General features: G+C 70.0%; 51 protein-coding genes and 1 riboswitch (1 of these 52 cut by a window edge). Of the genes, 33 read left to right on the top strand and 18 right to left on the bottom strand.

The features are described 5' to 3' along the window. Window positions 1–478: the 5' end (the start) of an NAD(P)H-quinone dehydrogenase gene (locus tag JNB61_RS18630; RefSeq protein ID WP_220290889.1), read on the bottom strand. The gene continues 980 nt to the left of window position 1, outside the view; 478 of the gene's 1,458 nt are visible here — the first part of the coding sequence; the start codon lies at window positions 476–478; its stop codon lies beyond the left edge, outside the window. A gap of 102 nt (window positions 479–580) precedes the next feature. Here JNB61_RS18630 and JNB61_RS18625 point away from each other — a divergent pair, with 102 nt between their 5' ends. The 4 genes from JNB61_RS18625 to JNB61_RS18610 all read left to right on the top strand — a co-directional run bounded on the left by JNB61_RS18625 (window position 581) and on the right by JNB61_RS18610 (window position 5,554). Then, on the top strand, window positions 581–1,414 hold the full coding sequence (locus JNB61_RS18625) for a purine-nucleoside phosphorylase (protein WP_159845782.1): 834 nt from the start codon (window positions 581–583) through the stop codon (window positions 1,412–1,414). Then, window positions 1,411–3,552, top strand: coding sequence for a phospho-sugar mutase (locus tag JNB61_RS18620; RefSeq protein WP_220340613.1), 2,142 nt, complete (start codon window positions 1,411–1,413; stop codon window positions 3,550–3,552). Before JNB61_RS18625 ends, JNB61_RS18620 begins: the two co-directional genes overlap by 4 nt. 237 nt (window positions 3,553–3,789) lie before the next feature. Then, on the top strand, window positions 3,790–4,374 hold the full coding sequence (locus JNB61_RS18615; protein WP_220340612.1) for a GNAT family N-acetyltransferase: 585 nt from the start codon (window positions 3,790–3,792) through the stop codon (window positions 4,372–4,374). Window positions 4,375–4,603: 229 nt separating this feature from the next. Further along, window positions 4,604–5,554, top strand: coding sequence for a hypothetical protein (locus tag JNB61_RS18610; protein ID WP_220340611.1), 951 nt, complete (start codon window positions 4,604–4,606; stop codon window positions 5,552–5,554). Between the two features lie 284 nt (window positions 5,555–5,838). Here JNB61_RS18610 and JNB61_RS18605 read toward each other — a convergent pair whose 3' ends face one another. Beyond that, the gene (locus tag JNB61_RS18605; RefSeq protein WP_220290896.1) at window positions 5,839–7,773 is read right to left on the bottom strand and encodes a BglG family transcription antiterminator; all 1,935 of its coding nucleotides are present in this window, start codon (window positions 7,771–7,773) and stop codon (window positions 5,839–5,841) included. Between the two features lie 131 nt (window positions 7,774–7,904). On the opposite strand from JNB61_RS18605, the gene JNB61_RS18600 reads away from it, so the two are divergent. The 11 genes from JNB61_RS18600 (at window position 7,905) to JNB61_RS18550 (ending at window position 18,701) form a co-directional block, all read left to right on the top strand. Then, window positions 7,905–8,258 carry a PTS sugar transporter subunit IIB gene (locus JNB61_RS18600; RefSeq protein WP_220290897.1) on the top strand — a complete coding sequence of 118 codons (354 nt, stop codon included), beginning with the start codon at window positions 7,905–7,907 and terminating at the stop codon, window positions 8,256–8,258. Window positions 8,259–8,300: 42 nt separating this feature from the next. Further along, complete coding sequence (locus tag JNB61_RS18595) at window positions 8,301–8,579, top strand: HPr family phosphocarrier protein (RefSeq protein ID WP_045300983.1); 279 nt, start codon at window positions 8,301–8,303, stop codon at window positions 8,577–8,579. 3 nt (window positions 8,580–8,582) lie between these two features. After that, window positions 8,583–10,256, top strand: a complete 1,674-nt coding sequence (gene ptsP, locus JNB61_RS18590; protein WP_220340610.1) for a phosphoenolpyruvate--protein phosphotransferase — start codon at window positions 8,583–8,585, stop codon at window positions 10,254–10,256. 45 nt (window positions 10,257–10,301) lie between these two features. Beyond that, window positions 10,302–11,861 (top strand): PTS mannitol transporter subunit IICB, encoded by a 1,560-nt coding sequence (locus JNB61_RS18585; RefSeq protein WP_220340609.1) that lies wholly within the window; start codon window positions 10,302–10,304, stop codon window positions 11,859–11,861. 164 nt (window positions 11,862–12,025) lie between these two features. Then, the gene (locus JNB61_RS18580) at window positions 12,026–12,463 is read left to right on the top strand and encodes a PTS sugar transporter subunit IIA (RefSeq protein WP_220290903.1); all 438 of its coding nucleotides are present in this window, start codon (window positions 12,026–12,028) and stop codon (window positions 12,461–12,463) included. After that, window positions 12,463–13,617 (top strand): mannitol-1-phosphate 5-dehydrogenase, encoded by a 1,155-nt coding sequence (locus tag JNB61_RS18575; RefSeq protein ID WP_220340608.1) that lies wholly within the window; start codon window positions 12,463–12,465, stop codon window positions 13,615–13,617. The genes JNB61_RS18580 and JNB61_RS18575 overlap by 1 nt, the downstream gene beginning before the upstream one ends. A 123-nt stretch (window positions 13,618–13,740) precedes the next feature. Further along, a complete protein-coding gene (locus JNB61_RS18570) occupies window positions 13,741–14,544 on the top strand; it encodes an alpha/beta hydrolase (RefSeq protein ID WP_220340607.1) in 804 nt (267 codons plus the stop codon). 3 nt (window positions 14,545–14,547) lie between these two features. Continuing rightward, the gene (locus JNB61_RS18565) at window positions 14,548–15,276 is read left to right on the top strand and encodes a TSUP family transporter (RefSeq protein ID WP_220340606.1); all 729 of its coding nucleotides are present in this window, start codon (window positions 14,548–14,550) and stop codon (window positions 15,274–15,276) included. 103 nt (window positions 15,277–15,379) lie between these two features. Beyond that, window positions 15,380–16,744, top strand: coding sequence for a flavin-containing monooxygenase (locus JNB61_RS18560; RefSeq protein ID WP_220340605.1), 1,365 nt, complete (start codon window positions 15,380–15,382; stop codon window positions 16,742–16,744). Beyond that, a complete protein-coding gene (locus tag JNB61_RS18555; protein WP_220340604.1) occupies window positions 16,741–17,748 on the top strand; it encodes a bile acid:sodium symporter family protein in 1,008 nt (335 codons plus the stop codon). The genes JNB61_RS18560 and JNB61_RS18555 overlap by 4 nt, the downstream gene beginning before the upstream one ends. Beyond that, window positions 17,745–18,701 carry an SDR family oxidoreductase gene (locus tag JNB61_RS18550; RefSeq protein ID WP_220340603.1) on the top strand — a complete coding sequence of 319 codons (957 nt, stop codon included), beginning with the start codon at window positions 17,745–17,747 and terminating at the stop codon, window positions 18,699–18,701. Before JNB61_RS18555 ends, JNB61_RS18550 begins: the two co-directional genes overlap by 4 nt. Before the next feature lie 189 nt (window positions 18,702–18,890). On the opposite strand, the gene JNB61_RS18545 is transcribed toward JNB61_RS18550, so the two are convergent. The 10 genes from JNB61_RS18545 to JNB61_RS18500 form a co-directional block, all read right to left on the bottom strand. Continuing rightward, window positions 18,891–19,598, bottom strand: coding sequence for a DUF559 domain-containing protein (locus tag JNB61_RS18545; RefSeq protein ID WP_220290916.1), 708 nt, complete (start codon window positions 19,596–19,598; stop codon window positions 18,891–18,893). A 594-nt stretch (window positions 19,599–20,192) separates the two neighbouring features. Next, on the bottom strand, window positions 20,193–21,308 hold the full coding sequence (locus JNB61_RS18540) for an adenosine deaminase (RefSeq protein ID WP_220340602.1): 1,116 nt from the start codon (window positions 21,306–21,308) through the stop codon (window positions 20,193–20,195). A gap of 92 nt (window positions 21,309–21,400) precedes the next feature. Then, entirely contained in the window at window positions 21,401–22,693 is a 1,293-nt protein-coding gene (locus JNB61_RS18535; protein ID WP_220340601.1) for a thymidine phosphorylase, read from the bottom strand. Then, window positions 22,690–23,091: a cytidine deaminase gene (locus tag JNB61_RS18530; RefSeq protein WP_220290921.1), complete on the bottom strand. Its 402-nt coding sequence runs from the start codon at window positions 23,089–23,091 to the stop codon at window positions 22,690–22,692. The genes JNB61_RS18535 and JNB61_RS18530 overlap by 4 nt, the downstream gene beginning before the upstream one ends. Before the next feature lie 96 nt (window positions 23,092–23,187). After that, complete coding sequence (locus JNB61_RS18525) at window positions 23,188–24,468, bottom strand: ABC transporter permease (protein ID WP_220290923.1); 1,281 nt, start codon at window positions 24,466–24,468, stop codon at window positions 23,188–23,190. Further along, the gene (locus JNB61_RS18520; protein ID WP_220340600.1) at window positions 24,465–25,832 is read right to left on the bottom strand and encodes an ABC transporter permease; all 1,368 of its coding nucleotides are present in this window, start codon (window positions 25,830–25,832) and stop codon (window positions 24,465–24,467) included. Before JNB61_RS18520 ends, JNB61_RS18525 begins: the two co-directional genes overlap by 4 nt. Then, entirely contained in the window at window positions 25,829–27,343 is a 1,515-nt protein-coding gene (locus JNB61_RS18515; RefSeq protein ID WP_220340599.1) for an ABC transporter ATP-binding protein, read from the bottom strand. The genes JNB61_RS18520 and JNB61_RS18515 overlap by 4 nt, the downstream gene beginning before the upstream one ends. 113 nt (window positions 27,344–27,456) lie before the next feature. Beyond that, window positions 27,457–28,602, bottom strand: a complete 1,146-nt coding sequence (locus tag JNB61_RS18510) for a BMP family lipoprotein (RefSeq protein ID WP_220290929.1) — start codon at window positions 28,600–28,602, stop codon at window positions 27,457–27,459. Between the two features lie 179 nt (window positions 28,603–28,781). Beyond that, window positions 28,782–29,897: a mannose-1-phosphate guanylyltransferase gene (locus JNB61_RS18505; protein ID WP_159845852.1), complete on the bottom strand. Its 1,116-nt coding sequence runs from the start codon at window positions 29,895–29,897 to the stop codon at window positions 28,782–28,784. A 101-nt stretch (window positions 29,898–29,998) separates the two neighbouring features. Next, window positions 29,999–31,162: an endo-1,4-beta-xylanase gene (locus JNB61_RS18500; RefSeq protein WP_220290931.1), complete on the bottom strand. Its 1,164-nt coding sequence runs from the start codon at window positions 31,160–31,162 to the stop codon at window positions 29,999–30,001. A 404-nt stretch (window positions 31,163–31,566) separates the two neighbouring features. On the opposite strand from JNB61_RS18500, the gene sdhC reads away from it, so the two are divergent. The 9 genes from sdhC (at window position 31,567) to JNB61_RS18455 (ending at window position 39,952) form a co-directional block, all read left to right on the top strand. Continuing rightward, complete coding sequence (gene sdhC, locus JNB61_RS18495; protein WP_082497100.1) at window positions 31,567–31,998, top strand: succinate dehydrogenase, cytochrome b556 subunit; 432 nt, start codon at window positions 31,567–31,569, stop codon at window positions 31,996–31,998. After that, the gene (locus JNB61_RS18490) at window positions 31,998–32,447 is read left to right on the top strand and encodes a succinate dehydrogenase hydrophobic membrane anchor subunit (protein WP_159845861.1); all 450 of its coding nucleotides are present in this window, start codon (window positions 31,998–32,000) and stop codon (window positions 32,445–32,447) included. The genes sdhC and JNB61_RS18490 overlap by 1 nt, the downstream gene beginning before the upstream one ends. A gap of 44 nt (window positions 32,448–32,491) precedes the next feature. Then, window positions 32,492–34,315, top strand: coding sequence for a succinate dehydrogenase flavoprotein subunit (gene sdhA / locus JNB61_RS18485; protein ID WP_159845864.1), 1,824 nt, complete (start codon window positions 32,492–32,494; stop codon window positions 34,313–34,315). Further along, complete coding sequence (locus JNB61_RS18480) at window positions 34,315–35,115, top strand: succinate dehydrogenase iron-sulfur subunit (RefSeq protein ID WP_220290932.1); 801 nt, start codon at window positions 34,315–34,317, stop codon at window positions 35,113–35,115. The genes sdhA and JNB61_RS18480 overlap by 1 nt, the downstream gene beginning before the upstream one ends. A gap of 75 nt (window positions 35,116–35,190) precedes the next feature. Next, on the top strand, window positions 35,191–36,501 hold the full coding sequence (locus tag JNB61_RS18475) for a YhjD/YihY/BrkB family envelope integrity protein (RefSeq protein ID WP_308291301.1): 1,311 nt from the start codon (window positions 35,191–35,193) through the stop codon (window positions 36,499–36,501). Between the two features lie 39 nt (window positions 36,502–36,540). Next, window positions 36,541–37,407: an exodeoxyribonuclease III gene (locus JNB61_RS18470; protein ID WP_220340598.1), complete on the top strand. Its 867-nt coding sequence runs from the start codon at window positions 36,541–36,543 to the stop codon at window positions 37,405–37,407. Between the two features lie 30 nt (window positions 37,408–37,437). Next, complete coding sequence (gene trpS, locus JNB61_RS18465) at window positions 37,438–38,445, top strand: tryptophan--tRNA ligase (protein WP_220340597.1); 1,008 nt, start codon at window positions 37,438–37,440, stop codon at window positions 38,443–38,445. Between the two features lie 115 nt (window positions 38,446–38,560). Beyond that, window positions 38,561–39,004 carry a GNAT family N-acetyltransferase gene (locus JNB61_RS18460; RefSeq protein WP_374226649.1) on the top strand — a complete coding sequence of 148 codons (444 nt, stop codon included), beginning with the start codon at window positions 38,561–38,563 and terminating at the stop codon, window positions 39,002–39,004. Between the two features lie 87 nt (window positions 39,005–39,091). Then, window positions 39,092–39,952: an Fpg/Nei family DNA glycosylase gene (locus JNB61_RS18455; RefSeq protein ID WP_220340595.1), complete on the top strand. Its 861-nt coding sequence runs from the start codon at window positions 39,092–39,094 to the stop codon at window positions 39,950–39,952. Between the two features lie 30 nt (window positions 39,953–39,982). Here the strand turns inward: JNB61_RS18455 and glpK are convergent, their stop codons facing one another. Continuing rightward, entirely contained in the window at window positions 39,983–41,521 is a 1,539-nt protein-coding gene (gene glpK / locus JNB61_RS18450) for a glycerol kinase GlpK (protein WP_220340594.1), read from the bottom strand. Between the two features lie 70 nt (window positions 41,522–41,591). Continuing rightward, window positions 41,592–43,331 carry a glycerol-3-phosphate dehydrogenase/oxidase gene (locus JNB61_RS18445; RefSeq protein WP_220340593.1) on the bottom strand — a complete coding sequence of 580 codons (1,740 nt, stop codon included), beginning with the start codon at window positions 43,329–43,331 and terminating at the stop codon, window positions 41,592–41,594. A gap of 79 nt (window positions 43,332–43,410) precedes the next feature. Between JNB61_RS18445 and JNB61_RS18440 the strand changes: the two genes are divergently transcribed. The 7 genes from JNB61_RS18440 (at window position 43,411) to JNB61_RS18410 (ending at window position 50,251) form a co-directional block, all read left to right on the top strand. Next, window positions 43,411–44,370 (top strand): sugar-binding transcriptional regulator, encoded by a 960-nt coding sequence (locus JNB61_RS18440; RefSeq protein ID WP_220340592.1) that lies wholly within the window; start codon window positions 43,411–43,413, stop codon window positions 44,368–44,370. A gap of 91 nt (window positions 44,371–44,461) precedes the next feature. Next, window positions 44,462–44,627: riboswitch (FMN riboswitch) on the top strand. Window positions 44,628–44,695: 68 nt separating this feature from the next. Beyond that, the gene (ribD, locus tag JNB61_RS18435) at window positions 44,696–45,733 is read left to right on the top strand and encodes a bifunctional diaminohydroxyphosphoribosylaminopyrimidine deaminase/5-amino-6-(5-phosphoribosylamino)uracil reductase RibD (RefSeq protein ID WP_220340591.1); all 1,038 of its coding nucleotides are present in this window, start codon (window positions 44,696–44,698) and stop codon (window positions 45,731–45,733) included. Next, the gene (locus JNB61_RS18430) at window positions 45,733–46,401 is read left to right on the top strand and encodes a riboflavin synthase (protein WP_220340590.1); all 669 of its coding nucleotides are present in this window, start codon (window positions 45,733–45,735) and stop codon (window positions 46,399–46,401) included. The genes ribD and JNB61_RS18430 overlap by 1 nt, the downstream gene beginning before the upstream one ends. Further along, on the top strand, window positions 46,398–47,672 hold the full coding sequence (gene ribA / locus JNB61_RS18425) for a GTP cyclohydrolase II (protein WP_220340589.1): 1,275 nt from the start codon (window positions 46,398–46,400) through the stop codon (window positions 47,670–47,672). The genes JNB61_RS18430 and ribA overlap by 4 nt, the downstream gene beginning before the upstream one ends. After that, window positions 47,669–48,145, top strand: a complete 477-nt coding sequence (gene ribH / locus JNB61_RS18420; RefSeq protein WP_159845900.1) for a 6,7-dimethyl-8-ribityllumazine synthase — start codon at window positions 47,669–47,671, stop codon at window positions 48,143–48,145. The genes ribA and ribH overlap by 4 nt, the downstream gene beginning before the upstream one ends. Before the next feature lie 50 nt (window positions 48,146–48,195). Continuing rightward, a complete protein-coding gene (locus JNB61_RS18415) occupies window positions 48,196–48,549 on the top strand; it encodes a hypothetical protein (RefSeq protein ID WP_045300921.1) in 354 nt (117 codons plus the stop codon). A gap of 226 nt (window positions 48,550–48,775) precedes the next feature. Beyond that, entirely contained in the window at window positions 48,776–50,251 is a 1,476-nt protein-coding gene (locus JNB61_RS18410) for an MFS transporter (RefSeq protein WP_159848902.1), read from the top strand. A 68-nt stretch (window positions 50,252–50,319) separates the two neighbouring features. On the opposite strand, the gene JNB61_RS18405 is transcribed toward JNB61_RS18410, so the two are convergent. Genes JNB61_RS18405 through JNB61_RS18395 form a run of 3 tightly spaced genes read right to left on the bottom strand, consistent with a single transcriptional unit; the run spans window position 50,320 to window position 52,954 of the window. After that, on the bottom strand, window positions 50,320–51,147 hold the full coding sequence (locus tag JNB61_RS18405) for an ABC transporter permease (protein WP_220290951.1): 828 nt from the start codon (window positions 51,145–51,147) through the stop codon (window positions 50,320–50,322). Beyond that, window positions 51,144–52,016 carry an ABC transporter permease gene (locus JNB61_RS18400; RefSeq protein ID WP_159845909.1) on the bottom strand — a complete coding sequence of 291 codons (873 nt, stop codon included), beginning with the start codon at window positions 52,014–52,016 and terminating at the stop codon, window positions 51,144–51,146. Before JNB61_RS18400 ends, JNB61_RS18405 begins: the two co-directional genes overlap by 4 nt. Continuing rightward, window positions 52,013–52,954, bottom strand: coding sequence for an ABC transporter ATP-binding protein (locus tag JNB61_RS18395; protein ID WP_220290955.1), 942 nt, complete (start codon window positions 52,952–52,954; stop codon window positions 52,013–52,015). The genes JNB61_RS18400 and JNB61_RS18395 overlap by 4 nt, the downstream gene beginning before the upstream one ends. Before the next feature lie 150 nt (window positions 52,955–53,104). On the opposite strand from JNB61_RS18395, the gene JNB61_RS18390 reads away from it, so the two are divergent. Then, window positions 53,105–53,320 (top strand): AsnC family protein, encoded by a 216-nt coding sequence (locus tag JNB61_RS18390; RefSeq protein WP_220290958.1) that lies wholly within the window; start codon window positions 53,105–53,107, stop codon window positions 53,318–53,320. A gap of 26 nt (window positions 53,321–53,346) precedes the next feature. Continuing rightward, a complete protein-coding gene (locus JNB61_RS18385) occupies window positions 53,347–55,404 on the top strand; it encodes an ABC transporter ATP-binding protein (RefSeq protein WP_220340588.1) in 2,058 nt (685 codons plus the stop codon). 230 nt (window positions 55,405–55,634) lie between these two features. Here the strand turns inward: JNB61_RS18385 and JNB61_RS18380 are convergent, their stop codons facing one another. Next, on the bottom strand, window positions 55,635–57,413 hold the full coding sequence (locus JNB61_RS18380) for a phosphoenolpyruvate carboxykinase (GTP) (RefSeq protein ID WP_220340618.1): 1,779 nt from the start codon (window positions 57,411–57,413) through the stop codon (window positions 55,635–55,637). Window positions 57,414–57,466 lie beyond the last annotated feature (53 nt).

Genomic DNA, 57,466 nt, shown 5'->3' with positions numbered 1-57,466 from the left:
CGAGGGTGTCGGCCTCGATGCGGTCGAAGTCGGTGCCGCCCGGGCCGGTCGAGACGACGACGGCGTTGCCGCCCTCGAGGCGCCCGTGGCCCGAGATGATGCGGACGCCCGCCTCGGCCAGCGACGCGCGCATGTCGTCGGACTGCTGCCGGGCGAGGGTGAGCAGGCGCTTGTTGACCGCGGTGAGGTTGATGGCGATCTCGGGCTTGAGGGGCTTGCCCTCCTTGCCCTTGGCGAAGAGCTGGACGCCCAGATCCCCGGCGCCGGCGATGGCGACGGCCGCGTCGGCGGTCGCGATGAGCGACTTCGACGGGACCACGTCGGTGATCACGGCCGAGCCGCCGATGCCGGCGCGCTCGACCACTGTCACCTCCGCTCCGAGCTGGGCGGCGGCCAGCGCCGCTTCGTAGCCTCCGGGTCCGCCGCCGAGGATGGCGACGCTCTGGGTGGTCTCGAAGCTGATCGACATGAATTCCATTCTCCCCTGCCGACAGGCCTGGCAACGACACGGCGACACTCCCGGGCGCGTGCGAAGGCGGCTTCGCTGGCTCTCGTCGCCGTCCGTTCCTAAAGTGGTCCCATGTCAGACACCACCGGCAATCCTCTCGACGACCCCACGGCAGACCCCTTCGCGGTCGCCGCCGCCGCCGCGGAGGACATCGCCCGCATCACCGGCGTCGAGCGTCACGACATCGCGCTCACGCTCGGCAGCGGCTGGGGCAGGGCGGCGGAACTCCTGGGCGAGACCACCTCGACGTTCCCCGCCACGCAGGTGACCGGCTTCAGCGCACCGGCCCTCACCGGCCACGTCGGAACCCTTCGCAGCATCGTCACGCCGAAGGGCCGCCGCGTGCTGGTGATCGGCGCCCGCACCCACTACTACGAGGGGTACGGCGTGCGCCGCGTCGTGCACAGCGTGCGCACGGCAGCCGCCGCGGGCGCGCGCACGATGGTGCTCACGAACGGGGCCGGCGGCATCAAGCACACCTGGACGCCCGGGCGTCCGGTGCTGATCAGCGACCACATCAACATGACCGGTGACACGCCACTCGAGGGCGCGACCTTCATCGACCTCACCGACCTGTACTCGCTGCGGCTGCGTGACCTCGCCCGCTCGATCGACCCGAGCCTCGACGAGGGCGTGTACACGCAGTTCCGCGGACCTCAGTACGAGACCCCCGCCGAGGTCCAGATGGTCAAGTCGTTCGGGGGTCACATCGTCGGCATGTCGACCGCGCTCGAGGCGATCGCCGCGCGGCAGGCGGGCATGGAGATCCTCGGCTTCTCCCTCATCACGAACATGGCGGCGGGCATCCAGAAGACCCCGCTCAGCCACCAGGAGGTGCTCGACGCCGGCCGCGAGGCCGAGCCGGTCATCTCGTCGCTGCTGGCGCGCGTGATCGGGGCGCTGTGAACGGCGGGGACCCGAACGGCGGGACGGATGCTGCCGCCGACGTCCTCGCGAAAGCCCACGCGTGGCTCGCACAGGACCCCGACGGCGAGACCCGCGCCGAGCTTCGTGCGCTGATCGAGGCCGCGGAATCGGGGAACCCCGCGGCGGTCGAAGACCTCCAGGACCGCTTCTCGACACGCCTCGCCTTCGGTACTGCGGGACTTCGCGGCGCCCTGGGCGCCGGCAGCAACCGCATGAACCGCGTACTCGTCGCGCAGGCCGCCGCGGGGCTCGCGGCGTATGTGCGCGAGCAGGCCGGGCTCCCACCGGTCGGCGTCGAGGCCGCCTCGGGCGCGCGGGAGGGCGACACGGATGCTGCGGCCGCCGCCCATGACAGCGCGACGAACGACGACGTCGTGGTCGCATCCGCGGGGTCCGCCGGCGAGGCGTCGAGCGATGACACGCCGGTGGAGCCGGGCGACGAGCCCGCGAACCGGGACGCCGAGACACCGGCTCACGGCGATGCCGGCGCCGCTCACGAAGAGGCCGGAGATCGCTCGGGCGACGCGGAGGCAGGGAAGCGCGGCAACGGCGCGGACGCCGGCGAGACGGCGGATGCCGCGCCGGACGATGACGGCGCAGCATCCGTTTCCGAGGCACTCGCGGAGCCGTCGGCGCCCGAGCTGACCGAGACCCCGTCGCCGGACGCGCTCGAGGCCGAAGGGCCCGAGGTGCCCGGAATCCTGGACGATGCGCCGATCGTCGTGATCGGGTACGACGGGCGCCGCAACTCGGACGTGTTCGCGCGTGACTCCGCCGAGATCTTCGCGGGCGCGGGACTGCGCGCGATCCTGATGCCGCGGCTGCTGCCGACGCCCGTGCTCGCCTTCGCGGTGCGGCACTTCGGCGCCGCCGCCGGCGTCATGGTCACGGCGAGCCACAACCCGCCCGACGACAACGGCTACAAGGTGTACCTCGGCGGCGCCGACGACGGCTCGCAGATCGTTTCGCCCGCCGATGCCGAGATCGCCGCGCACATCGAGCGCGTGGCCGAGGCGGGCGATATCAGCACGGTCCCGCGCTCGCTCGGGTTCGAGCTCGCCACCGAGAACGTCGTCGACGCGTACATCGCCGCGACCGCCGCGGTCGCTCCCGCGCCCCCCGGGGCCGAGGGCCTCACGTGGGTGTACACCGCGATGCACGGGGTGGGCTGGGAGACGCTGTCGCGAATCCTCGAGACGGCGGGCTACCCCGCCCCGGTGCCCGTCGCGGCTCAGCTCGAGCCCGACGGAGCCTTCCCGACGGTGGCGTTCCCGAACCCGGAGGAGCCGGGCGCGATGGACCTCGCCTTCGAGGCCGCGCGCGAGGCCGGGGCGGAGCTCGTCATCGCGAACGACCCCGACGCCGACCGGCTCGCCGTCGCCGTTCCGGACGAGTCCGCCGAGGGCGGCTGGCGCCGCCTCACCGGCAACGAGATCGGCCTGCTGCTCGGCTGGCGCGCGGGGCGGCTCGCCACGGCCGACGGCCCCGCCGAGGGAGCCTCGCTCGCGTGCTCGCTGGTGTCGTCCCCCGGTCTCGAGGTCGTCGCCGAGCACTACGGGCTCGACTTCCATGCGACGCTCACGGGCTTCAAGTGGATCTCGAGGGCGCCGGGCATCGTGTTCGGCTTCGAGGAGGCGCTCGGCTACCTCGTCAACCCGGCCACCGTCCGTGACAAGGACGGCGTCTCGGCCGCGGTCGCGATGCTCGGCATGGTGGCGGAGGCCCGCGGCCGCGGCGCGACGCTGGCGGATCTGCTGACCGAGTTCGACGAGCAGTTCGGCGCGTTCGCGAGCGACCAGGTCTCGATCCGCGTCGACGACGTGTCGCAGATCGCCCGGATCATGGCGGCGCTGCGGGAGCGGCATCCGTCCGCCGTCGGCGAGGTCGCGGTCGATCGCATCGACGATCTGCTCGACGGCGTCGACGACCTGCCGCCCGGGGACGTGCTGCGCCTGTGGCTCGCGGACGGCTCGAGGGTCATCGTGCGCCCGAGCGGCACCGAGCCCAAGCTCAAGCTGTACCTCGACGTGCGAGGCGAGTCCCGCGACGACGCGGCCGCGCGCATCGCGGCCCTCGCCGACGGCGCTCGCGCGCTGCTCGCCGAGTACGGCGGCTGACGCTCAGTCCTGGTCCCGGTGTTCGGGGCGCGCCGCGTGCGTTCGGGGCGCGCAGCGTGCGTTCGGGGCGCGCCGCGTGCGCCCCGAGGGTGCGCCGTGCGCCCCGAACCCGGGGGCGCACGGGGGCACGGACCACGGGAGGACGACGGATGCCGCGGGCCGCAGCATCCGTCATCCTCCGAGACCCGCGCCAGGAACCCAGCGCGAGCGGCGTCGGCTCGGTTCTACGCTCGAAGCATGCTCCTCACCGCGCCGATCATCCTCGAGAACGCGTACGTCCGCCTCGAACCGCTCTCCCCCGACCACGAAGCCGACCTGGCCGCCGCGGCGGTGGGTCTGGAGCACACCTGGTACACGTCGGTGCCGCGCGCGGAGGGCATCGCGGCGGATGTCGCACAGCGCCTGGCCTGGCGGGACGAGGGTCACATGAACCCGTGGGCGGTGCGACGGCTCGACACGGGGAGGGTCGTCGGCGAGACCACGTTCTGCAACATCGACCAGGCGAACCGGCACGTCGAGATCGGGCACACGTGGATCGGGATCGAGGCGCAGCGCACCTTCGTGAACACGGCGTCGAAGCTGCTGCTGCTCACGCACGCGTTCGAGGAGTGCCACGCCATCGCGGTCGAGTTCCGCACGCATTGGCACAACCGCCAGTCCCGGGCGGCGATCGCCCGCCTCGGCGCCAAGCAGGACGGCGTCCTCCGCAACCACCGCCTCGGTCCCGGCGGCACCCTCCGCGACACCGTGGTCTTCTCGATTCTCCCGACCGAATGGCCCGCGGTGCGCCTCGACCTCACGGAGCGCCTCGCCCGCGGCTGACCTCCGGGCGCACGGCGTAGCCGGGGCGTCCTCCGGGTTGGGGCGCACCGCGTGCAGTCGGGGCGCGCGGCGCACGCCCCGAACGATCGCCGCGCGCCCCGAACGCAGGATGCAGGTACGGGAGAACGGATGCTGTGACCGCGGGCAGGCCTCCTCCACAGGGTGGTCTTGTCCACAGACTGGGGCTGAAGCGTCACGCGCACGGACGATTCGTCGGAGACTCGGGCATGTGACCTCCCTCACCCTGCTCAGCCGCGGCGAACTCCTCGACGCGATGACGCCTCGGCGTCTCACCGCGGCGATCGCAGCCGGCGAGCTCACGCGGCTGCGGATCGGGGTGTACGTGGATAAGGCGGCGTGGGACGCCGCGAAGCCGGAGGCCCGCGTCGTCGCACGCGCGCGCGCCCTTACGCTGAGCTCCCCCGCACCGCCCGTGGTCTCGCACGAAACGGCCGCGGCCGCACACGGGCTGGCGCTCTATCGCGCGGATCGACGCCGGGTGCACGTGATCGCGCCGGAGGCACGGCCGGGCCCTGCCGGTGGCGTGATCCGCCACCGTGGCGAGCTCCAGGACGCTGACGTGGTCGAAATCGACGGACTGCAGGCCACCTCGCTCACGCGCACTGTTTCTGATGTCGCCCGAACCGCCTCGTTCGAGCAGGCGGTCACTATCGCCGACGCCGCGCTGCGCCAGCAGTTCGTCACCGCTCCCGGTGAGTACGACGTCGACGGGGCGGCGGGGTTTCGACAGGAGGTGCTGATGATCGCGAGGCGATCCGCTCATGGCCTCACCCGGGCGCGTCGCGTCCTCGACTTCGCAGACGGACGCGCCCAACTGCCGGGCGAGAGCATCAGCCGGATTCGGCTGCGCGAGATCGGCTTCCGCAGCATCGAGCTTCAGGTTGCGGTGCCGGGGCGCGGCATCCATCCGTACTACGTCGACTTCGGCCTCGAAGATTCGAACGCCTTCGGCGAGTTCGACGGCGCGATCAAGTACGTCGACGGGAAGATGCTCGACGGCCGCACGTCATCGCAGGCCCTCGACGACGAGAAGCAGCGGGAGGACTGGATCCGCGGAACGACCCGGCGCCGCTACGCCCGGTGGGGGTGGCCGCATATCGCGACCGCCGCCGACCTGCGGACCCGGCTCGATGCCTTCAGCATCCGTCCGCCGCGCTGAGCCAGTCCGCGTCTGGGGCGCAGCGCGTGCGTTCGGGGCGCACGACGCGCGCCCCGAACGTCCCCCGCGCGCCCCAAACCCCCGCGCAAACCAACCGCAGCGACCCGCACTGCCCGCGGCGAGACAGCGGCGCGCAGCATCCGTCCACCGCGCCGTCCCGATTGGGGCGCACCGCGTGTGTTCGGGGCGCGCGACGCGCGCCCCGAACGTTCCCCGCGCGCCCCAAACCGGCGCGCAAACCCAACCGCGAAGCATCGCCGGGGATGGAGGACGGATGCTGCGGCTCAGCCGTCGATCACCGCGACGAGCTCGTCGAGGAAGGCGTTGAAGTCGGTGCCGCGGCGCACGATGCGCTGCACGCTGTCACGCTCGCTGAACACCTCGACGAACTGCTCGAACACGGTCTGGAACGCCTCACGGTCGGTCTCGGAGAACGCCACCAGCGCCACGACCTGCACGCGGCCGTCGCCCCACGGGATCGACGGGTCGGCGATGCCGATCGCGATGGCGGTGCGGGATGCCGTCATCTCGAGGGCGTGCGGCACAGCCAGCGCGTCGGTGAACGCGGTCGACGACAGGCGCTCGCGCTCGATGGTGCGCTCGATGTACTCGGCGTCGATGACGCCGCGCGCCTCCAGCAGCGCGCCGAGGCCGCGGATCACGCCCTCCTCGCCCTCGCCCTCGGCGAGGCCGCGCACGAATGCGGACGGCTCGAAGTAGCGCTCGAGCTCCGCGCGCAGCCGGGCGAGGCGGCGCGAGCGCCGGATGCGGCCGGCGGCGGACTGCACGCGCTCGACGTCGGCGTCGGTGAGGAAGGGCTGGATCCGCACGATCCGGTCGGTCGTCGTCGGCGGGTCGATCGTCGTCAGCACGAGGTCGGTGTCGATCGACGCCCAGTCGGGATCGACGCGCGTCTCGACGCCGACCACCTCGACCAGCTGCCCGAGAGAACGGTCGACGCTCGAGCGCAGCAGCTCGTGCAGGTCGTAGTAGCCCGGGCACACGATGGTCGCGGTGAGCAGCTGGTCGGCGCGGCGGCTGCGCTCGAGCCGACCCCCGACGTGCATGGCGATGTACGCGATCTCATCGTCGGGCAGCGGAATGCCGAGCCGCTGCTGCAGCCGGCTCGCGATGAACACCGCGACCTCGAAGATCATCGGGTACGTCGACTTCAGCGACCGCGTGAGGGGGTTGCGGGACCACGCCTGCTCGCGTGCGCGGTGCAGCAGGTTCTGGACGTGCAGCGCGAGCCTCGCGACGAAGTCGTCGTGCGCGATGTCGACGAGGAACTCGTCGGCCGCCGCCGTGACGACTTCGCGCACGACGGCCTCGACCTCGGGATCGAGGGACGACGGCGCAGTGGCGGATGCTGCGTCCTCGTGCCCGTCGGGTGCGACCACGCGCGTCAGCACCAGCGTCGCGAGGTGCTGCAGGTCCGCGCTGCCGAGGCTCACGCCGAGGTGGCGCTCGGAGAGCTCCGCGATGATCCCGGCGACCTGGTTCTGCGTCGGTCGCTCCCGCACGGCGCCGCCCACGGCGTCGAGCGGGCGGTCGCGCGAGGTGCGGTCGGCCGCGATCGCGATGTGCATCACGACATCCGCGATGCCGAACTCGTTGACGAACCACCCCAGGTCACCGAGGCGCGCCACGAGCTCGGTCTTGAACGGGCCGAACGCCTGCGCGCCGACCGACCCTTCGCCGAGCGTGCGGCGCAGCGCTGCAAGGTCGAACGACCCCGCGTCCATCTCGTCGTGCGCGAGCCTCGAGAGCAGGCGTCGCTGGGCGCCCTCGGTGCCGCGCAGCCGCGCGCGGGACGCGGAGCGTTCCAGGGTCAGCTCGGTGCCGCCGAGCAGCCCGCGGACGCGGGCGAGGTCGGCGTCGAGGGTCGCGGGCGACACGTGCAGGGCGTCGGCGGTCTCGAACACGTCGATGCCGTCGGGGGCGTCGAGGAGCGTCCGCACGAGGGTGTGCAGCCGGTCCCGCGGTGTGCCGGTGTCACCGCCCGCCCGCAGCGCCGCAGCGGCGTCGGATCCGGCACGGTAGCCCTGTGGTCCGGACTCGACCGCCACGCCCGGCGCCACGCGCGCGTTGGCGGCGGTGACGTACGACCGGATGCTGCGCGGAGTCACCCCCAGCGCGTCGGCGAGAGCGGATGCCGTGACCCAGTCGCCGTCGCGCAGGAGCAGTCCGAGCACACGATCTTGCCGGGCTCGGGTCACACGCCCAGTCAACCACGCGCGCCGGTGCCCGAGGCCGTCGGCCGCTCTCCGCGTTTCCGCCCCTGCGGAAGGAGGAGTGGTTGTCCCCTCCCAGCGTTCTCACAAGAATGGGCAGACGAGGAGGCGGGTCGATGAGGATCCTGGTGGTCTGCGGAGCGGGTGCCTCGAGCACCTTCGTCGCTCAGCGCGTGCGTCATGCGGCCCACGCCGAGGGACTCGACTATTCCGCCTTCGCGGGCACCGAGCAGTCGCTTCCGATCGATCTCGATGCCGCGGACGTCGTCCTCGTCGGTCCGCACCTGCTCCATGCGCTCGAGCGCATTGAGCGGGACGCCGCCGCGCGAGGCACGACGGTGGTGCTGCTGCCCCCCGACATCTTCGGAGACCGGGACGGCACGCGGACACTCGCCCTGGTCCGCGCCGCGATCGGGAGCCCCGGGGGGCCGCTCCCGGCCGCGGATGCGGCGCCGCCTCCCACCCCCTGAACTTCACCACGACGAATCACGACCAGACAGAGAGGTCACGACATGCCACCCATCTCCCGCACCGTCCGCATCGGATCGGCGCACGGTCTGCACGCGCGTCCCGCGAAGCTGTTCGCGCAGGCGGCCAAGGATGCCGGCATCCCGATCACCATCGCGAAGGATGCGGGGAGCCCCGTCAACGCGGCGAGCATCCTCGGCGTGATCGCGCTCGGCATCGAGCAGGGAGACTACGTGACCCTCACCGCCGACGGCGACGGCGCCGAGTCGACGCTGGACACGCTCGCGGAACTGCTCACCACCGACCACGACGCGGAGGCCTGAACCATGACCGAGCAGATCGTCTCGCGAGAGCTGAGGGGTGTGGGGATCGGACTGGGCGTCGCCCAGGGACCCGTCGCACGCATGGCAGAGCCCGCGCCGGCGCCGTCCGACGCACCGAGCACGCTGGGCGCCGACGAGGAGCAGGCGCGGGTGACGGATGCTGTCGCCGCGGTCGCGCGCGAACTCGAGGCCCGCGGGTTGCAGGCCGGCGGAGCGGCGCAGGAGGTGCTCGAGGCGCAGGCCATGATGGCCGAGGACCCGACGCTCGCCGACGAGATCGCCGCCCGGCTGGCGCAGGGCAAGACGGGCGAGTTCGCGGTGTTCGACGCGTTCGCATCGTTCCGCGATCAGCTCACCGCGATGGGAGGCTACCTCGGCGAGCGCGCGGCCGACCTCGACGACGTCGCGCAGCGGGTCATCGCGCGCCTCCGCGGCGTGCCGGCTCCCGGGGTGCCCGACCCTGGGCATCCCTTCGTGCTCGTCGCGAAGGATCTCGCCCCGGCCGACACGGCGCTGCTCGACCTCGACAAGGTTCTCGCGCTCGTCACGACCGAGGGCGGCCCCACCTCGCACACCGCGATCCTCGCGCGCGAGAAGTCGATCGTCGCGATCGTCGGCGCGACCTCGGCGACCGGCCTGCGCGAGGGCGAGATGGTGATCGTGGATGCCGCAGCCGGCGTCGTGACCACCGAGCCGACCGCCGCGGAGCTCGAGCGGGCGCAGAATCGCGCCGACGCGCGTGCGGCCGCAGCATCCGCTCCCCTCACCGATGGAGCCCTCGCGGACGGGACCAAGGTGCCGTTGCTGGCGAATCTCGGCAACCCGGAGGGCGCGACGGACGCGGTCGCGCTGGGCGCCGAGGGCGTGGGTCTGTTCCGCACCGAGTTCCTGTTCCTCAGCTCCAACCAGGCTCCCACCGTCGAGCAGCAGCGCGAGGCGTACACGAAGCTCCTCGCCGCGTTCCCGGGCAAGAAGGTCGTCGTTCGCGTGCTGGATGCCGGCGCCGACAAGCCGCTCGCGTTCCTGAACGACGCGCACGAGGAGAACCCCGCACTCGGGCTCCGCGGCATCCGTGCCCTCCGCGCCAGCGAGGACATCCTGCGCGAGCAGCTCACCGCTCTTGCCGAAGCGGATGCCGCCACCGAGGCCGATCTGTGGGTCATGGCGCCCATGATCGCCACCGTCGAGGAGACCCACTACTTCACGGGCCTCGCACGCGACTACGGCATCAAGACCGCCGGAGTCATGGTGGAGGTGCCGTCCTCGGCGCTGCTGGCCGACCGCATCCTGGTGGACGCGGACTTCGCGTCCATCGGCACCAACGACCTCACGCAGTACACGCTCGCCGCAGACCGCCTCCTCGGGTCGGTCGCGTCGTTCCAGGACCCGTGGCACCCTGCGGTGCTGCGCCTGATCCGCGAGGTCGGCGACGCCGGCGCCGCGAACGGCAAGCCGGTGGGCATCTGCGGAGAGGCGGCGGCAGATCCCCTGCTCGCCGTCGTGCTCGTCGGCCTGGGCGCCACGAGCCTGTCCATGGCACCCACGGCCCTCGCCGACGTGCGTGCCGCCCTTCTCCAACACACCATCGCCGAGGCGCGCGACATCGCCTCCGCAGCCCTCGCCGCGAACGACGCGGCATCCGCCCGGTCCGCAGCCCAGCAAGCGGCCACCCGCTAGGCCGCCGATGCGGCCCGGACACCCACACACAAGGGAGACAGCAAAATGACAACGGCGTCTGTGCCCGCATCGGGCACCAGCAGGGCGCGGGTCGGAGTCCAGCGCTTCGGCACGTTCCTGTCCGGCATGATCATGCCGAACATCCCCGCGCTGATCGCGTGGGGCATCTTCACCGCGTTCTTCATCGCGGTCGGCTGGACCCCGGTCCCGGCGCTCGCGACGCTGGTGGGGCCCTTCATCCACTACCTCCTGCCGATCCTGATCGCCTACACCGGCGGAAACATCATCTACGGCGTGCGCGGCGGTGTGGTGGCCTCGATCGGCACGTTCGGCGCGATCGCCGGGTCGGACTATCTGATCGCCCAGATCAACGCCGGCCTGCCGGCCGACAACCAGCTCGGCCAGGTGCACATGTTCATCGGCGCGATGATCATGGCGCCGATCTGCGCCTATTCGATGAGGTGGCTCGACAACCTCTGGGAGGGCAAGATCCGCGCCGGCTTCGAGATGCTCGTGAACATGTTCTCGGCCGGCATCTGGGGCTTCGTGCTGGCGATCATCGGCTTCTACCCCATCGCGTGGCTGGTCAACGGCATCATGCAGGCGCTGAGCACCGCGGTCGACTGGCTCGTCTCGATGAACCTGCTGCCGCTCACGAGCATCATCATCGAGCCGGCGAAGGTGTTCTTCCTGAACAACGCCATCAACCACGGCGTGCTGACTCCGCTCGGCATCCAGCAGTCCGCCGAGACCGGGTCGTCTATCCTGTTCCTGCTCGAGGCCAACCCCGGCCCCGGCGTGGGTCTGCTGCTGGCGTTCACGTTCTTCGGCATCGGCGCCGCGCGCGCCTCCGCCCCGGGCGCCGCGGTGATCCAGTTCTTCGGCGGCATCCACGAGGTGTACTTCCCGTACGCGCTGATGAAGCCCATGCTGATCCTCGCGCTGATCGCGGGCGGCATGACCGGCGTCACGACGAACATGCTCCTGGGCGGCGCTCTGCGAGCGCCGGCCGCACCGGGCAGCATCTTCGCGGTGATCGCGCAAGTCGCGAACAACTCCTATGTCGCGGTCCTGCTCTCGGTGGTGCTGGCCGCCACCGTGACGTTCGTGATCTCGTGGGTCATCCTCCGCGCCTCGCGCAAGCGCGACCTCGAGGCCATGGCGGCGACCGACGACGCCTTCGGCGCGGCGATCACGCAGACCGCGGCGGCCAAGGGCAAGTCGTCGGCGGCTCTGGACGGCCTGCGCAGCGGCGCCGCCACGAGCGCGGACGGCGGCATCGAGCCGGCCACGATGACCGAGCGCGAGATCAAGAACATCGTGTTCGCGTGCGACGCGGGCATGGGTTCGTCGGCGATGGGCGCGAGCGTGCTGCGCAACAAGATCAAGAAGGCGGGCATCGAGGACGTCACTGTCACCAACAAGGCGATCGCGGCCCTGGACGCCTCGGCCGACCTGGTGATCACGCAGAACCAGCTCACCGACCGCGCACGGCAGAAGACGCCGGGCTCGGTCCACGTGTCGGTCGACAACTTCATGAACTCTCCGCGCTACGACGAGGTCGTGGACCTCGTCCGCGCCCAGCACGAGGATGGAAGCGCGTAGCTGAGACCGCGGTGGGGCCGGGCGGGCGCGAGCCCTCGGTCCCACCGCTCTCGGCACGGCCGCGCCCTGCTGCCCGGAACGGGCGGCGGGTCGCGGCATCCGTATCTCCACCGACGACATCTTCAGACGAACGACTTCAGACGGACGACGAGAAAGGCGAGAACATGGCACGCGAGGTTCTGAGCATCGGCCAGGTGCGCATCCACTCCGGCGGCGCGACGCGCGACGAGGCGATGCGGGAGGCGGCGGACATCCTGCAGTCGGCGGGCGCCGTCACGGGTGCCTACTACGACGCGATGCTCCAGCGCGAGCAGACCGTGTCGACCTACATGGGCAACGAGCTCGCGATCCCTCACGGCACCAACGAGACCAAGGGAGAGATCCTCGACTCCGCGCTCTCGGTCGTGCGCTACGACGGCGGTGTGGATTGGGACGGCAACCCCGTGACGTTCGTGGTCGGCATCGCGGGCAAGGGCGACGAGCACCTCGAGATCCTGTCGCAGATCGCGATCCTGTTCTCGGACGAGGACGAGGTCGAACGTCTCAAGACCGCGCAGACGCCGGAGGAGCTGTTCGGCCTGGTGTCGGCGGCGGGCGTGTGATGAAGGCCGTCCACTTCGGGGCCGGCAACATCGGGCGAGGGTTCGTCGGGCTGCTCCTGCACGAGGGCGGGTACGAGCTCGTCTTCTCGGACGTCGCCGCACCGCTCGTCGACGCGATCAACCGCGTGTCCCGGTACACGGTGCACGAGGTGGGCGAGGGCGGTCGCGACACGGTGGTGACGGGCTTCAAGGCCATCAACAGCGCCGAGCACCCCGACAAGGTGATCGACGAGATCGCTGTGGCGAACGTCGTCACGACGGCAGTGGGGCCGACCATCCTGAAGTTCGTCGCACCGCACATCGTCGCAGGACTGGCGCTGCGCGACCCGTCGAGCCCGCCGCTTCAGATCATGGCGTGCGAGAACGCGATCAACGCCACCGACCTGCTCCGCGACGAGATCAGGGCGCTCGCGGGCGACGCGTGGGACGCGATCTCGTCGCGCGCGGTGTTCGCCAACACCGCCGTCGACCGCATCGTGCCGGCCCAGCCGGAGGGCGCGGGCGTCGACGTCACGGTCGAGCCCTTCTTCGAGTGGGCGATCGAGCGGCCGCCGTTCGGCGACGACCCACCGAGCATCCCGGGCGCGCACTTCGTCGACGACCTCGCGCCCTACATCGAGCGCAAGCTCTTCACGGTCAACACGGGGCACGCGGCGACGGCGTACTTCGGCGCTCAGGCCGGCGTCGAGGCGATCGCCGGAGCGCTCGCCGACCCGAGCATCGCGTCGCGGGTCGAGGCTGCCCTCGAAGAGACGTCGGCGCTGCTGGAGGCCAAGCACGGACTCGACGCCGCGTCGCTGGCGGACTACCGCGCGACGATCCTGGGTCGCTTCCGCAACAAGGCTCTGCCCGACACGGTGTGGCGCGTGGGCCGTCAGCCACTGCGCAAGCTCTCGCGGCACGAGCGGTTCGTGGGACCCGCGGCCGAGGCCGCCGAGCGGGGGCTCGAGGTCGACGCGCTGGTCGCCGCGATGGGTGCGGCGCTCGCCTTCGACGACACCGAGGATGCCCAGTCGGTGGACCTGCAGCGGATGCTCCGGGAACAGGATGCTGCGTCCTTCACCGCGTCGGTCACGGGCCTCGAGCCGCAGCATCCGCTCTTCCCGAAGGTGGAGGCCGTCGTCGCCGCCCGGCAGGCGGAGCTCGGGGTCTGAACGCCCCGGGCATGCCGCGCTCGGGGCGCACCGGGATCGTTCGGGGCGCACCTCGCGCGCCCCGAACGCACGTCGTGCGCCCCGAACCCGCGGTTCGCTGCGGCCACCGCGTACGCTGAGTCGGTGAACCAGCCCGGACCGGACTCCGCGACCTCGCCCGACACCACCTCCGACTCGGCGACCAAGCCGCGCCGGCGTGGGCTGCGCGTCCTGTGGTGGGTGCTCGGCTCGATCGGGGCGCTCATCGTGCTCGCGGTCGCCGGCATCCTGATCTGGAGCCAGGTCGGCGTGATGGGCGCCGAGGCCGAGCCGCTCGCGGAGGTGACGGCGAACCCGGCGATCGAGATCACCGACACGGACGCGGGCATCGTGCTCTCCCCCGCCGGGGAGTCCGCCGATGTGGGGCTGGTCTACATCCCTGGCGCCAAGGTCGACCCGTGGGCCTACGCGTACAAGGTGTCGGGTCTCGTCGAGGACGGGGTCACCGTCGTCATCACCAAGCCCTGGCTCAACCTCGCGTTCTTCGACGTCAGGCCGCTGTCGACGTTCACCGGCCTCGCACCCGACGTCGACAGGTGGCTGGTGGGCGGGCACTCGCTCGGCGGCGTGCGGGCATGCCAGCTCGCGACGGATGCCGACGGCCTGGCGCTGTTCGGCTCGTACTGCTCGACCGACCTGTCGCAGTCCGGCCTCCCGGTGATCAGCGTCTCGGGCAGCGAGGACGGGCTCTCGACACCGCAGAAGATCGCGGACGCGCGGCACCTCCTCCCCGCAGACGCCGAGATGCACGAGATCGCGGGCGCGAGCCACTCCTCGTTCGGCGACTACGGCCTGCAGGCCGGCGACAACACGCCGACGATCTCGGACGAGGACATGCGCGACCAGCTCACCGAGCTCGTCGGATCGTTCGCCCTCGCCCAGGGCTAGCACGTGGCTCTCACCCTGGTGCTCGCGGGGATCGCGACCTTCGTCGCGGCGGTGATCCAGCGCATCACCGGACTCGGGTTCGTGCTGGTGCTGGTGGGGCCGATCGTGCTGCTCTACGGCCCCGTCGAAGGCGTCACCATCGCCGTGCTGCTCGCGCTCGTAGCAGCGTGCACCGCAGTTCCGTTCGTGTGGAAGCACGTCGAATGGCGTCGCACCTGGTGGCTGATCTGGCCGGGCCTGGTGGCGTCGCCGTTCGGCGTGCTCCTCGTGCACCTGCTGCCCGAGTCCGCATTGCTGCTGCTGATCGCCGCCATGGCGTACTTCGCACTCGTCGCGAGCCGCATCCCCGCGCTCTCGGCATCGCTGTCGGGCCGCCCGGGCGCTATCGTCGCCGGCTCGGCGGCCGGATTCATGAACGCCGCGAGCGGCCTTTCCGGCCCGGCGCTGGCCTCGTACGCGGTGGGCGACAAGTGGCCGCAGCGGCGCTTCGCGGCCAGCGTGCAGGTGATCTTCCTCGCGTTCGGCATCGCATCGGTCGTGCTGCGCGGGCTGCCGGTCTCCCCCATCGAAGACGTGGGCACTCTCGTGGTCGCCACGATCGCCGGCATCGCGATCGGCACGATCCTGTCGCGCAATGTCTCGCCGCGGATCGCCCGGGCGGCGATGCTCGCCATCGCGTGGGCCGGTGCGACGGTGGTGCTCGTACGGGGCATCCTGGCAGTCTTCGTGTGAGGCGAGCGGGAAATTTCGGTTAATTCCGACTAACGCTTAGGGTTGCTCTCGAACCTGGGGTCGGCATCGTCGCGCCGACGACACGACGACGTGTGGAGACGGAATGAAGGACGCATCAGCGCACCGCTATGCCATCATCGGCGCTGGTCCGTCGGGCCTCGCCGCAGCGCGCGCACTCCAGAAGGCCGGCATCGCCTTCGACGGCTACGAGGCTTCGCGCGGCGTCGGCGGCCTCTGGGACATCGAGAACCCGCGCTCCACGATGTACGAGTCGGCGCACCTCATCTCGTCGCGCACCACGACGGAGTTCACCGAGTTCCCCATGCGCACGAAGGCCGATTATCCCGGCCACCGCGAGCTCATCACCTACTTCCGCGACTTCGCCGACCACTTCGGGCTGACCGAGCACTTCCGGTTCGACACGAAGGTCACCTCCCTCGAGCCCACGGACGACGGCGGGTGGATGCTGCGCGCCGACGCCTCCGACGACACCGTCGAGCGGCGCTACGCCGGGGTGATCCTCGCGAACGGCACCCTCGCCGAGCCGAACATCCCGGTCTTCCGGGGAACGTTCACCGGCGAACTCCTCCACACCGCCGTCTACAAGTCCGCGACGCAGCTCACCGGCAGGCGGGTGCTCATCATCGGAGCCGGCAACTCGGGCTGCGACATCGCGGTCGACGCCGTGCACCACGCGGCCTCCGTCGAGATGAGCGTGCGCCGCGGCTACTACTTCGTGCCGCGGTACCTGTTCGGAAAGCCGTCCGACACGCTCAACCAGGGCAGGCCGCTGCCGGCGCGCATCAAGCAGTTCGTCGACACGCGCGTGCTGCGGGCATTCACCGGCGACCCGGTGCGGTTCGGCTTCCCCAAGCCCGACTACAAGATCTACGAGTCGCACCCGATCGTCAACACGCTGATCCTGGGCCACCTCGGCCAAGGGGATCTGCGGATCGTCCCCGACGTCGATCGCTTCGACGGCCGCACGGTGCACTTTCGAGACGGATCGTCGGGCGAGTACGACACGGTCGTCCTCGCGACGGGCTACAAGCTCGACTACCCGTTCGTCGATCGGGCCGCACTGGAGTGGTCGGGAATGGCACCGCGCCTCTTCCTCAACACCTTCACCCCCACGTTCAACGGGCTCTACGTGATGGGCATGATCGAGGCATCCGGAATCGGCTGGCAGGGCCGCTACGAGCAGGCCGAGCTCATCGCCGCCTACCTCACGGCGCTCGAGCACCACCCCGAACGCGCCGCCGCCTTCCGCGCGCGGGTGACCGGTGAGCCCTGGCCCGACCTCACGGGCGGGTACAACTACCTCGGCCTCGAGCGCATGGCGTACTACGTCAACAAGGACGCGTACCGCGGCGCCGTTCGCACCGCCACGCGGGCATTGCTGACGGATGCTGCTCCCCGCCGTCCGCGACGCAGGCGCAGCGCCGCGCGGAAGAAGGCGACGGCATGAACCCCGACGACGTCCTGCTCAACTTCAACCCCGGCACGCTCGTGATCCTCAACGTCGTGCTCGGGCTGATCATGTTCGGCATCGCGCTCGACACGACCCTGGAGGACTTCAAGGTCGTCGCGCGCAAGCCGAAGCCGTTCGTCATCGCGATCCTCGCGCAGCTCATCGTGCTGCCCGCTGTGACGTTCGCGCTGACGCTCATCCTGCCGGTGACGCCGTCGATGGCGCTCGGCATGATCCTCGTCGCGTGCTGCCCACCCGGCAACATCTCGCAGGTGCTCACGCACCGCTCCGGGGGCAACGTGGCGCTCTCGGTCTCGATGACGGCAGTGTCGAACGTCATCTACATCTTCGTGCTGCCGCTGTCGGTCGCCTTCTGGGGGTCGCTGCACCCGACGGCGCGTGAGCTGCTGGTCACCGTCGAGCTCAACCCCTGGACGATGTTCGCCGACATCCTGCTCATCATCGGCGTGCCGTTCGCCCTGGGCCTGTTCATCCGCCACCGCTTCCCCGTTTTCGCCAAGCGCGTGCAGCCGTTCGTCAAGTGGTTCTCGCTGCTCGCGCTCGTCGGCTTCATCGTCGCCGCGCTCGCGGGCAACTGGGCGTACTTCGTCGCTTTCCTCGGCATCATCGTGCTGGTCGTGACGATCCACGACGCGGTCGCCCTGGCGATCGGCTACAGCACCGCCGTCGTCGGGGGCCTCGGAACCCGCGAGCGCAAGGCGATGACCTTCGAGGTCGGCATCCGCAACGCGGGCCTCGGCCTCGGTCTGGTCTTCGCGTTCTTCGGCGGCCTCGGCGGCATGGCGATCGTCGCCGGCTGGTGGGGCATCTGGGACATCATCGCGGGCCTCATCGTCGCCGCTCTCTGGGCGCGGCACACGAAGGGACGCACGGGCTCGGCCAAGGGAGATGCCTCGCGCCACGCCCTTCGCGCCGCCCCCGCCGAGGGCGCGGCAGGCCCGGCGACCGACCCGGCAGGTCCCGCGGAGCCGCCCGCATGAGCCGGCGCGTCCTGGTCACCGGCGGCTCCGGCTTCCTCGGATCCCACGTCGCCGCCGCGCTCGCGGGCCACCCCGATGTCGAGCTGGTCGTGGCCGGCGACGTGCGGCGGCCGCAGCATCCCATCGACGGAATCGTCTACGACGACTGCGACGTGACCCGCCCCGAGGGGCTCGTGCCGCTCCTGCGACGGCACGACATCGACGTGGTCGTCCACCTCGCCGCGATCGTCAACCCCGGCCGCGACCACGGCCTGGAGTACCGCGTCGACGTCGACGGCTCGCGCCATGTGCTCGAGGCGTGCGTCGAAGCCGGCGTGAGGCGGATCGTCGTGTCGTCGTCGGGCGCCGCCTATGGCTACCACCCCGACAACCCCGAGTGGCTGCGGGAGAGCGATCCGGTGCGCGGCAACGACGAGTTCCCGTACTCGAAGCACAAGCGCCTCGTCGAGCAGCTTCTCGCAAGCTACCGCACCGCGCACCCCGAGCTCGAGCAGGTGGTGTTCCGCATCGGGACCATCCTCGGGCCTACCGTGCAGAACCAGATCACGGCCCTGTGGAACGGTCCGGCGTTGCTGAAGGTCCGCGGCTCGGAGTCGCCGTTCGTCTTCGTGTGGGTCGACGACGTCGCCGCCGCGATGGCGCGCGCCGCGACCGACGGTCCGCCCGGGGTGTACAACGTCGCCGGCGACGGCCGAGTCACGATCCCCGAGATCGCCCGGCGCCTCGGCAAGCCGGTCGTGACCGTGCCAGCCGGCATGCTCGGCTTCGGACTGAAGATCGGACGGATGCTGCGCCTCACCGTCCACGGACCCGAACAGGTCGGCTTCCTCCGCTACCGCCCCGTGCTCGCGAACACGAAGCTGAAGGAGGAGTTCGGCTTCACCCCGTCGAAGACGTCGTCCGAGGCCTTGGACGCATACCTCGCGTCCCACCCCGGCGTCGCCCGCCGCTGACCTCTGCTTCGCCCAGCGCCCCCGCCCCCGCCCGCGCTGCGAAGTCCGGACTTCGCAGCGCGAAGGCATCGCCGACCTGCGAAGTCCGGACTTCGCAGAGCGTTCTGGGAGGCAACGGCAGCCCGCGGTCCAGGAAACTCGGGCGGACCAGCGTCCCAGACCTGCGAAGTCCGGACTTGAGGACCGTCGTCAGGGGCGCCAACCGGCTCGAAGGAGGGCGCGGCGCACGATGTCCAGCGCAACCGAAGGGTCGGGTTCGAGGTGGTGGTTCAAGATTCGGACGAGATGCCATCCCTCGTCACCTATCGCGCGCCATCGATCCGCGTCCCGTTGGAACTGCACCATGTCCTCGGCGTGCTGGCGGCCGTCGAACTCCACGGCGACCCGGTACCGCGGATAGGCCTGATCGAGCCGAGCAACGAAGGTCCCGGATGACGTGAAGAGCTCACGGGCGAGATCTGGTTCGGGGAGGCCGCCGTCGACCAGTCGGATCCGCAGTTCCGTCTCCTTGGCAGACTCCGCGCCATCGCGTACGCGGTCGATCAAGCCTTGAAGCCGGGGGCGGCGCATCCGAGCCGCCTCGATCCGAAGCTCCTCGATGGTGGCGATCCGTCGCCGCCGCGCGACCAGGAAGTCGGCCGCGACGATGAGGTCGAGGTCGGAGAGTTGAGCCGATGCCTGAACCCACGCGCGTACCGGATTCTCAACCCGTAGTCCGCCGCGTACCGTGAATGCCGCCTCCCGCGGCGCGAAGCGATGGGAAACCACCCCGCGCGTGCGGACGGGATTGCGCGGCCGAATTCCGGAGATGTGAATGGCCTGGTCCCAGTCACGCGGAGTCGGAGCCCCGCGCAGCACGAGTGCAGAGGTGTGGCTGAAGAAGTCGTCGGCTCCCATGCGCACGGCGAGCTGAGCGCATCGCTTCTTGAACGCGCGAAGCTCGACGACTTTGCGGGGTGGATTCGCGGAGTCCGACGGTACCTCCTTCTCCTTGAGCTGCCGGACACCGTGGAACGGTCGCTCGAAGAGCGGGCCGTCGAGGGTTCCACGGCCGATTCCGTCCTCGAGTCCCTCGGCAACCGTGAACGGCTGACTTCCGAATGAAGGGCGCTTCTTCGTCACCTGCCCATCTCACGTTGCCTGGGCTCCTCGACCTCGTCACGCGGGCAGCCTCGTGCACAACCCACGCGGTATGCCCGCTGTGGAGGAGGCTGTGGGGTCCGGACACCGCCGGGAACCCGGCATCCCGAACCGGCGAAGTTCGGACATCGCACACAGCCAGCTGCGCGCACTCAGGATCCGCGAGGTCCGGACAACGCAGCAATCCCGGGCCCGAAACCGGTGAAGTCCGGATTTCGCAGAACATCAGATCGGACGGTCGAGGCGCAGAGACCCCGGCACGGTCGCGGGCACAGGAGGGCGTGGTCGACGTACGAAGAGGAGAACGGATGCCGCGGGCCGCGGCATCCGTTCTCCTCAGTCCGAAACGACCTAGGCGTCGAAGCCGTCGGCGATGAGGTCGATGAGCTCCTCGCGCTCCTCGACCGGGAGGAAGGCGCCGGCGGCGGCGTTGAGCTGGAAGGCCTCCAGGTCGTCGAGGCCGTACTCGAAGGTCTCGGCGAGGAGAGCCAGCTCACGCGTGAGCGAGGTGCGGCTCATCGTGCGGTTGTCGACGTTCACCGTGACCGAGAAGCCGAGCTGGTACAGCAGGTCGAAGGGGTGGTCCTCGAGGGTGGTGCCCCAACGCTCGATCGCCCCGGTCTGCAGGTTCGACGACGGCGACAGCTCGAGCGGGATCTCGCGGTCGCGCACCCAGCGCGCCAGGTCGCCGAACTGCACCAGCACCTCTTCGCCCGCGCGCGAGACGACCTCGAGGTCCTCGGCGAGGCGCACGCCGTGGCCGAGGCGCAGCGCGCGTCCGTCGATGAGCGCCGAACGGATGGAATCGAGGCCGGCCGCCTCGCCGGCGTGCACGGTGACCGGGAAGAACTCCGAAGCGAGGTAGTCGAACGCGTCGCGGTGGTTCGAGGCAGGAAAGCCGTCCTCGGCGCCGGCGATGTCGAAGCCCACGGCGCCGCGGTTGCGCCACTGCACCGCGAGTCGCGCGATCTCGAGCGAGCGGTCGGCGTGGCGCATCGCGGTGATGAGCTGGCCGACGCGGATGTCATGGCCCCGGCTCTCGGCGGCGTCCTCGCCCTCCTCGATGCCCTCCTGCACCGCGGCGACGACCTCGTCGAGAGACAACCCGCGGCCGAGGTGCTGCTCGGGCGCCCAGCGCACCTCGCCGTAGATCACGCCGTCGGCCGCGAGGTCTTCGACGAACTCTCGCGCGACGCGCGTCAGCCCCTCACGGGTCTGCATGACGGCGGTCGTCAGGTCGAACGTCTTCAGATACTCGACGAGCGAACCCGAGTCGCTCTTCTCGGCGAACCAGTCCGCGAGGTCGTCGGGGTCGGACTCGGGAACCTCGAGCCCGATCGCGTCGGCCAGGTCGATGATCGTCGCGGGGCGCACGCCGCCGTCGAGGTGATCGTGCAGCGAGACCTTGGGCAGGCTCCGCAGTGACACTCCGTCGAGGATGGCGTCGCCGTGCTGGTCGATGGGCATGGGGTTCTCCTCGGTTGCGATCGCAAGTGGGGATGTGGACGGATGCTGCGGCCCGGAGGGCGCGTCGGGGTCCGGCGCGGGACTGCCCCAGCCTAGGCCGTGATGCGTTCCAGGACGAGAGGAGTGCGCTCCGGTGCGTCGGGGCCGATCGTCCACGCGCCGTCGAGGGCTTCGAGGGCGCGGTCGAACCGGGAGTCATCCTCGCCGAGCAACGTGAACAGGGGCTGACCGGCCGCCACCTGATCACCGGGCTTCACGTGAAGGTCGATCCCCGCGGCGTGAAGCACCGGGTCCTGCGCCCGCGCTCGTCCGGCGCCCAGGCGCCACGCGGCGATCCCGAACGGGAGCGCCTCCATGCCGGTGACGAAGCCGTCCTCGGTCGCGGTGACGGTGTGCGTCTCGTTCGGGGCCGGGAGCGCAGCATCCGGATCGCCGTCCTGCGCGATGATCATCGCGCGCCAGGCGTCCATTGCGCGGCCGTCCTGCAGCGCCGCCTCCACGTCGGCGTCGGGCTGACCCGCGAGCGCCAGCATCTCGCGAGCGAGGGCCACCGTCAGCTCGACGACGTCGGCGGGGCCGCCGCCGGCGAGCACCTCGACCGATTCGCGCACCTCGTTGGCGTTGCCGATGGCGAGGCCCAGCGGGGTGTTCATGTCGGTGAGCAGCGCCGTCGTCGAGACGCCCGAGTCGGTGCCGAGCGCGACCATCGTGCGGGCGAGCTCGCGCGCGCGGTCGACGTCCTGCATGAAGGCGCCGGAGCCGAACTTCACGTCGAGCACGAGCGCATCGGTGCCCTCGGCGATCTTCTTCGACATGATGCTCGACGCGATGAGCGGGATCGCCTCGACGGTGCCGGTGACATCCCGCAGCGCGTAGAGCTTCTTGTCGGCCGGCGCGAGGCCGGAGCCGGCGGCGCAGATGACCGCGCCCATGTCGCGCAGCTGTGCGAACATCTCGTCGTTCGACAGCGCGGCCCGCCAGCCCGGGATCGACTCGAGCTTGTCGAGCGTGCCACCGGTGTGGCCGAGCCCGCGGCCCGACAGCTGAGGCACGGCGACGCCGAAACTCGCCACGAGGGGCGCGAGGGGAAGCGTGATCTTGTCGCCGACGCCACCGGTGGAGTGCTTGTCGACCGTCGGCTTGCCGAGGCCCGCGAAGCTCATCCGCTCCCCCGACGCGATCATCGCGTCGGTCATGACGCGGATCTCGTCGCGCGTCATCCCGTTGAGCAGTACCGCCATCGCGAACGCCGCCATCTGCGAGTCGGCGACGTAGCCGCGCGTGTACGCGTCGACCATCCAGCGCAGGGCCGGCTCGGCGACCGCACCCCCGTCGCGCTTGGCGCGGATGACGTCGACCGCGTCGAAGGCCTCGACCGCGGTCATCGCGCCGCCTCCTCGAGATCGCGCGGCCCGAACGCATCGGGCAGCACCTCGTCGATGGTGCGGATGCCCGACACCGTCTCGAGCAGCATGCCCGGGATCGCGAACTCGAAGAGCAGCTGACGGCAGCGGCCGCACGGCATGATCGTGTCGCCGTGGCCGTTGACGCACACGAACGCCACGAGGCTCCCGCCTCCCGAGTTCGCGAGCTCGCTGACCAGCCCGCACTCGGCGCACAGGCTGATGCCGTACGACGCGTTCTCGACGTTGCACCCGGTGACGATGCGCCCGTCGGTCACGAGCGCTGCAGCACCGACCTTGTACCGCGAGTACGGGGCGTACGCGCGCTCCATCGCGTCCGTTGCCGCGGCGCGCAGCTCATCCCAGTCGATATCGGTCATGAGCGCGCTCCGTTCGCGTCGGTTCGGGTATCAGGAGGGTCGACGGATGCTGCTTCCCGGCATCCGTCGCCCTTCACACGCACGGGAGGCACCGTGTCATCCCTTGATGTACGGCTTGCCGGCGGCGGCCGGACCGCGGATCTGGCCCGCGAAGCCGGCGACGGCGATGATGGTCACGACGTAGGGCAGCATGAGCATGAACTCGCTCGGGATCGGCGTCCGCAGCACCGTGAGGAGGTTCTGCAGGTTCGTCGCGAAGCCGAACAGCAACGCCGCCAGAGTCGCGCGGATCGGGTCCCAGCGACCGAAGATGACCGCCGCGAGAGCGATGAAGCCGAGGCCCGCCGTCATCTCCTTGGTGAACTGGCCCACCGAGACCAAGGTGAAGTACGCGCCGCCGATGCCGGCGATCGCGCCGGCGAGCGACACGTTCCAGAACCGGCTGGTGTTCACCTTGATGCCGACGGTGTCCGCCGCCTGGGGGTGCTCGCCGACGGCGCGCAGCCGCAGGCCCCAGCGGGTGCGGTACAGGCCCCAGGCGACGAGGGCGACCGTGATGTACATGAGGTAGACGATGAACGTCTGGTTGAACAGCACGGGCCCGATGATCGGGATGTCACTCAGCAGCGGGATCTCCCACCGCGTGAAGCGCACCGGCCGGTTGAGCTCCGACTCGTTCGGCACGAGCAGCGCGCCGTAGAGGAACCCGGTCAGGCCGGTGACGAGGACGTTCAGCACGACACCGACGATGACCTGGTCGACGAGGTACTTGATCGAGAACGCGGCCAGCACGAACGCGACGAGGACGCCGCCCACCATCGCGCCGACGAGACCGACGAACGGGTTGTGCGTGATGCTGGCCAGCAGGGCTGCGCTGAACGCGCCGAAGAGGAACTGACCCTCGATCGCGACGTTGACCACGCCGACCCGCTCGCCGATGACGCCGCCCAGCGCACCGAAGATGAGCGGGACCGACAGCGACAGCGCGCCGAACAGGAGCCCGGTGACGGGGACGAGCCCACCGGCGGATGCCCACACGAGGAATGCGAACACGGCGAGGAGGCTGAACACGATCGGCAGCCAGAGCCCGGTGCGGCGGTAGCTCGCGGAATCCCAGAATGCCCAGAGCGTGAGGAGCACGAGGAAGCCGACGAGGACCCAGCAGGTCACGGCGGTCGGGAAGCTCACGTTCGGCAGGGCGATGGTCGAGCTCGGGTCGCTCAGCCGGAAGGTGCTGATGCCGTTGCGGGGCACGAACAGGAACAGCAGCGCCAGCAGCGCCGTCGCGATCGCGAGCGTCACCGGCAGCTTGAGGTGGCGCACCTTCACGGTGGCGAGCTGGATCGTCCCGTCGGGAGCAGGAGCGAGCGCGGTCATGCGGACACCGCCTTCTTCGCAGCCTTGGCTCTCGCCTTGGCGGCCTTCTCGGCATCGGTCTTCGGCAGGAAGAAGATCGTGCGGATGAGCGGCGGGGCCGCGATGAACAGGACGATGAGGGACTGCACGACGAGCACGATGTCGACGGGGATGCCCTGCGAGGCCTGCATGGTGAAGGAGCCGGCCTTCAGCGCCCCGAACAGGATGCCGGCGGCGAAGACGCCCCATGCGCGGCTGCGGCCGAGGAGGGCCACGGTGATGGCGTCGAAGCCGATGCCCGCATCGATGAAGCCGTCGAAGCCGGTGGTCACGGAGCCCTGGATCTGGTTCATGCCGGCGAGCCCGGCGAGCCCGCCGGCGAAGAGCATCGCGTAGATGTACATCCGCTGCACCGAGATGCCCGACGCCCGGGCCGCGTGCGGGTTCTCGCCGACGGCGCGGAGGCGGAAGCCGAGGCTCGAGCGCTCGACCAGCCACCACACGAAGACGGTGGCCGCGATCACGAGCACGAAGCCCCAGTCGAGCAAGGGGAAGCGGGGGCCGAGCAGATCGGGGAACTGCGCGTTCGCCGGCGTCGCCGACGAGATCGGCTGGTCGCCCGCGGGGCGCTGCAGGATGCCGGGAGTGCGGACCATCCACGTCACGAGATAGAACGCGACGTAGTTGAGCATGATCGTGAGGATCACCTCGTGGGCGCCGGTGCGCGCCTTCAGCACGCCGACGATGCCACCCCAGATCGCACCGCCCGCGATACCGGCCGCGAGCGTGAGCGGCAGCTGGAGGAACATCGGAAGATCCAGGTTGAACGTGAACAGCGCCGCCGTCGCGCAGGCGATGAGGATCTGGCCGCGGCCACCGATGTTGAACAGGCCCACCCGGAACGCCAGCGCCACACCGAGGCCTGCGGCGATGAGCGGCGCGGCGAAGCCGAGCGTGTTGGTCAGCGGCCGGATCTGCGTCGCGAAGTCGTTCGCCCGGGGGTTGTAGATCGCCCCGCGGAAGAGTGCCTCGTAGCCGCCGTAGACCGCGTTCCAGACGGCGCCGATGGTGTCGCCGGGTCGCGCGAAGAAGTAGCCGGATGCCGCCTGGACGTCCTCGTCGGTGAGCGCCATGAGGATGCCGCCGACGACCATCGCGACGACGATCGCGAGCACCGTCGTCACCCAGTTGCTGCGCAGCAGCTCCTTGATGAAGACGTTCTGGCGCGGAGGCGGGGGCACCTCGCCGTCGACGGCACCGGGCGCCTCGGGCGTGGGGGCCGGAAGGTCGGGCGAGCCCGTGAGCGGACCCGATACGGGCGGGAGCTGTTCTGCGGGCAGGCCCTTGAGCGGGTCCGCGCCGGCGGCGGGATTCTCGTCGTTCACGCGACGGCCTCCTCTGGCTTCTCGCCGGCCATCATGAGGCCGAGAACGTCACGGGGGGTGTCGCCGGGCACGATGCCGACGATCGCGCCGCGGTACATCACGGCGATGCGGTCGGCGAGCGCGGCGACCTCGTCGAGCTCGGTGGAGACGACGACGACCGGGATGCCGGCATCCCTCGTCTCGACGATGCGCTTGTGAATGAACTCGATCGATCCGACGTCGACGCCGCGTGTCGGCTGCGCGGCCACGAGCAGTTTGAGCTCGCGGCTCATCTCGCGGGCGATCACGACCTTCTGCTGGTTTCCGCCGGAGAGCGTGCCGGCCGGCACGTCGGCACCCTGAGTGCGGATGTCGTACTCCGTGATGCGCGCCTTGGCGAAGTCGTCGAGCACGCCTCGACGGATGGTCCCGCCGGAGACGAAGGCCTTGTCGCCTGATCGGTCGAGGATGAGGTTCTCGGCGACCGTGAAGGTGCCGACGAGGCCGTCCTCGGTGCGATCCTCGGGCACGAAGCCGACCCCCTCGTCGAGGATGCCGCGCACGCTCTTGCCCACGAGCTCGACGCCGCCGAGCTCGATGGAGCCGCTCACCCGCTCACCCAGGCCCACCATCGCCTCGATGAGCTCGGTCTGACCGTTGCCCTGGACGCCCGCGACCGCGAGGATCTCGCCGGGGCGCACGTCGAAGCTCACGTCGTCCACGACGACGGTGCCGTTCGCGGTGACGACCCGGAGGTCGCGCACCTCGAGGCCACCCTCTCCGCGCTTCGGCGGGTCCTTGTGGACCGTGAGCTCGACCGCGCGGCCCACCATGAGAGAGGCGAGCTCCGCGTTGGACGCGGTCGGCGAGGCCTCGCCGACGACCTTGCCGAGCCGGATGACGGTGATGCGATCGGCGACGGCGCGCACCTCGCGCAGCTTGTGGGTGATGAAGACGATCGACGTGCCCTCGTCGCGCAGCTGCTTCATGATGGTCATCAGCTCGTCGGTCTCCTGCGGCGTGAGCACCGCAGTGGGCTCGTCGAACACGAGCACCTTCGCGTCGCGCGACAGGGCCTTGATGATCTCGACCCGCTGCTGCACGCCCACGGGAAGGTCGCCGACGATGGCGTCGGGATCGACTTCGAACCCGAAGCGGTCGGCGACGGAGCGCACGTGCTGGCGGGCCTTGGCGAGGTCGAGGGCGCCGAGCGCCTTCGTGTTCTCGTGGCCGAGCATGACGTTCTCGGCGACGGTGAAGACCGGGATGAGCATGAAGTGCTGGTGCACCATGCCGATTCCCGCGTTCATCGCGTCGCCCGGGCCGCGGAAGTGCTGGACGGCGTCGTCCAGGAGGATGTCGCCCTCGTCGGCCTGATAGAGGCCGTAGAGCACGTTCATGAGTGTGGATTTGCCGGCGCCGTTCTCGCCGAGAAGAGCGTGGATCTCACCCGGCTGGACCACGAGATCGATGTGGTCGTTCGCGACGAGGGACCCGAAACGCTTCGTGATCCCACGGAGCTCGAGCTTCATATGTGCACCCTATATATGCGGTCGGCCGCGGCGCCATCCATCTGATGGCGCCGGGGAAGAACGCGGCCGGGTGGAGTGGTCCACCCGGCCGCGTTCCGCTGATTCGTCTTGCCTTACGGCGAGCTGGGAGAGGTGACCTCGAGCTCGCCCGAGATGATCTGCTCCTCGAGCGCGGCGAGCTCGTCGAGCAGGCCCTCCGGCAGCTGCGACTCGAACGAGCCGAAGCCCGAGAGGCCCACGCCCCCGTTCTCGAGCGTTCCGATGTACGTGGTGACGTCGAAGTCGCCCGTCGACGCCTCCATGGTCGCCGCGTAGACGGCCTCGTCGATGCGCTTCATGATCGAGACCAGCACCATGTCGGCGACCGAGGGGTCGGCGGCGGCGAGGTCGGAGTCGACACCCAGCATGACGGTGCCGCTGCCCGCGTCGGTGATCGCGTCGCGCGCGCTCTGGTAGATCGGGCCGCCGACCGGGAGGATCACGTCGACGCCCTGGTCGAGGATGCCCTGCGCGGTCTGCTTGGCGGTGTCGTTGGCGGCGAAGCCACCCGTCATCGAGCCCTCTTGCGCGTCGACGTCCCAGCCATAGGTCTCGACCGAGGCGCCCTTGTCTTCGTTGTACTTCTCGACGCCGTCGATGAAGCCGTCCATGAAGATCGTCACCGGCGGGATCGGGATGCCGCCGAACGTGCCGACCTTGTTGACGCCGGCCTGCGCGGACCACGCGGCCGCGGCGTAACCGCCGAGGTACGCGGCCTGGACCGTGTCGAACAGCAGGGGCTTGATGTTCGGCGCGTCGGTGGTGCCGTCGCCGGTCTCCTTGCCGTCATCGCCCGTCGCGCCGCTGTTGTCGGCCCGGTCGTCGATGATGGCGAAGTCCACGTCGGGGTTCGCGAGTGCGGAGGCGACCGTGTCGGCCGAGAGCTTGAAGCCGACCGAGACGATGAAGGTGCAGCCCTCTGCGATGAGGTTCTCGAGGTTCGGGGCGTAGTCATTGGCCGAGCTCGACTCGACTTCGATGGCCTCGACGCCGAGCTCGTCGGCGGCGCGCTCCATGCCCTCCAGCGCGGACTGGTTGAACGACTTGTCGTTGAAGCCGCCGTCATCCGACACGAGGCAGGGGGTGAAACCCTCGACGACGTTCCCGGCGTCTCCGGTGGATTCCGTCTCCTCGGGGGCGGAGCCGCAGCCGGCGAGGGCGATCAGCATGCCCGCGGCGACCGTGACGCCGACGAGCTTCTTGGTGCGTGAGATGGTCAACTCAGCCTCCACTACGTTCCCCCGCGTCCTTCACGGGGACTGCACAAAGTTACCCACTGTGACGGCGCAGTTGCATGCTTCGCGAGGCCCCGTGCGCGAAAGGTTACAAAGACGCAATATCCCGCTCAGATGAGCAGACGATCAGGGGAAACGGATGCCGTGGGCCGCAGCATCCGTTTTCACAGAACCTCGCCGCGCCCGCTGAGCTTGAGGGCGTCGACGACCCCCTTCACACGCTGCGCGTGCTCGCTCGTGGTGACCAGCAGCGCGTCTTCGGTGTCGACCACCACGATGTCGCGCACGCCGATGAGGCTGATGACGCGGCGCGTCTGGCTGACGACGATGCCGCTGGCGGCGTCGGAGAGGATGCGGGCGTTCTCGCCGAGGATCGCGAGGTCGTTCTTGCGGCCGTGGGAGTTGAGCTTGGCGAGGCTCGCGAAGTCCCCCACGTCGTCCCAGTCGAAGTGGCCGGGGATGACGGCGAGGCGGCCCTTCGCCGCGGCGGGCTCGGCGACGGTGTAGTCGATCGCGATCTTCTTGAGCGTCGGCCACACCCGGTCGACGACCGGTCCGCGCTGGTCGCGGTCGTCCCATGCCTCGGCCAGCTCCATGAGACCCGCGTAGAGCTCAGGCTCGTTCTCGGCGATCTCGCCGAGCAGGATGTCGGCTCGCGAGATGAACATTCCCGCGTTCCACAGGTAGTTGCGGTCCGCGAAGTACTCCTTCGCCGTCTCGAGGTCGGGCTTCTCGACGAAGCTCTCGACCAGTGCCGCCTCGGGGGCGCCCTCGATCTTCAGCGCGTCGCTCTTCTTGATGTAGCCGAACCCCACGGACGGCTCGGACGGCTGGATCCCGATGGTGCAGATGTAGCCGTCGCGCGCGGTGGCGACGGCCTGGTTCACGGCCCACTCGAACAGCTGCGGCACGCGGATGACGTGGTCGGCGGCGAACGAGCCGATGATCACGTCGGGCTCGCGGCGCGAGAGGATCGCCGCGGCCAGTCCGATGGCGGCCGTCGAGTCGCGGGGCTCGGACTCGAGGATCACGTTCTTGTCGGCGATGCCGGGCAGCTCCTTCTCGACCGCGGCGCGGTGCGCCCGCCCGGTCACGACCGCGATGCGGTCGGGGCCGGCCAGCGGCTCGAGGCGGTCCCACGTGTCGCGCAGCAGCGTGCGGCCCGAACCGGTGAGGTCGTGGAGGAACTTCGGCGCGTCGGCGCGAGACAGCGGCCACAGCCGGCTGCCGATGCCGCCGGCGGGGATCACGGCGTAGAAGTCGTCGATGGGTCCGGACATGGCACCAGGCTACCGGGCGGGTTTTCCCACAGATGGCAGGCATGTGGCGGGGACATGACGACGGCGGCGGGCCTTTCGGCCCACCGCCGTCGCGGTTGCGCTCAGCCCTGTCGGGGCGAGGTGCCCGGGGTCGCCTCGCGCAGCGACTCGAGCATCGCGTCGAAGGCGGGCTTCGGCGAGAAGTCGTCTTCGAAGATGGTCGCCCAGCCCTCACCGGGGAAGACGGCCGGAACCCACGAGTTCGCGTCCGGGAAGCCCCATACGGTGAAGGAGGAGCAGGCGGGCACGTTGAGGCACGCCTCGAGCATCGCGTCGTAGCGCTCGGTCTGAAGGGCGACCTGCTCGGGCGTGGGTCCGGTCTCGCCCTCCTGCAGCGGGATGCGCACGTCCGCCTCGGTCACGGCCACGTTCAGTCCCAGCGCGGCGAAGCGCTCGAAGTTCGCCTGGATGGAGGTGTCGAATCCGTACAGCAGGCTGAGGTGGCCCTGCGCACCGAACCCGCCGAGCGGAACGCCGTCGGCGAGCATGCGCTGCGCCAGCTCGTAGTACGCGTCGGTCTTCTGGTTGATCCCCTCCGCGTTGTAGTCGTTCAGGAACAGGGTGGCGTCAGGGTCGGCCTCGTGGGCCCACCGGAAGGCGTCTTCGAGGAGAGCGACCGGGTCGGCGGCGCAGGCCCTGAGGAAGGGATTGGCCTGCGTGCGCAGCCGAACGCCGCCCGCGTCCCACGTGTCTTGGAAGATCTCGTTCGCGACATCCCACTCGTAGATCTTGCCCTTGAAGTGGCCGACCACGGTGCGGATGTGATCCTCGAGGACGGCGCGCGCCTCGTCGCAGGTCCACGTCTGGCTCGCCTCGTTGACCCACGCGGGGTTCTGGCTGTGCCAGAGCAGCGTGTGGCCGCGGACCTGCTGGTGATTCGCCTCGGCGAAGGCGACCAGCGCGTCGGCGGACGAGAAGTCGTAGACGCCGGGAGCGGGGTGGACGGCGTCCCACTTCATGTCGTTCTCGGGCGTCAGCGACGAGAACTGGTCGCCCAGAACCTGCTGCAGCTCGGTGGGCGACGCGGGGTCGTAGACGACGAGATCCCGCTCGCCCCAGACGGCGCTGCCGATGGCGAGGTCGCGCGGCGCCTGGTTACGCAGGGCGTCCTTGTCGGCGTTGCTGAATCCCGGGGGCGCGGCGTTCGCTGCGGTGGCCGCGCAGAGCGGCAGAACCAGGGCTGCGGCGGCGGTGGCCACCAAGAGCGATCGGATCGATCGGCGCATGGAGTACTCCTGACATCGTCGTCGTGCATATGCCTCATCAGCGAGGCATATGTTTCGTTGCCCAACAAAAGCTAGGCGCGTCGATCGGAGGGAGCAAAAGGTTTCGAGGGGTTTTCCATGATCGCCGTGTTTCGGCGCGTCCCGCGGTCCGGGCCAGCCGTTGCGCTGCATCGCGGAGCCGTATGGAGCGCAAGAACGCCGGTTCTTTCCGGACGCGAAGATCCCTCCGGATGGAGGGGTCGTAAGGGCCGCCTTCGTCGCCTGTCCGCGAAATGCGGGAATAGGATGTTTGCAGCGCCCGCGTGACGCCGACGGCCCGAAGCCCACCGTTCCGGGCCCTCTTCGGGGGCCGTCCTCGCCGTCCGAGGCCAGCCCCATCGTGTTTCGATCCAAGGAGGACGCACGTGTCTGCACCAGCACGCGTCACACCGTCGGTATCCGAGACCACCTCCCGAGTCCCCCGCGGCACCCTGTACCGCGGGAACGAGGGCATGTGGTCGTGGGTGCTGCACCGCATCACCGGCGTCGCCATCTTCTTCTTCCTGCTCGTCCACATCCTCGACACGGCGCTCATCCGGGTGTCGCCCGAGGCGTACGACGCGGTCATCGGCACGTACAAGAACCCGGTGATGGCTCTGGGCGAGGTCGCCCTGGTCGGCGCCATCGCGTACCACGCGTACAACGGCCTGCGCATCATCCTGGTCGACATGTGGTCGTGGGCGACCCGCCACCAGCGCCAGCTGTGGTGGGGCGTGCTGGGCCTCTGGGCGGTGACGATGCTCGGCTTCGTCCCGCGCCACCTCATGCTCGCCTTCGCTCCGGGAGGGGGCCACTGATGACCGCCATCGCCGATCCGCGCGCACCGCGCGCCGCCGTCCGCCGCCGAGGCGCCAACCTCGAGAAGTGGGGCTGGGTCTACATGCGCGCCTCGGGCGTGCTCCTCGTGGTCCTCATCTTCGGCCACCTCTTCGTCAACCTGATGGTCGGCGAGGGCATCCACGGCATCGACTTCGCCTTCGTCGCCGGCAAGTACGCCTCGCCGTTCTGGCAGTGGTGGGACGTCCTCATGCTGTGGCTCGCCCTGATCCACGGCGCGAACGGCATGCGCACGATCGTCAACGACTACGTGACCCACGCCGGCACCCGCCGCGTGCTGGTCTGGGCGCTCGGGCTCGCCGCCGCGTTCCTCATCGTGCTCGGCACGCTCGTCGTCTTCACGTTCGACCCGTGCATCGGCTTCGACCCCGACACCGCGTCCGACGTCATCATCGGAATCTGCGCCTAAGCGTTCGGGCGACCCCCGAGCATCGACCATCGAAAGCACACAGCGTGAGCACTGAGACCACCGACAGCTACGTCAAGGACGGCGTCCACTACCACCAGTTCGACATCGTCATCGTGGGAGCCGGCGGCGCCGGCATGCGCGCCGCCATCGAGGCGGGCCCCGGGGCGAAAACGGCCGTCATCACGAAGCTGTACCCCACCCGCTCGCACACCGGCGCGGCGCAGGGCGGCATGGCTGCGGCCCTGGCCAACGTCGAAGAGGACTCCTGGGAGTGGCACACCTTTGACACCGTCAAGGGGGGCGACTACCTGGTCGACCAGGACGCGGCCGAGATCCTCGCCAAGGAGGCCATCGACGCGGTCATCGACCTCGAGAACATGGGCCTGCCGTTCAACCGGACGCCCGACGGCAAGATCGACCAGCGCCGCTTCGGCGGTCACACTGCCGACCACGGCAAGACGCCGGTGCGTCGCGCCTGCTACGCCGCCGACCGCACCGGCCACATGATCCTGCAGACGCTGTTCCAGAACTGCGTCAAGCTCGGAATCAACTTCTTCAACGAGTTCTACGTGCTCGACCTGATCACTGTCGGCGAGGGCAAGGACAAGCAGATCGCGGGCGTCGTCGCGTACGAGCTCGCCACGGGCGACCTGCACGTGTTCCAGTCGAAGGCCGTCATCTTCGCGACCGGCGGCTTCGGCAAGATCTTCAAGACGACGTCGAACGCGCACACCCTCACCGGTGACGGCGTCGGCATCATCTGGCGCAAGGGCCTGCCGCTGGAGGACATGGAGTTCTTCCAGTTCCACCCGACCGGTCTCGCCGGGCTCGGCATCCTTCTCACCGAAGGCGCCCGCGGTGAAGGCGCGATCCTGCGCAATGTCAGCGGCGAGCGGTTCATGGAGCGCTACGCGCCGACCATCAAGGACCTCGCGCCCCGCGACATCGTCAGCCGCTGCATGGTGCAGGAGGTGGCCGAGGGCCGCGGCGCCGGCCCGCACCGCGACTACGTGCTGCTGGACTGCACGCACCTGGGCGCCGAGGTGCTCGAGACGAAGCTCCCCGACATCACCGAGTTCGCCCGCACGTACCTCGGCGTCGACCCGGTCGTCGAGCCGGTGCCGGTCATGCCGACCGCGCACTATGCGATGGGCGGCATCCCGACGAACAACGACGCGCAGGTGCTCTCCGACAACACGACCGTCGTCCCGGGCCTCTACGCCGCCGGCGAGTGCGCGTGCGTGTCGGTGCACGGCTCGAACCGCCTGGGCACCAACTCGCTGCTCGACATCAACGTCTTCGGCAAGCGCGCCGGCCGCAACGCGGTCGAGTACGTCAAGACCGCCGACTTCGTGCCGCTTCCCGAGGACCCCGCGGCGGAGGTGCGGAACCTCATCGAGGGCCTCCGCGGCAACCAGGGCACCGAGCGCATCGCCGTCCTCCGCAAGACGCTGCAGGACGAGATGGACCGCAAGGCCCAGGTGTTCCGCACCGACGAGTCGCTGAGCGAGGTGCTCCTCACGATCGAGGAGCTGCGCGAGCGCTACAAGAACGTGCACGTCGACGACAAGGGCAAGCGGTTCAACACCGACCTGCTCGAGGCCGTCGAGCTCGGCTTCCTCCTCGACATCGCCGAGGTCGTCGTCGTCGCTGCGAAGAATCGCCAGGAGAGCCGCGGCGGTCACATGCGGGACGACTTCCCCCAGCGCGACGACGAGAACTACATGCAGCACACCATGGCGTATCTGTCGGGCGACCCGCACTCGTCGAACGCCGAGGACCACATCCGCCTTGGCTGGAAGCCGGTCGTCTTCACCAAGAACGAAAAGGGCGAGTTGAACTACCCGCCGATGGAGAGGAAGTACTGATGGCGACCTCGGTCACCGACGTCATCGAGCGCACCGACGCCGACGCTCCCGCCAAGGCCGAGGAGGCCCAGAACGACACCGGCATCCAGTCGTTCCTCGTCACCTTCATCATCCGGCGCTTCGACCCGGAGGTCGACGAGGAGCCGCGCTGGGTCGACTACGACGTGGAGCTGTACTCGACCGACCGGGTGCTCGACGCGCTCCACAAGATCAAGTGGGAGGTCGACGGCTCGCTGACGTTCCGCCGTTCCTGCGCCCACGGCATCTGCGGGTCCGACGCGATGCGCATCAACGGCCGCAACCGGCTCGCGTGCAAGACGCTCATCAAGGACCTCGACATCTCGCAGCCGATCTACGTCGAGGCCATCAAGGGCCTGCCGCTCGAGAAGGACCTCGTCGTCGACATGGAGCCCTTCTTCGCGTCGTACCGCGAGGTGCAGCCCTTCCTCATCGCGAACTCGACGCCCGAGAAGGGCAAGGAGCGCATCCAGTCGATCGTCGACCGCGAGGTCTTCGACGACACGACCAAGTGCATCCTCTGCGCCGCGTGCACGTCCTCGTGCCCGGTCTTCTGGACCGATGGCCAGTACTTCGGCCCCGCTGCGATCGTCAACGCGCACCGCTTCATCTTCGACTCGCGCGACGACGCGGGCGACGTGCGCCTCGACATCCTCAATGACAAGGAAGGCGTCTGGCGCTGCCGCACGACCTTCAACTGCACCGAGGCGTGCCCGCGTGGCATCGAGGTCACCAAGGCGATCGCCGAGGTCAAGCAGGCGGTCCTCCGCGGGCGCCCCTGACCCGGTTCTCCTTCAGGCAGACGGATGCCGCATCGCTGGGCGATGCGGCATCCGTCTGTCGCTAATCTGATCACCGTGACGCACACTCCCCCGCCCGACGCCCGCGCAGCGGCGGACGCCGCGCAGCGCGAGGAGGAGTCGCTCCGCGAGCGCTGGGAGGCGACCGAGCACAGCCTGCGCCAGCGGTTCGACGCACCGATCAGTCGGGCGACGCGCCTCACCGAGGCGACGCTGGCCTGGTTCCCGGTGCGGGTGTGGCGTCACTTCCTCATCGAGAACGGGTTCCTGCTGGCCGCGGGAGTCAGCTACGTCGCGCTCTTCGCCTGCTTTGCGGCGATCTATCTCGTGTTCGCGATCGTCGGGATCTGGCTGGGTGGGAGCCCGGACGCCGTCAACGCGCTCATCGACCTGATCAACGTCTACATTCCCGGCCTGATCGCGGACTCCGGCGGTCTCGCCACGCCGGAGCAGGTGCAGGCGATCGCGTCGGAGAACTCGGGCGTGCTCGGGTGGACGGGTGTGATCGCACTCGGCACCCTCATCTGGACCGCGATCGACTGGGTCACCTACTCGCGGCGCGCGGTGCGCGAGCTGTTCGCCATCCCACCGGACCGCCGCAGCTACTTCCTCCTGAAGGCGCGTGACTTCGTCGCCGCCCTCATCTTCGGCGCCGCGCTCATCCTGGGCGCCGCGCTGAGCACCGTCGGCGCATACGCCGTCGATTGGATCTTCTCGCTGATCGGGTTCAAGAGCACCAGCGACCTCACCGACATCACCGTGAGCATCGGCTCGGTCCTCATCGGCTTCGTGGTGACCTCGACCGCACTGGTGGGTCTGTTCCGGTTCCTGACCGGCACCAAGCTGCCGTGGCGCCGGATCTGGCCGGGCGCGATGCTCGGCGGCCTCGGGATCTCGGTGCTGCAGCTCGGCGCCGGCCTGCTGCTGAGCTACACGCCCTCCAACCCGCTGCTCGCGACCTTTGCGATCTTCATCGGGATGCTGCTGTGGTTCCGGCTGCTCGGGATCGTCTTGCTGGTCGCGGCCGCATGGATCGCCGTCGCGGCGAAGGATCACGACGTCGTGATGCTGCCGCCGACCGAGGCCGAGCGCGTCGCCGCCGAGCACGCGGCCCTCCTGGTCGCCGCGCGGGTGCGGCTGCGCACCGCGCAGGATGCCCGCGACCAGGCGCCCTGGTACCGCGCGTGGATCGCCGACCGCGCGGTGCGCGACGCCGAGGAGGAGCTGCGGCAGGTCGAGGCGGCGACGCCCGCGACACCGGGTCACGGCCCAGCGGCGGTGGCGGCGCCGAAGGCCACGGTCGCGGCCAGGCCCAGACGTCCGCGCGCACCGAAGGACACCCCGCGCAACGGCACCGACCACCTGTGACGGTCCCGGGTGTCGGTGGCCCCGGATAGTCTTGCCGTCGTGTCTCCCCGTGTTCGCATCGCCTCTGTCAACGTCAATGGAATCCGCGCGGCGACGCGCAAGGGCATGCTCGAGTGGCTCGACGCCGCCGACATCGACGTGATGGCCCTGCAAGAGGTGCGGGCGACCGAGGACGAACTGCGCGCCGCTCTGCCCGGCTGGGAGATCGTGAACGACGAGGCCCTCGCGAAGGGCCGGGCCGGCGTGGCGGTGGCGAGCCGCATCCCGTCCGTCGAGGTGCGCCGCGTGTTGGGCCCCGCCGCCGAGGACGCGGCGGAGGTGCTCGACAGTGCCGGCCGCTGGATCGAGGCCGACTTCGACATCGACGGCGAACGCCTGATCGTCGTGAGCGCCTACGTGCACACCGGCGAAGCCGACACTCCCAAGCAGGATGCGAAATGGGCCTTCCTCGATGCGATGGAGAAGCGGATGCCGCAGCTCGAGGCCGCATCCCCGCTCGCGCTCGTCATGGGCGACCTCAACGTCGGTCACCGCGAATTCGACATCCGCAACTGGAAGGGCAACGTCAAGAAGGCGGGCTTCCTGCCGCGCGAGCGGGCGTACTTCGACCGCTTCTTCGGCGAGGAGGGCACGGAGGTCGTCGGTGTCGACGGCTCGACCGGCCCCGGCCTCGGCTGGGTAGACATCGGCCGCCGCTTCCACGGCGACGTCGACGGCCCCTACACGTGGTGGTCCATGCGCGGGCGGGCGTTCGACAACGACACCGGGTGGCGCATCGACTACCACCTCGCGACGCCCGAGCTCGGCGACCGGGTCGTCGACTACCGAGTGGTGCGCGCACCCTCGTGGGACACGCGCTGGAGCGACCACTCCCCCGTCGTCGCCGACTACTCGATCGGGCGCTGAGGCGCAGCATCCGCTTTATAGACTTGTCGGATGAGTAGATCGCGCCTGTACTCCGGCATGCAGCCCTCCGCCGACTCGCTTCAGATCGGCAACTACATCGGGGCTCTCATGCAGTGGCGCGACCTGCAGGAGTCGTACGACGCGTTCTTCTCGGTGGTCGACCTGCACGCGATCACGGTCGCCCAGGACCCCGAGCACCTGCGCGAGAAGACCCGCCGCACCGCCGCGCAGTACATCGCCGCCGGCATCGAGCCGTCGAAGTCGACTCTCTACGTGCAGTCGCACGTGCCCGCGCACGCCGAGCTGGCGTGGATCCTGTCGACCATCACGGGCTTCGGCGAGGCCGGGCGCATGACGCAGTTCAAAGACAAGTCGTCGCGCTACGGTTCCGACGCCACCTCGGTCGGCCTCTTCACCTACCCGGTGCTGATGGCGGCCGACATCCTGCTGTACCAGACCGACATCGTGCCGGTCGGGGACGACCAGAAGCAGCACGTCGAGCTGACCCGCGACCTGGCTGAGCGGTTCAACAGCCGCTTCGGTGAGGCGTTCCGGGTGCCGATGCCGGTCATCCAGCAGGAGACCGCGCGCATCTACGACCTGCAGAACCCCACCGCGAAGATGTCGAAGTCGGCGGAGACGGACGCCGGCGTGCTGTGGCTGCTCGACGACCCGGCGGTCTCGGCGAAGAAGATCATGCGTGCCGTGACCGACTCCGAGGGCTCGGTGCGCTATGACCGCGAGACCAAGCCCGGGGTCTCGAACCTGCTCGTGATCTACGCGGCCCTGACCGGCCGCCAGATCCCGTCCATCGAGGACGAGTACGCGGGCCGCGGCTACGGCGATTTCAAGAAGGGCCTCGCCGAGGTCGTCGTGAACGAGTTCGGGCCGGTGCGCTCCCGCGCGCTCGAGCTGCTCGACGACACGGCCGAGCTCGACCGTGTGCTGGCGGTCAACGCCGAGAAGGCGTCCGCAGTCGCCGAGCGCACCCTCGCCGACGTCTACGACAAGGTCGGCCTCCTCCGCCGCTCCCGCTGACCCCGGACGGATGCCGCGACCTGGGCCGCGGCATCCGTCCTTCGTTTCTGGTACCCGTGTTTCTGGTACCCGCCGCCGCTATGGCCGCTTCCGGGCGCCACCTGCCAGCCCTCGACTGTGCCCAACTCAGAATCGATGCTCGCCACGGCTCATCCGCGGCGCCAGCTGGGCGGGCGAACTGCATCGCACGTGGGTGATCCGCGACGGCGCGACGCTCGTCGGTACCATCGGGTTCTACCGCCTTGATGGTCAGGGCAACGGCGAGATCGGGTACTGGATCGCCCCGGATCAGCGCGGCGGCGGGCGCCTCCGCGAAGCGGCGAACGCAGTGATCGACTGGGCGTTCTCGTCCGAAGGAGCGGCTCTCACGCGCATCGAGTGGCGTGCCGTCGTGGGCAACGAGGCCTCGGCGCGGGTCGCGCGCGCCTTGGGCTTCCGCTTCGAGGGCACCCTGCGCCAGGCGCTCGTCAGCGCGAAGCACCGTGACGACGGATGGATCGCAGCACTCCTGAAAATAGATGAACGGATGCCGCAGCCCTGGCCTGTCCTCGAGGATTGACGACCGACCCGCTCAGGGTGCGCGACCTCCTCCTCCCGACCGTCGACGACCGGCCCGCGTGTCGCCGCGGCATGGCAGGATGAGCCCATGCCCGAGATGCCCGAGGTGCAGGGACTCGTCGACTTCCTCGGCGAGCGGCTCGCCGGCGTGCAGATCACGCGGGCGACCGTCGCGAACATCGCCGCGCTGAAGACGTACGACCCGCCGATCGACGCCCTCCACGGGCAGGAGATCACGGGCGCGGCGCGCCACGGCAAGTTCATCGACCTCGCCACGACCGGCCCTCACCTGGTCTTCCACCTCGCCAAGGCCGGGTGGCTGCGCTGGTACGACGAGCTGCCGAAGACGATCATCCGCCCCGGCAAGACACCCATCGCGCTGCGAGTGGCGCTCTCCGACGGTGCGGGGTTCGACCTCACCGAGGCCGGCACGAAGAAGTCGCTCGCGGTGTACGTCGTGCGTGACCCCGCCGAGGTGCCCGGCATCGCGCGGCTCGGTCCGGACCCGCTCGACGCCTCCTTCACGCGCGACACCTTCGCCGACCTGCTCGCCGGCAGACGCACACAGATCAAGGGCGTGCTGCGCGACCAGACGATCATCGCGGGCGTCGGCAACGCCTACTCCGACGAGATCCTCCACGCGGCGAAGATGTCGCCGTACGCGCTGGCCTCGTCGCTCTCCGACGACGACATCACGCGCCTGTTCGACGCGATGACGGAGACCCTGACGGATGCTGTCGCCGAGGCATCCGGCAAACCGCCGGCCGAGCTGAAAGACGCCAAACGCCGAGGCATGCAGGTCCACGGTCGCCGGGGCGAGAAATGTCCGGTATGCGGCGACGAGGTGCGGAGCGTCTTCTTCGCCGACAACTCGCTGGAGTACTGCCCGACGTGTCAGACCGGCGGCAAGATCCTCGCCGACCGGCGCCTCTCGCGCCTGCTGAAGTAAGCGGGCTCCTCGCTCGACGCCCCAGGAAGGTCAGCCGCCGGTCGTCCCCATGAGCGCCCGCGCGTCGTCGTCCACCCAGTCCAGCGACTTCGACACCGCCTTGCGCCACTGCCGGTAGCGGCGTTCGCGCTCGTCTTCGGGCATCCGCGGCTCGAAGCGGACGTCTTCCTGCCAGTGCGTGCGCAGCTCGTCGAGGCCGTTCCACACGCCGGTCGCGAGACCGGCGGCGTACGCGGCGCCCAGTGCGGTGGTCTCGACGACCTTGGGGCGCACGACCGGGATGCCGAGGATGTCGGCCTGGAACTGCATCAGCAGGTCGTCGCGAGTCATGCCGCCGTCGACGCGCAGTTCCTCGAGCATGCGGCCGGTGTCGGCCACGACCGCGTCGATGACGTCTCGCGTCTGGAACGCCGTCGACTCGAGCGCCGCGCGCGCGATGTGCGCCTTGTTGACATAGCGGGTGAGGCCGACCAGCGCGCCGCGCGCGTCAGGACGCCAGTACGGCGCGAACAGCCCCGAGAATGCGGGCACGAAGTACGCGCCGCCGTTGTCGTCGACGCTCGAAGCGAGGGTCTCGACATCCTCCGAGCGCTGGATGATGCCGAGGTTGTCGCGCAGCCACTGCACCAGTGATCCGGTGACGGCGATCGAACCCTCCAGAGCGTAGCGCGCGGGCTCGTCGCCGATCCGGTAGCCGACGGTGGTGATCAGGCCGCTGCCGGAGCGCACGATCTCGGCACCGGTGTTCACGAGCAGGAAGTTGCCGGTGCCATAGGTGTTCTTCGACTCTCCCGCGTCGAAGGCCGCCTGACCGAAGGTCGCCGCCTGCTGATCGCCCAGGATCCCGGCGATCGGAACCCCGTCGAGCACCGACGGCAGCGAGGAGTGCCCGACCACCTCCGACGAGGAGCGGATCTCGGGCATCATCGCGCGCGGGATGCCCCATAGTGCGAGCAGTTCGTCCGACCAGTCGAGGGTGCGCAGATCCATCAGCAGCGTGCGCGATGCGTTGGTGACGTCGGTGACGTGGATGCCGCCGCGCGCACCCCCCGTGAGGTTCCACACGACCCACGTGTCGGGGGTGCCGAACACCAGCTCCCCGGCCTCGGCGGCCGCGCGCGCGCCGGCCACGTTGTCGAGGATCCACGCGACCTTCGAGGCCGAGAAGTACGTCGCCAGCGGCAGCCCCGTCGTCTCGGCGAAGCGGTCGGCCCCGCCCTCGCCCGCCAGCTCGTCGATGCGCGGCTGCGTGCGGGTGTCCTGCCAGACGATCGCGTTGTGCACAGGGCGCCCGGTGCGCTTCTCCCAGACGATCGCCGTCTCGCGCTGGTTCGTCACGCCGATGGCGGCGACATCGGATGCTGCAAGCCCCGCGCGCGAGAGACACGAGGCGATGACCCACTCGGTGTTGGTCCAGATCTCGACAGGGTCGTGCTCCACGCGTCCGGCCCGCGGGAAGATCTGCTCGTGCTCCCGCTGGGACACCGCGACCACGGCGCCGGCGGCGTCGAACACGATGGCACGCGTCGAGGTCGTGCCCTGGTCGATGGACAGCACGTGATGGGGCAACGTCGTCTCCTTGGTCGGCGGGCGACATCGCCCGCGCGCTCGGCGCGCGCCGAGCGCGCGTGCGGTCAGGCTATCGCGCGGCGGCGGGGATCCAGGACGGGTCCGCGGCGTGGACACGGTCCAGGGCACGCCCGACCTCGAGTGCGGTGCGCGCGGCGTCCCAGTCGAGCACGGGAGCGACCGCGGCGGCCGCCTCTGCCACCGCCTCCGGCGTCGCCTGACCGATGAAAGCGATGCTGGTGCGGCGCAGGAGCAGGTCGTCCAGATGCGTGACGTCCTCGGTGGCCGCGAGGTGACGCAGCTCGCCCGAGCTGTAGCCCGGCAGGTGCTCGAGCAGCACGTCGTCCGTGTCTGCCGCGATCGCGTCCACGACGGCCGCGGCGACCGTGCCGTAGCGGTCGAGCAGCGTCGCCACGCGGACGGCCGGCACCGCCCCCGCACGGGCGGCGATCCACTGCCGCCGTGCGCGCTCCGTCATCGGGTAGCCACGGCCGCCGCCGATCGGCAACCCTCGGGTCGAGCCGCGGCGCGGGCGGGCCAGCAGCTCGAGAGCGCGGTCGGCGAGATGCTCGGCCGACGCGCGGAAGGTGGTCCATTTACCGCCGATGAGGCTCAGGACCGTGGCATCCCCGCCGACCAGCGGTGCGGACTCGACGCGGTAGTCACGCGAGACGAACCCCGGCGAGACCTCGTCGTGGCCGGGTAGCGGCCTGACGCCGGCGAACCGGTAGACGATCTGAGAGCGCTCGACCGGGATCGTCGGGAGCACCTGCGCGATGAGCTCGATGAAGTAGTCGACCTCGGCCTCGGTGCACACGATCGGGTCCGCCATGTCGTGCTCGAGGTCGGTGGTGCCGACGAGGACGCGGCCCTTCAGCGGGTAGATGAGGACGATGCGTCCGTCCTCGTTCTCGAAGAACAGCTCGCGTCCGCCGGTCGCCGCGAGCAGCTCGGGGTGTTCGAGCACGACGTGCGAGCCCTTGGTGCCGCCCATGTACCGGGTCGGGTCGCCGAGAGCGAGGTTGGTGAGGTCCGTCCAGGGGCCACTGGCGTTCACGACCACGGATGCTGTGAACCGCACCTCGTCGCCGGTCATCGCGTCGCGCAGCACAACACGCCCCGCGTCGACACCGACCGCGGCCGTATAGTTCGCGGCCCGGGCGCGCGACCCGCCGGCCGCCCGGCCGTCTCGCAGCACATCGATCGCGAGGCGCTCGGGATCGTGCAGCGATGCGTCCCAGTACGTCGCGGTGTACTTCACGTCGGGGTTCAGCTTCGGAAGCTGCGCCAGGGAGCGTTTGCGCCCGTGGAAGCTGTGCCCCGGCACCGTGCTCTTGCCGAACATGCCGCCGCCGCGTGAGAACGAGTCGTAGATCACGAGCCCGATCTTGATGAGCGCAGCGCCACGCTCATGGTGCTTTCCGCCGCCGTGGCGCAGGAATCGCAGCGGCGCGGACAGCACGCCCGAGAACGTCGAGAAGATGGGGATGGTCGTCTGCAGCGGCCTCACGTAGTGGGGCGCCGTGCGCAGCAGTGCGTTGCGCTCGGTCACGGCCTCGTGGACGAGCCGGAACTCGCCGTTCTCGAGGTAGCGGATCCCGCCGTGGATCATGTGCGACGACGCCGCGGAAGCGCCGCTGACGAAGTCGTCGCGCTCGACGAGCGCGACATCCACCCCCTGCATCGCAAGATCGCGGAAGGTGGCGAGGCCGTTGATGCCGCCACCGATGATGAGCACGTCGGCATAGGGTCGCTCCGCGAGGGCAGTCCATCCTCGTTCCGCCGCCGGCGCCGTCATCGTATCCCCCATCGTCGTGCTGTCCGCACTCCCATCATGACACCGCTGGACGTCCTTGCAGGCGATATGCACATACGTGCACGATGGAGCGATGGATCAGATCGGCGACGCCCGGACGATGCAGCGCGCGCTGACGGCCGCACACCTCTATTACGTGCAGGACCGCACCATGGATGCGATCGCCCGCGAGCTCGGCACGTCGCGTTCCACGGTGTCGCGGCTGCTCACGCACGCCCGCGCGACAGGCATCGTCGACATCCGCATCCGGTCCCCCTTCGCCGCGCCCCAGCGACTCGAGGAGCGGCTGGCCGAGCGCTTCGGCATCCTCCCGCAAGTGGTTCCCGTTCCCGATGACGCCACCGAGGTCGACAGGCTCCAGCGCGTCGCGATCGCGGCCGCGCATGCGCTCCTCGACCTCGTGCAGGACGACATGACGGTGGGAGTGGCGTGGGGATCCACGACCGCGGCGGTGAGCCGCCACCTGGTTCCGAAGCCGGTGCACGGCGCGACATTCGTGCAGCTGAACGGCTCCGGCAACACCCACTCGACGGGCCTCCTCTACGCGAGCGAGATCCTCAGCCGGTTCGCCGCCGCGTACGACGGGAGCGCGCAGCAGTTCCCCGTGCCGGCGTTCTTCGACGACCCCGCCACGAAGGACGCGATGTGGCGCGAGCGCAGCACCCGGCGCATCCTCGACATGCTGCCCGCCATGGACCTGGTCCTCTTCAGCACGGGGTCCGCCGGGTCGCGCGTGCCGAGCCACGTCTACAGCGGCGGCTATCTCGAGCCTGCCGAACTCGACCAGCTGGACGAGGAGGGCGTCGTCGGCGACGTGGCGACGGTCTTCTACCGCGCCGACGGCTCGAGCGACAACATCGCCCTGAACGACCGTGCCACCGGGCCGAGCCTCGACCTGCTGCGCGGCATCCCCCGACGCGTGTGCATCGTGTCGGGGGTGTCGAAGCTCGCGAGCCTGAAGGGCGCCCTCGCCGCGCGCATCGCGACGGACCTGATCGTCGACGAGGCCACCGCGCGAGCGCTCCTGGAGTGAGGCTCCGGCGGCACGGGTCCCGCGCGCGGGCTTCATGCGAAGACATGGAATGAATGGACGGATGCCGCGTTGACTACACTCGAGAGCAGCAACGTGCTCCGGGGTCGGTGCGAATCCGAACCGGCGGTGACAGTCCGCGAGCCAAGGCATCGGCATCCATTCGGATGCGGCCGATCCGGTGGAATTCCGGAACCGACGGTGATGCGACAGGTTTCTTCAGGGAAACCGGTCGCTAGTCCGGATGGGAGGCAGCACTACGGCGTCGCCATGCGCGCCTTCGCTTCCCATGCCCCGGGGCGTCGAGAACGACGAGACGAGGGGCCGAATGGCGAGCACAGCGGAACGCGACGCGATGCGTCGGGCGCTGGCGATCGCGCGACGCGGCCCCCGCGGCGTGAACCCCCAGGTCGGCGCGGTCCTCCTCTCCCCTGACGGGGAGGTGCTCGCTGAGGGCTGGCACCGCGGCGCCGGCACCCCGCATGCCGAGGTCGACGCGCTCTCGAGGCTCGCGCCCGGCGCCGCGCGGGACGCGACCGCGATCGTGACCCTCGAGCCGTGCAACCACACGGGTCGCACCGGCCCCTGCTCCGAGGCGCTCATCGCCGCCGGCGTCACGCGCGTGGTCTATGCGATCGCCGATCCCGGCGACCACTCCTCCGGCGGCGGCGCCCGGCTCCGGGCGGCCGGTGTCGAGGTCGAGGCCGGTCTGCTCGCCGACGAGGCGACCGCCCTGCTCGACTCCTGGCTGACCGTCCAGCGCCTCCGGCGCCCGCACGTCACCGTCAAGTGGGCACAGAGCCTCGACGGCCGGGCCGCAGCATCCGATGGCAGCAGCAAGTGGATCACCGGCGCGCAGGCGCGCGCCGATGTCCACCTCCGACGCGCCATGGCGGATGCGATCGTGGCGGGCACCGGCACGGTGCTCGCCGACGACCCCGCGCTGACCGCCCGCGCCGAGGACGGCTCGCTGCTGCCCCATCAGCCCGTGCCGGTCGTCGTCGGTGCGCGCGAGGTACCCGAGGCGGCGGCCGTGCGGCGGCATCCCCGCGAGTTCCTCCAGTACCGCGGCGACGACGCCTCGGGCGGGCTGCAAGCCATGCTGGAGGACCTGCGCCACCGCGGAGTGCAGCGCGTCTTCGTCGAGGGCGGTCCCGCTGTGGCGGCGTCGTTCCTGCGCGAGCGGCTCGCCGACGAACTGCTCGTCTACGTGGCGCCGGTGCTCCTCGGAGGCGACCGCCTGGCGCTTCACGACATCGGCGTGACCACGATCGGCGAAGCGCGGCGCCTGGCCGTGGCATCCGTCACCCCTCTCGGCGACGATCTGCTGTTCGTCGCCCACCCCGCTTCGGAAGGAGACGCCTGATGTTCACCGGAATCATCGAGGAGATCGGCGAGGTCACCGCTGTCGAACCGTCGGGAGACGGTGTGCGCGTCACGGTGCGCGGACCGAAGGCGGTGTCGGATGCCTCGCACGGCGACTCCATCTCGGTCAGCGGCGTGTGTCTCACCGTCGTCGAGCAGGGCCCGGACTGGTTCACCGCCGACGTGATGAAGCAGACGCTCGGCATGTCGACGCTGGAGGGCGTCGCCTCCGGCCGCGCGGTCAACCTCGAGCGCGCGACGGCCGCGCACGGCCGCCTCGGCGGGCACATCGTGCAGGGCCATATCGACGGCACCGGCGAGGTGCTCGAGGTCCGCCCGGGCGCCCAGTGGCGGGTGCTGCGCATCTCCGTCCCGGCCGAGCTCGCCCCGCTCGTCGTCGACAAGGGCTCGATCGCCGTCGACGGCGTCTCGCTCACCGTGAGCGATGCGAGCCCCGCCGCCCCCGGCGACGGCTGGTTCGAGGTGTCCCTCATCCCCGAGACCCTCGTCGCCACGACCCTCGGCGACCGCAAGCCGGGCGACCGCGTCAACCTCGAGACCGACATCCTCGCGCGCCACGTCCAGCGTCTGCTGTCCTTCGCACCTGTCGGCGCCCACCCTGAACTGCCCGCGGACGCGTCCGCACCCACGGAAGGAGGCTCGAAATGAGCCTTGCCACCATCCCCGAGGCCCTGGAGGCGCTGCGCGCCGGCCGTCCGGTCATCGTCGCCGACGATGAGAACCGCGAGAACGAGGGCGACGTCATCCTCTCGGCCCAGCTCGCCACCCCCGAGTGGGTCGCGTGGACGGTCCGCTGGACGAGCGGCTTCCTGTGCGCGCCGATGCCGGCCGACTGGGCCGATCGCCTCGACCTGCCGCCGATGGTCGAGAACAACGAGGACGCCCGCGGCACCGCGTACACGGTGAGCGTGGATGCCGCCGACCGCGTCTCCACGGGGATCAGCGCCGCCGACCGCGCGCACACGCTCAACGTGCTCGCCGACCCGAAGTCGACGCCGACCAGCGTGATCCGGCCCGGCCACATCCTCCCGCTGCGCGCCGTCGACGGCGGTGTGCGCGAGCGCGCGGGCCACACCGAGGCCGCGGTGGAGCTCATGAAGCTCGCCGACCTCGCACCGGTCGGCGTCATCGGCGAGGTCGTCGCCGAGGACGGCAGCATGATGCGGCTGCCCGGGCTGCAGGAGCTGGGGGCGGAGTACGGGATCCCGGTCATCACGATCGAGCAGCTCACCGCCTATCTCGACGAGAACGTGCCGTGCGACCCGGCGGTACGAGGCGCCCACCGGCGCCGCGTGAGCCTGCGGGCGGAGGCGCATGTGCCCACCGCCCACGGCGAGTTCCGCTTCCTCGCGTACAAGGACCGCGTCACCGGCACCGATCACATCGCGGTCGTGTCGGGCGAGCTCGGCGACGCGCCTCTCGTGCGCGTGCACTCGGAGTGCCTGACCGGCGAGGCGTTCGGCTCGCTCAAGTGCGAGTGCGGCCCGCAGCTCGAGGCCGCCCTCGATGCCATCGAACAGGACGGCGGCGTGGTCATCTACATGCGCGGCCACGAGGGTCGCGGCATCGGGCTCATCAACAAGCTCCGGGCATACTCGCTGCAGGAGCGCGGCCTCGACACCGTCGATGCCAACCTCGCGCTGGGCCTTCCCGCCGACGCGCGCGACTACGCGGCAGCTGCCGGCATCCTCACCGACCTCGGTGTGGAGAAGGTGCGTCTGCTCACGAACAACACCGACAAGGTGAACCAGCTGCGCGGTCTGGGCCTCGACATCGTCGAGCAGGTGCCGCTGCTGGTCGGCGTCGGCCCGAACAACCACCAGTACCTGGCGACGAAGCGCGATCGGATGGGACACCTGATCGACGAGGCGGACCTGGCGGATGCCATCGCCCACATGCACGAAGGAGCAGAACGATGAGCGGCAAGGGCGCACCCGAGGCCACGGCACCCGTCGACGGCAGCGGACTCGACGTGGTCGTCGTCGCGGGCACCTGGCACGAGACGATCACCGACGGCCTGATCGCCGGCGCGGCTCGCGCGGCCGACGCGGCCGGCGCTTCGCACCGCCTCGTGCGGGTTCCGGGCTCCTTCGAGCTTCCCGTGGTGGCGAAGGCGGCGCTGGATGCCGGAGCCGACGCGGTCGTGGCCCTGGGCGTCATCATCCGCGGCGGCACCCCCCACTTCGAGTTCGTCTCGAATGCGGCGACCGACGGGCTGACGCGCGTCGCGCTCGACACCGGCAAGCCGGTCGGGTTCGGTGTGCTCACGCTCGACGATGAGGCCCAGGGCATCGCCCGCGCGGGCCTCGAGGGCTCCGTGGAGGACAAGGGGTTCGAGGCGGCGGACGCGGCCATCCGCACCGCCCTGGTGCTTCGCGACCTGCGCGCCTGACCCGGCGATTCCGCACTGGCGGCGGAGCAACCTTCAGCTAGACTGATGGCATGGAAATCCTCCGCCACGTCGTCGTGCTCGTCCACCTCGTGGGCTTCGCCATCCTCTTCGGCGCCTGGGTCGTCGAAGCGGTGAACGGAAAGCACCAGATCACGCGCCTCATGAACTGGGGCCTCGCGATCGCCGGTCTCGCCGGCCTCATCCTCGCCGCCCCGTGGGGCATCGACTATGACCTCAACTACGCCAAGATCGGCGTGAAGCTGGTCATCCTCGTGATCATCGGCGCGCTGCTCGGCATCGGCGCCGGCCGTCAGCGCAAGACCGGCTCGGTGCCCGGCGCCATCTTCTGGTCGATCGGCGTGCTGACCTTCGCGAACGCCGCGATCGCCGTGCTCTGGCGCTGACCGACGGACACGCGAAACGGATGCTGCGGCCCTGGGCCGCAGCATCCGTTTTCCGTCTCTGGAGCCTGAGCGCGATCCCGGGAGTAGGGTGGATGTTCGTGCCGGGCGACACCGCCCGACCCACGGTGACCCAGTGCAGTGCCGCCCGACGCGCCACCCTGCGCCTGGCGTCCGCCCACCGCCGCATCCCATCCGGATGCCCCGCTCCGCGCATGCCCAGGTGAATATGTCCTCCCCCACCACCGCCACCACGGCGGCCCCAGCCAATCCCCGTTCCCGCGTCATCCTGGCGAGCCTCGTCGGCACGACGATCGAGTTCTACGACTTCTACGTCTACGCGACCGCCGCCGTCCTGGTCTTCCCGATCCTCTTCTTCCCGACAGGCAACGACACCACGTCCCTCCTGCTGTCGTTCAGCGTCTTCGGCGCCGCGATGGTCGCGCGCCCGCTCGGCGCCATCGTCTTCGGCCACTTCGGCGACCGGTTCGGGCGCAAGGCGACGCTCGTGGCATCACTGCTGACGATGGGTATCGCCACGTTCCTCATCGGGTGCCTGCCGACGTTCAACGAGATCGGCGTGTGGGCCGCGGTGCTGCTGCTCGTGCTGCGCCTCGCGCAAGGCTTCGCGCTCGGTGGTGAATGGTCTGGTGCTGCCCTCGTCGCGACCGAGAACGCGCCCAAGGGCAAGCGTGCGTGGTACGGCACGTTCCCCCAGCTCGGCGCGCCCCTCGGCTTCATCATCGCCAACTCGGTGTTCCTCGCGATCAACTACCTGCTCCCCCACCCGGACGGCGCTGGCCAGCGCTCGGCCGACTTCCTCGCGTGGGGCTGGCGCGTGCCGTTCCTGTTCTCGGCCGTCATGGTGATCATCGGCCTCTGGGTGCGTCTGCGCCTCGTCGAGTCCGAGACGTTCGTCAAGGCAGAGGAGAAGGGCGCGATCCGCAAGTTCCCGCTCGGCACCGTCATCCGGCACCACTGGTGGCACCTGATCCTCGGCACGTTCATCATGCTGGCGACGTACGTGCTGTTCTACCTGATGACGAACTTCACGCTCTCGTACGGCACCAAGGCCGCCGACCTCGAGACCGCATCGGCGGCCGCGCAGAAGGCGGCGGAGGCGGCCGGCACCGCGTTCGACCCTGCAGCCTTCGCGGCGCAGTTCTACCCTGGCCTGGGCTTCGCCTACACCGACTTCGTGCTGATGCAGATCATCGGCGTGGTGTTCTTCGGCATCTTCACGCTGCTCTCGGGCCCGATCGCCGACGCGATCGGCCGCCGACGCCTGCTGCTGTGGGTCACGGGTCTCATCATCGTGTTCGGCCTCACGTTCAACCTGTTCCTGTCGCCGCAGCTGGACCCGAAGTTCACCGGAGCCCTGACGCAGGCCTTCCTCATCTTCGGGTTCATGCTGATGGGCTCGACGTTCGGGCCGATGGGAGCCGTGCTGCCGGAGCTCTTCCCGACGAACGTCCGCTATTCCGGCTCGGCCATCTCGTACAACGTGTCGTCGATCCTCGGCGCCGCCCTCGCCCCGATCGTCGCGGTCGCACTGTGGGCCTCGGCCGACGGCAGCCCCTGGCTCGTCGGCGTCTACCTCTCGGCGATGGGCGTGCTGACCTTCATTGCGCTCCTCCTCTCGCCGGAGACGAAGGACGTCGACTACAACGCCGACCTGGGCGTCGGAGCCACCGGCTCGCTGTAGCCCCCGTTCTCGAGGACGACGGATGCCGCGACCCGGCCGGGGTCGCGGCATCCGTCGTCCTCGGGGCTCTAGTCCAGGAACAGTGCGCGGAGGCGCTTCGTGGTGAACACCAGACCGATCGCGATCATGACGACGTAATAGAGGACGTGCCACCACATCTCGGGGGTGAGGATCCCGGTGGTGAGTCCGCGGACGAGCTCGACGCCATGCCACAGCGGGAACGCCATGATGATGCGCTGGATCCACTCGGGGTAGATCGTGATCGGGTACAGCGTCGCCGAGAACAGGAACATCGGCAGCAGCACGAAGTTGATCCAATCCATCTGCTGGAAGGTCTTCATGTAGCTCGTGACGGCCATGCCGAGGCTCGCGAACCCGAAGGCGATGAGCAGCACTGCAGGAAGCGCGAGGATCGCCGTCCACGCGAGGTTGAGCCCCAGGATCTGCATGATGATCATGAAGCCGGTCGCGTACAGCAGGCCGCGCAGCAGTGCATAGAGGATCTCGCCCAGGGCGACGTCGAGCGGGCCGAGCGACGTCGCGAGCATGCCCTCGTAGAGCTTGCCGTAGTTGAGCTTGAAGAAGACGTTCCACGTCGAGTCGTAGATCGCGCCGTTCATCGCCGAGACAGCGAGGAGCGCGGGGGCGATGAAGGCCGCGTAGGGCACCTCGACGCCGCTGGAGGTCTGCACGTCGCCGATGAGGGCGCCCAGGCCGATGCCCATCGAGGCGAGATAGAAGACGGGCTCGAAGAAGCCCGACAGCACGACCGCCCAGCTCGACGATCGGGCGGCGATGAGGCCGCGCTGGACGACGGACTGCGGGTTGCCCGCCCACAGCGCGCGCACGCCGCCGGCACGGATCGCGGCGGCCTCGGTGCCGGTCGCGACGGTCATGCGCCGAGCCTCCTCTGGAAGATGCGACGGCCGATGACGTAGCCGCCGATCGACAGCAGAAGCAGGTACCCGACGTGCACGACGATCGCGAACGGATCCATCGGCAGCCCGTAGGTGACGACGCGGCCGAGCTCGGTCGCGTGCCACAGCGGCGACACCCAGCCGATCCACTGCAGCCACAGCGGCAGGGTCGCCAGCGGGTAGAACGTGCCCGAGAACAGGAACATCGGCATGAAGATGAAGCGCTGCACGAGGGCGACCTGGCCCTTGTCGTCGGTGATCGACGCGGCGTAGGCCATATACGGGATGCCGAAAGCGAGGCCCGCGAGCAGGCCGATGGGGATGGTCAACCACCCCGTCTGCGGGTCGGGCACCGCCTGGAACAGCCACAGGAACAGGTAGTACGCGACCGTGACCACCATGATGCGCGCGGAGGCGCCGGCGATGACCCCGCCGGCGATCTGCCCCGGCGACAGCCCGGTCGCACTGAACCCGAAGAAGTACCGGCGCCACTTGAAGCCGGCCATGACCGGATACGAGAACTCCTCCGAGGCGACCGAGATCGCGGCCGTCATCAGCAGGGCCGGCGCGACGAACACGAGATACGAGACCTCGACGCCGTTCTGGGTGATCGGAGCGTCGATGAGCGCGGCGAGGCCGACGGCGAGGCCCAGCAGGTAGAGGATCGGCTGGCCCAGCGCGCCGACGATGATGGTCCATCCGTACGCGCGCATCGCGCGCACCATGTGCTCGGTGACGTACCAGGTGCCCAGCGCGCGCGGCTTGCGACCCCACTGCATCGCCTCTTCGCGCAGCTCGTCGAGCGTGGGCTGCACGCGAGTCGTGGCGTCTTCGGAAGGGAGGCTCATTCGATCAGCGACCTTCCGGTGAGCCGGAGGAAGACGTCCTCGAGGCTCGAGCGGCGCACGAGCGAGGTCAGCGGCGTGAGCCCGCGATGCGTCACCGTCTCGAGTGCGGCCTCGCCGTTGCCGGCGTATACGAGGATGCGGTCGGGCAGCACTTCGACGCGGTCGCCGATGCCCTCGAGCTGCGGCGCCACCTGCTCATTGCGGTCGGAGCCGAAGCGCACCTCGAGCACCTCGCGGCTGGAGTGCTCGCGGATGAGCGAGGCCGGCGTGCCCTCGGCCATGATGCGGCCCTTGTCGACGACGATCAGCCGATCGCAGAGCTGCTCGGCCTCGTCCATGTAGTGCGTGGTCAGCACGAGCGTCGTGCCGCGCTCCTTGAGACGGAACAGGCGGTCCCACAGCACATGGCGCGCCTGCGGGTCGAGACCGGTCGTCGGCTCGTCGAGCAGCAGGATGCGGGGATCGTTGATGAGTCCGCGCGCGATGGTGAGCCGCCGCTTCATGCCGCCGGAGAGCTGCTCGACCTTGCTCTTCGCCTTGTCTTCGAGCTGGGCGAACGCGAGCAGCTCGTCGGCCTTCTGGTGGCACACCTTGCCGGGAAGGCCGAAGTAGCGGCCGTAGATGTAGAGGTTCTCGCGCGCGTTGAGCTCGCCGTCGAGGTTGTCCTGCTGAGGCACGACGCCCAGGCGCGAGCGGATCTCCGGGCCGTAGCGATCGGGGTCGAGCCCGAGGATCTCGAGCTGACCCGACGTGCGCGTCGAGACCGCGCCCACCATCTTCATGGTCGTGGACTTGCCCGCACCGTTCGGGCCGAGCAGGCCGAACGATTCGCCCGGCGCCACCTCGAACGACAGACCGTCGACCGCGAGGAAGTCCGGCTTGCCTTTGACCTTGTAGGCCTTGACGAGGTTCTCAGCGGTGATCACGGGGGCGGGCACCGGACTACCCTAACGCCCGGCTCCGACACGGCCCAGTGGGTGGACGAGCGCGCCTCCGTCAACGTGAGTTGACACACCTGCGACCGTCAACTACGGTTGACACGGATGCCGCGGCCGGCGGCATCCGTCACCGAGACGAGGGGCTCCGCGATGAGCGGCGACGAACTGACCACCCTGATCGGGGCGGCAGGCGGTCGCGAGCCGATCGCGGAGCTGCACCGCCTCGCCGAGGTGCGCCGCGAGCTCGCACGTGCCGAAGAGGTCCAGGTGCGCAGAGCCCGCAACCTCGGCTTCTCCTGGCAGGCGATCGCGGGCGCGCTCGGTGTGAGCCGACAGGCCGTCCACAAGAAGTACGGTCGAAGGTGAGCCCCCTTCACGAACGAGGTACACCCATGCCCTCCGCCGATCTCGACGAAGCCCCCGCCGCCACCGAGGCGACCCCGCGCCCCCGCCGCGGGCGCAGCCGGCGCGGCAAGGCGGAGGAGGGGCCGCGCGCCACCTTCGCCCAGCTGCTGCCGTACCTCTTCGAGCACAAGCGCACGCTCGCCGTCGTCATCGTGCTCAGCATCCTGAGCGCGGGCGCGTCCCTTGTCCAGCCGCTCCTCGTCGGGCAGGTCATCACGCGCGTGCAGGCCGGGCTCGATCTCGGTCTGCTCATCTGGGCCCTCGTCGGCTTCGTGATCCTGGCCTCGCTCATCTCGGGCTGGCAGCACTACCTCCTGCAGCGCACCGGCACCGCCGTCGTGTACTCGAGCCGGCGCCGGCTCATCGCGCGCATCCTGCACCTGCCGATCAGCGAGTTCGATGCGCGCCGCACCGGAGACCTCGTCTCGCGCGTCGGCAGCGACACCACCCTCCTCTACGCCGCCCTCACGCAGGGTCTCGCCGACTCGGTCGGCAACGCGCTGCTGTTCGTCGGCGCGCTCGTCGCGATGGCGATCATCGACCCGCTGCTGCTCGGCATCATCGTGCTCGTCATCGGCATCTCGGTGCTCGGCGTCGTGACGCTGAGCGGCCGCATCCGCACCGCCTCGACGGAACAGCAGGAGAAGGTCGGCGTCCTCGCGTCCGGCGTCGAGCGCGCCGTCGGCTCGATCCGCACCGTCCGCGCCTCGGGCGCCACGCAGCGCGAGATCGACGCGGTCACGACGCAGGCGACGGATGCGTACACCGTGGGGGTGCGTATCGCCAAGGTGTCGGCGCTCGTGGTGCCGATCGCGGGTATCGCGCTGCAGGTGTCGCTGCTGGTCGTGATCGGCCTGGGCGGCTTCCGCGTCGCGACCGGCGCGCTGTCGATCGCGGCTCTCGTGACCTTCATCATGTTCCTCTTCATGCTCATCGCGCCGCTCGGCTCGTTCTTCGGCGCGATCACCTCGGTGAGCCAGGCGCTCGGCGCCCTCGGCCGCATCCAGGAGGTGCTCGACCTGCCGACGGAGTCGCAGGACGACGCCGCGACCGCCGCGCGGGTGGCTGCGCGCCCGGCTGCAGAAGCCAGGGCATCGGCAGATCAGAGGACGCGCCCGGCCGATTCCCTCCTCGATTCGGCGGATCTCCTCGGATCCGCGGGCCTCGCGCCGGCGATCGAGTTCCGCGACGTGCGGTTCCGCTACCCCGAGAACGTCGTGGCGGCCCGCCGCAAGGCCGAGTCCGAGGCGCTCGCGGTGCTCGAGAGCGCGCACGTCGACACGTCGACGATCGTGCTCGGCGACGGGGCGGGTGACAGCGGCCTCGACGGACTGGCGGATGCCGCAGCATCCGTCTCCGCAGACTCCGATGTGCTGCGCGGCGTGTCGTTCTCCGTTCCACGGGGGACGCGGGTCGCGCTCGTCGGGCCGTCGGGTGCGGGCAAGAGCACGACCCTCGCGCTCATCGAGCGGTTCTACGACCCGACCGACGGGGCGATCCTGCTCGACGGCACCGACGTGCGCACCCTCGACCGCGACGATCTGCGCGCGCAGCTCGGCTACGTCGAACAGGACGCCCCGACCCTCGCCGGGACGATCGGCGACAACCTGCGACTGGCGTCGCCCGAGGCGACCGACGCGGAGTGCGAGGCCGTCCTGCGCGCCGTGAACCTCGGGGAGGTGCTCGACCGGAACCCGCTCGGTGTCGACGCACCGGTGGGCGAGTCGGGCGTGATGCTCTCGGGCGGCGAGCGCCAGCGCCTCGCGATCGCCCGGGCTCTGCTCGCCGCTCCCCCGATCCTGCTCCTCGACGAGTCGACGTCGTCGCTCGACGGCCTGAACGAGCAGCGCATGCGCGAGGCGATCGACGCGGTCGCCGCGGGGCGCACGCTCGTGGTGATCGCGCACCGGCTGTCGACGGTGGTCGACAGCGACCACATCGTGGTGATGGAGCACGGGCGCGTCGTCGGCCAGGGCACGCACTCCGAGCTCGTGCAGACGACCCCGCTCTATCGAGATCTCGCGAAGCACCAGCTGCTCGTCTGACGCAGCCGTCTCCGAGATCAGGAGATCCGACCGGAACAGGACGAACGCCGCCGCATCGTCCTGCGTCTGGCAGATCTCCTGATCTGCGAAAGGTCAGAAGGCATAAGGATGCCCCGGCCCCCCGCACAGATGGGGCCGGGGCATCCGCGTCGACCGGCACGGTCCGAAGACCGCAGGTCGCTCAGGCACCCTGCCCCTCTGCCAAGAAGAGGGCCGGGCGCCGGTCTGGGTCAGGCGCGCTGAAGGCGGTACCGGAGCGCGGCGAGCTCTGCCCACAGCGGGGCAGGGACACGGCCGTCGAAGGTGCGGTAGAACTCCTCGGTGAGCTCCGCCTCGCGCAGCCACAGCTGCGGGTCGACGGCGAACAGCTCGTCGAGGTCGGCCTGGGGCACGTCGATGCCCTCGAGGTCGAGGTCCTCAGCGCGGGGCAGGCGGCCGATGGGGCTCTCGACGGCGCCGACCTCGCCCTCGATGCGACGGATGATCCAGTCGATGACGCGCGAGTTGTCGCCGAAGCCCGGCCACAGGAAGCGGCCGTCCGTGCCCTTGCGGAACCAGTTCACCTGGAACACGCGGGGCGCGCGGTCGAAGCGCAGCTTCTGCCCCACGCTCAGCCAGTGCCCGAAGTAGTCGGCCATGTTGTAGCCGCAGAACGGCAGCATCGCGAACGGGTCGCGGCGCAGCTCGCCGACCGTGCCCTCCTGCGCCGCCGTCTTCTCGGACGAGATGTTCGAGCCCATGAACACACCGTGCGTCCAGTCGGTGGCCTCGACCACGAGCGGGACGTTGGTGGCGCGGCGTCCGCCGAACAGGATCGCGTCCAGCGGCACGCCCTGCGGGGCGTCCCAGTCGTCGGCGATCTGCGGGCACTGGGCCGCGGCGACGGTGAAGCGCGAGTTCGGGTGAGCGGCGGGGCGACCGGATGCCGGGGTCCACGGCTTGCCCTCCCAGTCGGTGAGCTCCGCCGGCGGCTCGTCGGTGAGACCCTCCCACCACACGTCGCCGTCGGGCCGCAGCGCCACGTTGGTGAAGATCGTGTTGCCCCACAGCGTCTCGACCGCGGTGACGTTGGTGGACTCGCCGGTGCCCGGCGCGACGCCGAAGAAGCCCGCCTCGGGGTTGATCGCCCACAGGCGCCCGTCCTCGCCGGGACGCAGCCACGCGATGTCGTCGCCGAGCGTCTCGACGCGCCAGCCCGGGATCGTCGGGCGGAGCATCGCGAGGTTCGTCTTGCCGCAGGCCGACGGGAACGCCGCCGCCAGGTGGTAGGCGCGTCCGGCCGGATCGATCACGCGGATGAGGAGCATGTGCTCGGCGAGCCATCCCTCGTTGCGGCCGATGACCGAGGCGATGCGCAGCGCGAAGCACTTCTTGGCAAGGATCGCATTGCCGCCGTAACCCGAGCCGTACGACCAGACCTCGAGCGTGTCGGGGAAGTGGACGATGTACTTCTCGTCGTTGCACGGCCACGCGACATCCTGCTCGCCCGGCTGCAGGGGGGCGCCGACCGAGTGCACGGTCTTGACCCAGTGCGCGCCGCCGGCGATCTCGCGCAGCACGTCGGTGCCGACCCGCGTCATGATGCCGATCGACGTGACGGCGTACGCACTGTCGGTGACCTGCACCCCGATGTGCGACAGCGGGCCGCCGACCGGGCCCATCGAGAACGGCACGACGTACATCGTGCGGCCCTTCATCGACCCCTCGAACAGCGGCCTGATGGTGGCGCGGATCTCGTCCGGAGCGACCCAGTTGTTCGTGGGGCCGGCGTCCTCTTCGCGCTCCGACGCGATGAAGGTGCGCGCCTCGGTGCGCGCGACGTCACTCGGGTGCGAGCGGGCGAGGTAGGAACCCGGCCGCCACTCCGGGTTGAGCTTGATGAGCTTGCCCTCTTCGACCTGCTCGCGCAGAAGCGCGTCGTTCTCGGCGCGCGAGCCGTCGACCCAGTGGATGCGTGCCGGCTGGGTGAGCTCGGCGATCTCGTCGACCCACGCGCGCAGTGCGGCCATGCCTTCGCCCTGAACGGTCGGCACTTCGCCGTACGTCCGGGTGAGGGTGGGAC

This window comes from Microbacterium ureisolvens (assembly GCF_019511645.1).
GTDB lineage: Bacteria > Actinomycetota > Actinomycetes > Actinomycetales > Microbacteriaceae > Microbacterium > Microbacterium ureisolvens_A.
The sequence above is the reverse complement of the archived record's forward strand: the minus strand, read 5'-3'. Positions and strand labels throughout refer to the sequence as shown.

Coding starts and splice junctions, on each gene's coding strand:
- JNB61_RS18580 (WP_220290903.1), top strand. CDS start 12,026: ATGGCACGCGAGGTTCTGAGCATCGGCCAGGTGCGCATCCACTCCGGC.
- ribA (WP_220340589.1), top strand. CDS start 46,398: ATGAGCCTTGCCACCATCCCCGAGGCCCTGGAGGCGCTGCGCGCCGGC.
- JNB61_RS18540 (WP_220340602.1), bottom strand. CDS start 21,308: ATGCCCATCGACCAGCACGGCGACGCCATCCTCGACGGAGTGTCACTG.
- JNB61_RS18575 (WP_220340608.1), top strand. CDS start 12,463: ATGAAGGCCGTCCACTTCGGGGCCGGCAACATCGGGCGAGGGTTCGTC.
- JNB61_RS18525 (WP_220290923.1), bottom strand. CDS start 24,468: ATGACCGCGCTCGCTCCTGCTCCCGACGGGACGATCCAGCTCGCCACC.
- JNB61_RS18545 (WP_220290916.1), bottom strand. CDS start 19,598: ATGGGAGCCGACGACTTCTTCAGCCACACCTCTGCACTCGTGCTGCGC.
- JNB61_RS18490 (WP_159845861.1), top strand. CDS start 31,998: ATGACCGCCATCGCCGATCCGCGCGCACCGCGCGCCGCCGTCCGCCGC.
- JNB61_RS18380 (WP_220340618.1), bottom strand. CDS start 57,413: ATGGCCGCACTGCGCGCGTGGGTCGACGAGATCGCCGAGCTCACCCAG.
- JNB61_RS18550 (WP_220340603.1), top strand. CDS start 17,745: ATGAGCCGGCGCGTCCTGGTCACCGGCGGCTCCGGCTTCCTCGGATCC.
- JNB61_RS18430 (WP_220340590.1), top strand. CDS start 45,733: ATGTTCACCGGAATCATCGAGGAGATCGGCGAGGTCACCGCTGTCGAA.
- JNB61_RS18530 (WP_220290921.1), bottom strand. CDS start 23,091: ATGACCGATATCGACTGGGATGAGCTGCGCGCCGCGGCAACGGACGCG.
- trpS (WP_220340597.1), top strand. CDS start 37,438: ATGAGTAGATCGCGCCTGTACTCCGGCATGCAGCCCTCCGCCGACTCG.
- JNB61_RS18440 (WP_220340592.1), top strand. CDS start 43,411: ATGGATCAGATCGGCGACGCCCGGACGATGCAGCGCGCGCTGACGGCC.
- JNB61_RS18595 (WP_045300983.1), top strand. CDS start 8,301: ATGCCACCCATCTCCCGCACCGTCCGCATCGGATCGGCGCACGGTCTG.
- JNB61_RS18515 (WP_220340599.1), bottom strand. CDS start 27,343: ATGAAGCTCGAGCTCCGTGGGATCACGAAGCGTTTCGGGTCCCTCGTC.
- JNB61_RS18555 (WP_220340604.1), top strand. CDS start 16,741: ATGAACCCCGACGACGTCCTGCTCAACTTCAACCCCGGCACGCTCGTG.
- JNB61_RS18405 (WP_220290951.1), bottom strand. CDS start 51,147: ATGACCGTCGCGACCGGCACCGAGGCCGCCGCGATCCGTGCCGGCGGC.
- JNB61_RS18505 (WP_159845852.1), bottom strand. CDS start 29,897: ATGTCCGGACCCATCGACGACTTCTACGCCGTGATCCCCGCCGGCGGC.
- ribH (WP_159845900.1), top strand. CDS start 47,669: ATGAGCGGCAAGGGCGCACCCGAGGCCACGGCACCCGTCGACGGCAGC.
- JNB61_RS18445 (WP_220340593.1), bottom strand. CDS start 43,331: ATGGGGGATACGATGACGGCGCCGGCGGCGGAACGAGGATGGACTGCC.
- JNB61_RS18500 (WP_220290931.1), bottom strand. CDS start 31,162: ATGCGCCGATCGATCCGATCGCTCTTGGTGGCCACCGCCGCCGCAGCC.
- JNB61_RS18400 (WP_159845909.1), bottom strand. CDS start 52,016: ATGAGCCTCCCTTCCGAAGACGCCACGACTCGCGTGCAGCCCACGCTC.
- JNB61_RS18385 (WP_220340588.1), top strand. CDS start 53,347: ATGCCCTCCGCCGATCTCGACGAAGCCCCCGCCGCCACCGAGGCGACC.
- ribD (WP_220340591.1), top strand. CDS start 44,696: ATGGCGAGCACAGCGGAACGCGACGCGATGCGTCGGGCGCTGGCGATC.
- JNB61_RS18560 (WP_220340605.1), top strand. CDS start 15,380: ATGAAGGACGCATCAGCGCACCGCTATGCCATCATCGGCGCTGGTCCG.
- JNB61_RS18410 (WP_159848902.1), top strand. CDS start 48,776: ATGTCCTCCCCCACCACCGCCACCACGGCGGCCCCAGCCAATCCCCGT.
- ptsP (WP_220340610.1), top strand. CDS start 8,583: ATGACCGAGCAGATCGTCTCGCGAGAGCTGAGGGGTGTGGGGATCGGA.
- JNB61_RS18390 (WP_220290958.1), top strand. CDS start 53,105: ATGAGCGGCGACGAACTGACCACCCTGATCGGGGCGGCAGGCGGTCGC.
- JNB61_RS18455 (WP_220340595.1), top strand. CDS start 39,092: ATGCCCGAGATGCCCGAGGTGCAGGGACTCGTCGACTTCCTCGGCGAG.
- JNB61_RS18625 (WP_159845782.1), top strand. CDS start 581: ATGTCAGACACCACCGGCAATCCTCTCGACGACCCCACGGCAGACCCC.
- JNB61_RS18415 (WP_045300921.1), top strand. CDS start 48,196: ATGGAAATCCTCCGCCACGTCGTCGTGCTCGTCCACCTCGTGGGCTTC.
- JNB61_RS18585 (WP_220340609.1), top strand. CDS start 10,302: ATGACAACGGCGTCTGTGCCCGCATCGGGCACCAGCAGGGCGCGGGTC.
- JNB61_RS18480 (WP_220290932.1), top strand. CDS start 34,315: ATGGCGACCTCGGTCACCGACGTCATCGAGCGCACCGACGCCGACGCT.
- JNB61_RS18600 (WP_220290897.1), top strand. CDS start 7,905: ATGAGGATCCTGGTGGTCTGCGGAGCGGGTGCCTCGAGCACCTTCGTC.
- JNB61_RS18535 (WP_220340601.1), bottom strand. CDS start 22,693: ATGACCGCGGTCGAGGCCTTCGACGCGGTCGACGTCATCCGCGCCAAG.
- JNB61_RS18615 (WP_220340612.1), top strand. CDS start 3,790: ATGCTCCTCACCGCGCCGATCATCCTCGAGAACGCGTACGTCCGCCTC.